Raw genomic sequence first — 57,671 nt, 5'->3', positions numbered from 1 at the left:
TACCCGTCGGGGGCCGTGCGCCCGTCGGCCGCCCGCTGCCTAGGTTCGACTTCGCGTGCACTGTCTTGTACTTCCTCGTCGGGCGGGGCGCTCCTGTGCGACTGCCCATCGCCCCCGTTGCGGCCTGTTATTGGGCGCTGTCAGGACGCGGTGGGGGGCGGAGCAAGCCTTGTCGGTCGCTGACGACGAGTGTGGAAGCCAGTTTGTCCCATAGTTCCTGCCGATTGCGGTCCCAGAACAGCCACAGGTAGAGGATGAAGAATGTGGCAGTCGCGAGAATTGCGATGACCGGCTTCGCTATGAATTCACGAAGGAACATCCGCCAGAATCGAGCAGTGTGCTGTTCGCCGATATGGACCACTCTCATCTGAAGTAGCTGCTTTGCGGGTGTTTGTCCTTGCGGAAACAGGAAGAGCGCCCAAATAAGCCACCCGATCCCTGCGGTGAAGACGAATAGGACCCCCTCCAGTAGATATCCACCAAATCGAAGGCCGATGGTAGACAAGGGGAGTCCTTTGGGTAGGAAGAGGGCCTGCCCGCAGAATTGACAGGAAAGTTCACCGGATGTCACCTGCCCACATGCAGGACAGGCGGCGGGTGCTGGAGGGGGCGCGAAGTCCGTTTGGCTGGGCCATTGAACTTGCTCGGGCTGTTCGTCACCCTTCGGGTTTTTGGTGTAGCGATCTGGGTTCTCAACCATAATGGACCTCTTCCTCAAGGTGTCAGGCCATCATGAGGTGCGCGAGATCTAGTGCTGTGGTTGGCCGTTATTAGCCGAATTCTTCTGGGGACGTTTGTGTGGCCGCAGTCCACAGCCTTCTATCGGCATCCGGCTGTCGTATGGATCGGTTCTCGCGTTGTGGAGTGGGCGTCCATCGCAGGCCCTAGCTGCCTAGCCGGGAGCATTCGTCCTCCTCCTTCCAGCCCAGCATGGAAGGCGAGTTCTCGCAATTCGGGATCGGATTGGCTTAGGCTTCGCCGCCCTTGAAAGGACCGTGACCGGGGAGTGCGGACATGCGGCGCTGGCGGCAGCTCATCATCGATACCTGGGGAGCGCTGGCGTACAAGCCTGCCTACCAGGCGGCAGCCGAAGGCCGCCCGACGAAGCTGCCCGGACCCATGGGCGATTCATGGGTACCGGAGTCCGAGCGGCGCCGTCTGGCCGCGTACACCGTGCTGGCGTCGTACGACAGCAACCAGGCCGCCGCGCTGCTCGGCGAGGACGGCGTGGACCGGCGCGAGTACGGCGACGCGTCCCTCATCGTCGACCAGACGCTCAGTCATCTGCTCGGCGAATCGCAGCAGATCGTGGTTGAGGAGGACGAAAAGGCCACGGCGGCCCCGGAACGGGAGGCGCTCCTGCGGGAGTGGGCGCAGGCCGAGCATGTGTGGATGCGGATGCAGCATGCCGAGCGCAACGCGGTGCTGCTGGGCGACACCGTCTACCTGCTCGCATGGTCCCGCGCCAAGAGCCGACCGGTGCTTAAGACGATCGACCCGGGCTTCTACTTCCCCGTACTCCCGGACGGGGCACTCGATGCGGACGAATACCCGAACCGCGTCCACCTGGCGTGGGAGGTCCCGGACGACCCCGCCACCGGCCGGAAGGGGACCCTGCGCCGAGTTACGTACGAGCTGGGCCCCATCGACGATGGCGGCTCGCGGCGTACGTACCCGTGGTCAAGCGAGCCGAGCGGCGTCACCTGCTACCTGACCGATGCCGAATGGGACCTGGACCAGATCGACAGGACCGGCGACCTCGACGCGCTCTCCTTGACCCGCGCCCGCTTCCGCACCAATGCCGACGGCGAGGTCCTCAACCACCTCGACCTCCAACTCGACTTCATCCCAGTCATCCACGTCCCGAACACCATCAACGGTGCCGAGCACTACGGCCAGTCCAGCCTCCTGTCCGCCGCGCAACTCCTCGACGACCTCGCCGCGGCCGACACCGACAGCCAGCGCGCCTCGGCGACCACCGGCTCACCGATCATCGGCCTGTCCGGAGCGCGGCTGCCCGTCGACCGGAAGACCGGGCAGCCGCTCCCGGTCCAGGTCGAGCCGGGCATGGTCTGGCCGCTCGGCGACACCGGCCAGCTCAGCACGGTCGACACCTCGGCGCAGCTCGCCGAACTCCGCGCGTACGTAGAGACGTTGCGCGACCGCCTCTCGGTGGTCACCAGACTGCCGGGCAGCGTGCTCGGTACGGTTCGGCCCTCGGAGGTGCCGTCCGGGTACGCGCTGCAGCTCAGCTTCGGTCCCCTCGACGCGATGATCCGCTCCATGCGGCTGGCCCGGGAAGCGAAGTACCCGCTGCTGCTCAAGATGGTCCAGCGCCTCTACCAACTCGGCGGCGTACTGCCTCCCGGCGACAACCCCCAGGCCACGATCGCATTCGGTGCCTACCTGCCTACCGATCTGACAGCCGCGTTGGAGCTGGTGGCTCGCGGGGTGCAGGCAGGGGTGCTCTCGCTGGAGACCGGCGTACGACTGCTGGTGGACGCCGGCTTCCCCATCGAGGACGCCTCCCTCGAGGTGGAGCGCATCCAGGCGCGGGCCACTCCACCCGCACCGGACCGGCAGGACTCCGACAGCGAGAAGGACGAGGAAGCAGACAACACGACAGCCGCCTGAATGGGCACACCCACCAGCCACGGACGGCCGCTACGGGTTAAGCTCCGCGCCGACGCGGGGGCGTCTGGGCGAGGAGTAGCCCATGACCGTACGAACGCAGGGCCGCGACGGCCACCCGATCTCGCCGAACTCCGGAGCCTCCTCCGACGACCCTGGTACCGGGCCGGAAGCCCAGGCGGCGACCGAGCAGCCAGACTCGGCGATGGTCACCATCCCGCAGGACGAACTGTCCCGCCGCTTCGCCCGCGAGAAGGACCAGGGCCGCCGCGCAGGCGTACGTGACCTGCTAGGCCAGCTCGGCTTCGAGTCCGCGAAGGCCCTGACGGAGTACGTCGAAAGCCAGCGCCAGGCCGAACAACAGCAGAAGGACGCCGAACAGGCGCGCCTCTCCGAGGTGGAGCGCCGCGAACAGGCCGCCGCCGAACGCGAACGACAAGCCCAGGAACGGGAATCGGCGGCCACGGCGCGCGAGAGGGAAGCAGCACGCCGAGCCGTACTGGTCGGCCTCGGAGCCACCGGTACGGAGCTGGAAGACGCCGCCGTACTACTCGCGCGCGAGCTCGAACCGGACGCCGACGACGCCACCCTGACCCAGACAGCCGAGGACCTGAAGCAACGCCGCCCCGAACTCTTCGGCGCCCGCCTCCTCCAGGCCCCGGCGCCCCCGCCTTCCGGCAGCCCGTCCAACGTTCCGGGACGCTCCGGCAGCACGCCACCCCAACCGGGCCAGTGCGGACGGGAGATCGCCCGACGCCGGGGTCACCTGAAGAACCCCTGACCCTGACCTGCACTCACCCACGGGACCGCGCCCGATCGGCACAGCCGCACCGCCGCGGACGACGGCACCACCCGGTGACCGTACGGACTCACCGCCAACACGGCCTGCCCGAAGGAACCCGTCACCCGGCATGGACCTCCAGCCAATCACCTACTCCGAGTCCGCCACAGCCGACCGCCCCTGGCTGGTGTCAACCCACGGACTCGACACCCCACTCACCATCACCCTCGACACGGCCCTGTTCAAGCAGGGCGCCCACTACACACCCCCCGCCCTGAACCAGCCCCGCAACGTCATGCAGGCCGGCATCCCCCTCGGCCGCGTCACCACCACCGGCCTGTACGGACCCTGGGACCCTGCCGCCACCGACGGCCGCGCCACCTTCACCGGCGTACTCCTCGCCGACGTGCCCTTCACTCCCGGCAGCCCCCGCGCCGGCGCGGCCTTGTTCTGGCACGGCGTAATCGCCGCCGCCCACATCCCCGGCGGCCTCGACGTCTCCACCATCACCACGTCGACCGCGCAGCTCCACTTCATCTGACCCGCCGCCGATCGCGGATCGCTGAGCCGCTCAAGGAGCCCCACCCACCATGCTCGAAACCCTGCTGCGCGACATCGACGCAGCCGACCTCAACGTCTTCGCCCGCACCATCACCACCCCGGCCGACTTCGAACTGACCCGCACGGTCATCCCCGAACGCCGCCTGAACTCCGTCAAGTTCCGCATCAAGAGCAGCAAGCGCCGCGTGAACGCAGCCAAGTTCCGCGCGTACGACGCCCAGACCGCCGTCGCCCGCCGCCAAGCCGAGAAGATCATCACCGAGGGCATGCTGCCGCCCCTCGGCCAGAAGCTCATCGTCGGCGAACTGGAGCAGATCCTCCTCGACACCGCCCGCGGCGCCGACGCCTCCGAGTTCATCGAGCTGCTCTACGACGACATCGAACGCCACGTCGAGTCCATCCATAACCGCATGGAACTCGCTGCCGGAGATCTCCTGGTCGACGGCAAGTTCAGCCTGAACGGCGAGAACGGCCTCACCCTGGAAGCCGACTTCGGCGTCCCGCCCGCCAACATGCCCACCGCCGCCAAGCCCTGGTCCGACCCCACCAGCGACCCCATCGCCGACGAACTCCGCTGGATCGAATACCTCCGCTCCATCGGCGCCCCACTCCCGGCACGCGTCCTCACCTCGTACAAGGCCCGCGCAACCCTGGCCGCGAACAACGCCTACCGCGCCGCTTACTACGGCAGCGTCAACGGCTCCACCACCCCCACCGCAGTCCTCGCCCCCAACGAGGTCGAGGTCGTCCGCGCCCGCTACAACCTCCCACCGATCACGGTCTACGACGTCCAGATCTCCGTCGATGACGCTTACCAGCGCGTCATCCCGGAGGACCGCTGGATCCTCCTCCCACCCAACCCCGAGTCCTGGGCGGAAACCCAGTACGGCATCACCGCCGAGTCCCTCGTCCTCTCATCCGGCACCAAGCCGGCCATCACCCGTCAGGACGCCCCCGGCATCGTCATCACCGCCGACTACCAGGACGACCCGGTCCAGGTCTGGACGAAGGGCGCCGCAGTCGCGATGCCGGTCATGTACGTCCCCGACATCCACATCACCGCGAAGGTCCTGTGATGCCAGCCGCCCGCACGCTCGCCACCGCGGTCTTCGTTACCGACCCCAAGACGCATGAGACGGTGCTCCTCCAGCCTGGTTCCGAGGTCGGCGACCCGGCGATCGCCGAGCAGATCACTCACCCGGACGCCTGGGTTACGGAACCGCCTCGACAGTCCCGGCGCGGGAGGGCCGAAGCGGCGTGAGCCTCACCGAGGCCGAATACGCGTACCTTCGCTCAGAACTCGGCGAAACTGACCGTACCGATCTTGAGGGCCGCTATCTGCGTCTCGGCTCGCTCCAGGCCGTCGCCGTGGAAGTTCTCCGCGAACGGAGGGCCGCCCTCGTCTCCGACCCATTGGCCGTCACGGTCCAGGGCGTTGCCACCGTCAACAACGCGGAGAACGTAAGGGCAATCGAGCGCCAGATCGCATCTCTCGAAGATAACGCGGTGGTTGAAGGAACATACGTCACTCCAGCCTCGCTATGGCGCCGACGGACCCGCTGACTGACCGTTAGGAGAGGAGGTCCGTGCTTCAAGCTGATGCCCCCGCGTCGGCGGGGAGGACCGGCACAAGGTGCTGTACCTGAACTCGAGGTTCGGAATACCCCCACTTCGGCGGGGAAGACGGGAACGTCCGCCAGTAGCCCGCCGCGTACTTCGGAACACCCCGCGTCGGCGGGGAAGACGGTCGGCGGCGAGGAGGCGGAGGGTGAGTCTCTTGAACACCCCCACGTCGGTGGGGAGGACTGGGTGACCGGGTTCCTGGTACGCCCCTTGAGCGGAACACCCCCACGTCGGTGGGGAGGACACGGCCGACGAGTACGGGTTCCTACCATCCTTCGGATCACCCTCACGTTGGTGGGGAAGACTGGTCCGCGGGGAGGGAGATCGTCACCCGTTCCGGAACACCCCCACGTCGGTGGGGAAGACGCGTACACGGTCAGCCCCGAACAGTCGAAGCCCGGAACACCCCCACGTCGGTGGGGAAGACGCTGCCACCTGCGACCGGCGCAACTGCCGGGCCGGAACACCCCCACATCGGTGGGGAAGACCTCACCCTGGCCGGTGGCGCCCTGCACGTCGTCGGAACACCCTCACGTCGGTGGGGAAGACGTGAGGCCGGCCCCCTTCAGGGCCGCGATGAACGGAACACCCCCACGTCGGTGGGGAAGACCGGAAGGGCCGCGTCGGCAAGGCATCGGGGTACGGAACACCCCCGCGTCGGCGGGGAAGACGAGTACCAAAGAGGGACGTCGCATTGGCGGGGCGAAATACCTCCGCGTCGGTGGGGAAGACCGCGTCCTCCGCCTGGTTGCCCGGCAGGACGACGAAACACCCCCGCGTCGGCAGGGAAGACGGTGTCGCCGTCCATGCAGGCGCAGATCTCGTCGAAACACCCCCGCGTCAGCGGGGAACACCGAACCGCTGGGACCCTCCCGACCCGCGTCAACGAAACACCCCCGCGTTGGCGGGGAAGACGGCGAGGAACCCAACAGCGAGACCATCGCGGCGGAAACACCCCCGCGTCGGCGGGGAAGACGTCACGCTCTCGCTCCTGATGGGCGTGGCCGGCGAAACACCCCCGCGTCAGCGGGGAAGACCCGGGAGTCCTGGGACCGTTTCATCGGTCTGCCGAAACACCCCCGCGTCGGCGGGGAAGACTACCTCATGTGGACCGGCGGACTCCTGCTGATCGAAACACCCCCGCGTCGGCGGGGAAGACAGGGCCGCCTCCAGCATCCGGGACAGGGTCGTCGGAACACCCCCGCGTCGGCAGGGAAGACGTCTACGCCTGACGGTCAGGCTGCTTCGACGACGGAACACCCCCGCGTCGGCGGGGACGACGCGGGGTCACTCGCGAAGTCGCGGACGTGCCGCGGAACACCCCCGCGTCGGCGAGGAAGACGCCCAAGCCGTCAATCTCCCTGCGATCCAGGTCGGAACACCCCCGCGTCGGCGGGGAAGACGGTTTCGATCCGTCTATGTACCCGTCATGGTTCGGAACACCCCCGCGTCGGCGGGGAAGACCCGTACGGCCGCAACTTCGGCGACTGGGGCAACGGAACACCCCCGCGTCGGCGGGGAAGACTCGAGGGCCGCGGCGAGCGCGTCGGCTGACTCCGGAACTACCCCCGCGTCGGCGGGGAAGACCGTGACGTCCATGACGTGATCGTCGGTCGGACCGGAACACCCCCGCGTCGGCGGGGAAGACGGCGAGTACGGGAAACCAGCGCTCGGGGATCGCGGAACACCCCCGCGTCGGCGGGGAAGACAAGCGGTCGGCCGCGAACCCGGAGCCGTTGTGCGGAACACCCCCGCGTCGGCGGGGAAGACCCGATCGAGCGTGTCCTTGAACTCGGGCACGACGGAACACCCCCGCGTCGGCGGGGAAGACGTCCGCCAGATCGGATAGCTCTCCGGCCTTGCCGGAACACCCCGCGTCGGCGGGGAAGACCCCACCTGAAGGAGCATCGCCGTGGCCGACAACGGAACACCCCCGCGTCGGCGGGGAAGACAGGGTCCGCCAGGCCGGCTACTGCGGCCCTGGCGGAACACCCCCGCGTCGGCGGGGAAGACTCCGGATGCGGTGTGCGGGGCGGTTGGCGTAGCGGAACACCCCCGCGTCGGCGGGGAAGACACGGCCAGACCGCCCATGACGCTGAACTCTGGCGGAACACCCCCGCGTCGGCGGGGAAGACCACGCACCGTCCGCCAAGCTGATGGCCAGCCACGGAACACCCCCGCGTCGGCGGGGAAGACCGCCGAGTGGCGTTCGGGTTCGGCGAGGAGGACGGAACACCCCCGCGTCGGCGGGGAAGACCGCCAGTCGTCGACCTTGGAGTTCGCGGCCGGCGGAACACCCCCGCGTCGGCGGGGAAGACCGGTCGGTGTAGGCGGTGCCGAGGTAGTGGAGCGGAACACCCCCGCGTCGGCGGGGAAGACGACTCGGTGGCTGCGTCGATGGCGGCCTCGAACGGAACACCCCCGCGTCGGCGGGGAAGACGGCCGGCCAACTACAACTCGGGCGGCGGCGGACTGGAACACCCCCGCGTCGGCGGGGAAGACGCCGGTGACGAGGCCTTCGACGGCGAGGGGGCCGGAACACCCCCGCGTCGGCGGGGAAGACGGCAGCACCACGGTCCAGATCGGCGGAAGCACCGGAACACCCCCGCGTCGGCGGGGAAGACCCGCGCATGAGCTGTCCGCTGCCCCTTGATGACGGAACACCCCCGCGTCGGCGGGGAAGACGTGCGCAGCGGGTTGTTCGCCGAGCCCGGTTCCGGAACACCCCCGCGTCGGCGGGGAAGACCTGCGCTTCACACTGCCGCTTGAGCTGTCCGACGGAACACCCCCGCGTCGGCGGGGAAGACTCGACGGCGTAGGGCTTGCGGCTGATGAGGAACGGAACACCCCCGCGTCGGCGGGGAAGACGACCACGGCCCCGTGGGAGGGCGCTCCGGGAGCTGGAACACCCCCGCGTCGGCGGGGAAGACCTGATCCGGTCGGCGTAGTCGGCGTGGAACTCCGGAACACCCCCGCGTCGGCGGGGAAGACGGTGAAGCGGCCGACCGCGGTCTTGGCGTCGACGGAACACCCCCGCGTCGGCGGGGAAGACGCGGCGACGAGCTTCTCGGCTGCGTCGTTGGACGGAACACCCCCGCGTCGGCGGGGAAGACTGGCTGGGCGACACGACCGAGGGCCGCCCTACCGGAACACCCCCGCGTCGGCGGGGAAGACTGGCCTGCCATCCACCGCAGCCGGGCCCGGATCGGAACACCCCCGCGTCGGCGGGGAAGACCCGCCGCGGCCAGCCAGCGACTTGAGAGCCGACGGAACACCCCCGCGTCGGCGGGGAAGACAGCTTCAGCTCCGGATTCCATTCCGCGTGCAGCGGAACACCCCCGCGTCGGCGGGGAAGACGGCGAGGCGCACCCGTCGGCAACGCTGACCGACGGAACACCCCCGCGTCGGCGGGGAAGACGTCCGCACACCGCACCTACCCCCTCCGGCGAACGGAACACCCCCGCGTCGGCGGGGAAGACCGGATAGCCGCAAATCCGCTCCGTGACGATGACGGAACACCCCCGCGTCGGCGGGGAAGACACCGCCTATGCCAGGGCCACTACCTCCGGCAGCGGAACACCCCCGCGTCGGCGGGGAAGACGGGGGGAGCGGGCCCTGCACCTACCCCGCGACAGGAACACCCCCGCGTCGGCGGGGAAGACAGCGGCCAGGTCACCGAGCATCCATCCGAAGGCGGAACACCCCCGCGTCGGCGGGGAAGACTTCTTCGGGCGTTGCCCCTGCCGCTTGACCCGCGGAACACCCCCGCGTCGGCGGGGAAGACGGTGATGCGCCACTCCGCCTGATAGCGGCTGGCGGAACACCCCCGCGTCGGCGGGGAAGACTCGATCTCCTCGTTGCGGAGGGTGTCGAACTTCGGAACACCCCCGCGTCGGCGGGGAAGACTGATGAGGGCCATGGACAGGGACTGGGTAAGGCGGAACACCCCCGCGTCGGCGGGGAAGACTAGGTCTCCGTGCACCAAAAGCGGAACGCTGTCGGAACACCCCCGCGTCGGCGGGGAAGACACGGTGACGACCATGCGCTGGTCGCCGAGGAGCGGAACACCCCCGCGTCGGCGGGGAAGACCTCGTGTTCTGGCCCGGCCCGCCACCGAAGGACGGAACACCCCCGCGTCGGCGGGGAAGACTCGTTGAACCGCTGGGCGAACCGGGCAAGCACCGGAACACCCCCGCGTCGGCGGGGAAGACCTGACGCTCCGGTACCTCGGCAAAGGTGCGGACGGAACACCCCCGCGTCGGCGGGGAAGACTCCAGCCAGCAGTACCGTGGACGAACAAACACCGGAACACCCCCGCGTCGGCGGGGAAGACCTGGAGCGTCGAAGGACGGGTGGGGTGGCGGCCGGAACACCCCCGCGTCGGCGGGGAAGACCCGTCCTGCACGTAGATGGACTGGCCGGCCACCGGAACACCCCCGCGTCGGCGGGGAAGACCGTTCCTCGCCGCGATGCACGAGCTACAGGACCGGAACACCCCCGCGTCGGCGGGGAAGACACTTCCTGACCTGCCGCTTAGCGACCGCTTTGCGAGTTCATTACCAAGTTGCTCATGATGCAGAGAGTAGCCACGAACTCACCGTATACGTCGCAACACCAGTGCGTTGTCAGTGCTGTCTGGTTAGGTCAAAGGAGGTAGACCGGAACGAGGTTGAGGGGGCTGCTCGATGATGCGCAGGCCGTATGAGGCGCCGGACGAGTCGGTGTGGGGCAAGGCGCGTGGCCTCGATCCGGTGCTTCCGCCGTATCCGCTAGTCCGGCATCTGCTTGATGCCGCTGCTATGGCCTTGTGGCTCTGGGACCGCTACCTCTCGGACAACCAGCGTCGATGCATAGCCGCTGGACTGGGGCTGGCAGACGATCCTGAACGGGCGCGGACGATCGTGGCGTTGTGTGCGGGGTTGCACGACATCGGCAAGCTGTCCGGGTTTCAATTCTGTGATGCCCGAGGCCGAGAACGGCTGAGTAAGACGCTTGCCCAAGATCCGGGGAACATCGGTGTCGAGAAGCTCCAGCACGACGTGGCTGGAATGGCGGTGGCGCCGACGGTGCTCGCTGCACTCGGGTTCGCGGATGACATGTCCGGGAGGGGAGCCATCGACCGGATCGCGGAAATCATCGGCGGGCATCACGGCCGGTTCTACAGGCTGGGGCGCGAGAAAACTGACGGGCCCCTCTACCAAGCTCTGATGGGCGGAGCCGCATGGGCGCGGCAGCGTACGGCGCACGCCTCGGCGGTGTTCCAGGTTCTCGGCGAGCCCCGGTCCCCCGAGAAGTTCAAGGCCCCCGCAGCGGTCCTCGTGACCGGGGTGGTGATCCTCGCGGACTGGTTGGTCAGCCAGGAGGACTACCTCCGGCGGCGGCAGCGGCGGCTGGATGCCTCCCTCGAGCGGCATTTCGCCGAGTCGTGCGTGGAGGCCGAGACGCTGGCGCACGATGCCGGCCTGCTGCCGGTCGCGCTGGAACGCAAGGACTTCGCCGAGGCGTACGGGATCGACGGGGAGCCCAACGCCCTGCAGCGGTCCGTCGCCGAGGAGCTTGCCGTTGCCATGTCCGGTAAGCGCGCAGATCGCAGCGGAGCGGGGATTTTGCTGGTCACCGCAGCGCCGGGTGATGGTAAGAGCGAGACAGCTCTCGAGGCGGAGCGGGCGATGTCTGCGGTCTTCGGAACGCGGGGATTTGCGTTCCTGCTGCCGACCATGGCCACCAGCGACCAGATGCACGGCCGCGTGGCCGGCGTCTTGGCCCGTCAGAATGCGCAGGGCGCCAGCCTGACGCTGACGCACAGTATGGCCTGGCTGAGCAGCGCCTACGCTGATGACGCCCTGAGCGGCGGGCCGCAGGTCCTGGTCTGCGACGGTGAGGAGTGCGGGGACACAGGCACGGCTCGCCACCAAGCGCAGATGCGGCCCCGACAGTGGCTGCGCGGCGCCAAGCGGCCTTTGCTCGCCCAGTACGCGGTCGGCACGGTGGATCAGGCACTCATGTCGGTGTTGCCGGTACGGCACAACGCATTGCGGCTGTTGGCTCTGTCCGGCAAGACCTTCATCGTCGACGAGGCGCATGCGTACGACCCGTATATGCAGGTTCTGCTGGGGCGGCTGCTGAACTGGCTGGGCGCCTACGGAGTTCCGGTGATCCTTCTGTCTGCGACCCTCCCGGCCTCGGTCAGCGACCGGCTGATCAAGGAGTACCTGATGGGCGCCGGGCGCGGGCGTAGCGAGCTCAGAGGGCGTTCGTTCAAGGCGTCGTATCCGGGCTGGCTGTACGTCGACGCCGAAGGTGCGGCGGGCACCGAAATCTACTGCACCGAGATCTCCGAGGCCCGTCAGAAGGAGCAAGCCGTCCAGCGAGCGATGGAACTCCAGGTCAAGGTGGAGCCTGTCGTTCATGGTTCCGCTGGCGGCGACCGGAACAGGCTTACGGTCATCGAGCGACATCTCACGCCGGTCGTCACGGGCGACGGTGGCTGCGCGCTCGTGGTGTGCAACACGGTGGCCGACGCCCAAGAGACGTATACCTGGCTCCGCAGTCGATTCGGGGACCAGGGCTTGCTGGACGAGGAACTGCAGCTACTGCATGCGCGCTTTCCTGGCGACGTGCGAGAGGCGCGGACGAAGGGCGTCACCGCTGGGATGGGGCGCACGGGGCCGCGGCCGGAACGACGGATCATCGTGGCCACGCAGGTTGTGGAACAGTCGCTCGACCTGGATGCCGATGTGGTGATCAGCGACCTGGCTCCGCTGGCGCTGCTGCTGCAACGCGCCGGCCGGTGCTGGCGGCACGAGAGCTGGTGGGCTGAGCGCGGACGGCCCGGAGGCCGGCCGCGCCCCGCCTGGGCTGCCGAGACAGGGCCCCGGCTGGTCGTACTCGATCCGTTGGCAGGCCAGGGAGCCGTACCGAAACAGTGGGGGACGGTGTACGCGGAGTTCCTGCTGCTGGAGACCTCAGAGGTGCTGGCGCAGCGCGGGGCGCAGTCCATCTCCATTCCAGGTGATGTCCAGTGCCTGGTCGAAGAGGTGCACGGTGACCGTAAGGACCGGTTCGACTGGGAGAACCCGGCGAAGTCGGCGGCCTGGTCGGCCTACACCGGTGAGAACCTCGCGCAGCGAAGCGTCGGGGAAGTTCTCGTCATCCCTCGGGCAGGGAAAGTCGCTGAACTCCGTGCCCTGCATCACCAGCAGGGCACAGAGGACGAGTGGGAGGCCGCGACCCGGCTCGGGGCGGACTCGGTCCGTCTGCTGTGTGTGTACGAACACGAGGACGGCACCGTCACGTTGGACCTGCACGGCTCGGAGCCCCTGCCGGAGCCTGGCATGGACGGTCGATTGGCGATCAACGATGTACGCACCGTCATGGGCAAGACGATCCCGGTCCGCGCGGACTGGTTCCAGGGAGAAGAGAAACTCCACCGTCCTCCGGAATCATGGGCCGATCACCCGATGCTCGACGACCTCGTCGTCCTCAAGCAGCCGGTGCGCAATGGGCAGGTGCAGGGAGTCCCGGTTCGCCGTGAACGCATGTGGCTGGATGAGGAGTTGGGACTGGTGCGTGAGTGAGGCGTCAAGGCTGACGGTCTCGCATGCACCCCCACATCGGCGGGGAAACTCGGCACCTAGGACAAGAACCCTGTCCCATTCGGCGAAACACCCCCGCATCGGCGAGGAGGAGTGCTCGTGGCAGCGTTCGCCGACGTGCTTGCGGACGCCGCCGCGCACACGTGGTCAGCCAGTTAGCGACTCAGCCGACGGTACGCCTCGGAGACAGCCAAGAGTACAGCGCCGCACGTGGCGCCCACAGCGGCGTCAGGCCGAAGAACGAGTACCAGTAGGACGATCACGGTAATCAAGGTCAGCGGATGGCTAGATGTAAACCCGCGTGAAGGTAGCGCTGGAACAGTTGGGTTCGAGCTCATGGACCCCTCCTCGGTTGTAGGGCGCGGCACCACTTCAGCGGACTGAGTCAGCGGAGCTTCAACGCCTCTTGGTCAGCACGGACCGTACCGAGGCCATGACGAGGCGTCAAATGGCACCTGTCCCATTCGGCTTCTTCCATTCACCTGACAGGCGCTCAGGCGCCTGCTGTACTGCAAGGCAAGCGCGACGCGGCGGCCGTTGTCAGTGGTGCCTGCTTCGCTGTTGGTAGCGGGTCTCCTCTGGTGACGCGAGGGGCACCGTCATGTCTTGAACGAGGTTTGCTGACACGGGAGGGGGAGCGGTGACGGACGGGTTCGATCTGAGGGACGAGCCGTGGATTCCGGTACGGCTGGCCGGGAGGTCGGTGCGGGTGGGATTGCGGGAACTGTTCCACCGGGCGCATGAGATCGAGGACTTGGAACTGCCGGTGCCTCCGGCTGCATCCGGTCTGCTGCGCATCCTGGCCGCGCTGACGGCTCGGATCGCGCACAACGACGGTGTGAGGCTTGGGAGCGAGGATCTGGCCGACGACATCGATGACTGGTTCGTACTGCGCACGAAGGTCTTGGCACGGAGCCGGTTCGATACGGATGCGGTGGACGCCTACTTCGACAAAGAGGTGCCTCCCGGACGCTTCGATCTCTTCGACGCCGAGCGGCCCTTCCTGCAGGATCCGCGGTTGCGTGCCGAGTGCGTCGATGCCAAGGGGAATCCCAACCCGTCCGGTGTGAACAAGCTGGTGCTTGGACGCCCCACCGGCGTCAACGGGGCTGTGTTGTTCGGCCACTTCACCGACGGCGCGCCCGTTTCGATCCCGGCAGAGGAAGCAGCGTGGCATCTGATCGCGCAGCTGTACTACGGCCCCTCCGGCCAGTGCACGCCACGCCGGATTACCTCGCATAAGCCGGGTAACGGCGACGCGGGGCCGTTGCGCAAGAGCGTGTCCTTCCACGTTTGGGCGCCTGAATTGTTCACCACGCTGGTCCTCGCGGTGCCCGCGCCCACCGACAGCGTGGACCTTGACAGTGAAGACCGGTGCCCATGGGAGGAGGCGACTCTTCCCGACCCCCTGGACGCGCTCCCGGCAGTGACCTGGCCTGGACGGTTGCTCACGGGCCGGGCGCGACACGCCGTGCTGTTGGAGCCCTCAGCCGACCGCACCGAGGTCACTGATGCGTACGTGACTTGGTCCACCCACGAGCCCGCGCCAACTGCCGCGGACCCGTACGTCGTGCTGGACATGCCCAAGACTGGCGGCGCCCCCTTCGCTCGCCCCGCTGACGGGCAGCGCGCTGTCTGGCGTGACCTGGATGCGCTGCTACTGAAAGGCGATGGGCAGTCACAGTGGCCGAGCGCGTTCGAGCACCTGCCGCCCCTGCTCCGGCCGACCCTGCGCGTGCGGGCGTACGGGTTCGATCAGGACGGACAGCAGCGCGACACCAGCTGGTACGAGGCGACCACGCCGCCGGTGCTGCACTGGCAAGCGGACGTCAATGAGCGGATGGCCCTGTACGTCGCGCGCTGCCACCAGGCCGCTGAGGAGGTCGGGGACCGGCTCCAGTACGCGGCCCGGCTCGCCTGGAAGTTGACGACCGATCCGGCGGATGACCCGTCGGCGAAGGTGAAGCTGGACCCCAAGAAGCCCGGGCCGTGGGCCAACAAGGCGCTCGCTTACTACTGGCCCGTCGCCGAGCGGGAGTTCTGGCGGCTGGTCACCCCGGAGCAGTGCGATACCCCGCCGCACGGTTCATTCGTAGAGGCCGCACTCGTCGCTCTCGATGAGGCGATCGGCTCCGACCGTGCCGACGTGCGACTGGCCAGAGCCAGAATCCGCGCTCGTGCCTCGATCCGAGCTGTGCTGCCTGACCGGAATTCCGGCCCCAATTATCCAGGGAGCTGAAATGTCTTCTATCCCCATGGCGACGAAATCGGCGAAACAGAAGCAGATCGAGCGCCACGATGTCTTCGTCGGCTATGTCCTCGGTTTGTGTAAGGACAATAAGGTGCGGGCCGATCTACGCACCGGGCTTGGTCTGCCGTTCGAGCGCTGCAACTACCTGCACCGCTACCTCGTGCCGCGTCTGCCTGAGAGGCAGCACCCTGATGTCCGCCGTGCGCACTATGCCGTTGCGGCGCTGATCGCCGGGCGGCCGCGTAGCGCGCGCGACGCCGACGCGGAAGCAGTCGCCGACGGCAGCGCGGCAGTGCAGGACTGGTGGAAGCGGCCCAACCTGGGGGCTTCGCTTGCCGAAGTAGTGAACAGAAAGGCTCTCAAGCCTGGTTCGGCTGAGGGCGATCTGCATCTGATGGCACGCCAGAGCAGCGATGCGATCCATCCCCGGCTGCCCTCTCTGGTTCAGCACGTGCTGAACCGTGGCGTGACGGTCGATTGGGCCATCTTGCTCGACGACCTCTCGTGGTGGAACCGCGACCGGGACCGTATCGCCACGCGCTGGCTGGAGAGCTACTTCCGCACGCGCACCCTCGAAGACCACAACGACTCGCAGGAGGAAAACGAGTAATGTCACTGTTCGTCGATTTCAGCGCCATTCAGTCGGTGCCGGCAGCTAATCTCAACCGTGATGATCTTGGTTCGCCGAAAACCGTGAAGTACGGCAATGCCTCACGCATCCGAGTTTCCAGCCAATCCTGGAAGCGCGCGATTCGCCATGGCGTGGAGCAGGATCTCGGAGAGAAAGCCGCCCGCACCCGTCTGGTGCCCATCAAGGTCAAAGAAGCGCTGGAACGGGATGGATGGCCGTCCGAGCTGGCCGAGTTCGCCGGGTCTCAGATCGCCACGAGCGCGGTCAAGAAGCCGCTGAAGACTGAGGCGGCCGGACATACTTCCGTGTTGCTCTTCCTCCCGGAGAGCGGTATCGAGGAGCTGACCGCCGTGTGCTCGGAGAACCGCGAGGTACTGGAGAAAGGGCAGGGCAAGAAGAACCCCGGCGCTCTGCTGCCCACCGCCCGAATTCAGGAGATCCTCAAGCGCCGCACTGCCTCCATCAGCCTGCTGGGCCGCATGCTCGCCGAGCTTCCCGGCGCCAACGTGGACGGTGCCGCCCAGGTCGCCCACGCCTTCACCACCCACGCCAGCGAGCCGCAGCGCGACTACTTCACTGCTGTGGACGACTGGCTCGGCGAGGCCGATACGGGCAGCGGCCACCTGGACACGGCCGAATTCAGCGCCGGCGTCTTCTACCGTTTCGCTTCGGTCAATGTCACCGACCTGCTGAAGAACCTGGACGACGACCGCAAGGCGGTCCGGACCGTCCTCGCGTCCTTCGCGGACCAGTTCCTGATGTCGCTGCCGCAGGCAAAGAAGAACAGCACCGCCCCGCACACCATCCCCGATCTTGCCTACCTCGCTGTGCGCACCCAGCGGCCCATCTCCATGGCTGCTGCCTTCGAGACCCCCGTCACGGCCGATCGCGCGGGCGGCTTCTCCGGACCTTCGCGTCAGGCCCTGGCCGCGTACGCGCAGGACATCAACCGGCTCACGGGCAACCGCAACCGGCCCTTCCATGGCCACGCGGGCATCACCAGCACATCTCTCGAGGGCATCGGCAAGACGTACGAGTCCTTCCCCGACCTGATCGAGGCGGCCGTGGACGTGGCCCTGCCCGAATCCGGGGATGAACAGTGAGCGGACTGCTGCTCCGGCTGGCGGGTCCCCTTCAGTCCTGGGGCGAGCGCTCGGCGTTCACCCCAGTCCGCGACAGCGCCGCGTTCCCCACACGCTCAGGACTGATCGGCATGTTCTGCGCGGCCCACGGCCGCGGCCGCGACGAGGAGGGCCTCGCTCGATACGAAGGACTGGAGTTCACTGTCCGCATCGACCGGCCCGGCGTACGACTGATCGACTACCACACCGTCGGCGGCGGACGGCCCAAGCACCTGACCGCCGCCACCAGCGGCGGCGATCACAAGGGCGATGCCGTGATTACCCGGCGCCACTACCTGGCTGACGCCGTATTCATTGTCGCCGTCGCCGGACCCGACGACGAGATTGCGCGCATCGCCGCAGCCCTCGACCAGCCGTACTGGGCCCCCTATTTGGGGCGGCGCTCCTGCCTCCCCGACGAGCCATTCCTGCTGTGTGCATCCGTGGACGACCCCGTGCGCGAACTCATGGAACGGGTGCCCCTGAGCGTCCACGAGGCCGACGACCAGCACCGACCGCCCGAGACGACGGGCGTCTCGGTGGACTTCCTCTGGGAGAAGTACCACCGAGACCAACTGCCCGACGGGGCTGTCACACTCACCGCCAACGACGTCCCGGTCAGCTTCGCCCAGCACAGTCGCAGCCACGGCAAACGCCTCTTGTATCGCACGACTGAGCAACTACCCGAAGCCCTGCGGTCCGACCAAGCCACCCTGCACCAACGGCTCATCAGTTACGCCAAGGAGGAGGACGCGTGAGTACCGAAGCGGCCCTCGCCCGCATCCGGCTCAACCCGCACAGCCGCGAAGTACAGCGCGATCTGCGCGATGCCACCCAGATGCACAAGACCCTCATGCGCATGGTCCCCGACGACCTTGGCGACACCCCGCGTCAGGACACCGGACTGCTCTTCCGAATCGACGAGACCGAGCACGCCAGCACGCTCCTCGTCCAGGCCACAACCTCCCTTGCCCCAGACCGTCTGCCCGCCGGCTACGGCCAGACGGAGGTCAAAGACCTGGCCCCCATGTTCGCCGCTCTACGCAAGGGACTTGCTGTCCGCTACCGCATCACCGTCAACCCCGCCAAGCGCGAACGACTGCCCCTGGAGCACAAGAACAAGCGCGGCAAGATCGTTCCGCTCACCGGGGCCGAGGCCGACCAGTGGTGGACCCGCCGCGCTGCCGAGGCGGGCCTGGACCTCCACACACTGCTGCCCACCCCCCTGCGACCGGTTCGCCCCCGGGGAAAGGACGCCGCGGCCATGCGGCACAGCCTCATCCGCTACGACGGCACCGCCACCGTCATCGACCCCGACACGCTCACCCCTGCTCTCCTGGCAGGCATCGGACGAGGCAAGTCCTACGGTGCCGGCTTGCTGAGCCTCGCCCCCGCAACATCCGCGTGAGCGCCCCGAGAAGGGGCGGCGATGCCCGCAAACGCCTCGCCGCCCCGACCCTGGCCATGCTGCCGCGTGTTGCCGACTCCTTGTCCTTCCTCTACTTGGACATGGTCCGCGTCGTTCAGGACGACACCGGCGTCTGCGCCCAGATACAGGTCGACGACGACCACACCGACACCGTCTACATCCCCACCGCCGCAGTCTCATGCCTCTTGCTCGGACCCGGCGTCTCCGTCACCACCCGCGCCCTGGCCACCCTCGCCCGCCACGGCACCAGCGTCGTCTGCACCGGATCAGGCGGCGTTCGTGCCTACGCCGGAATCCTCCCCGACTCCCTCACCACCCACTGGCTCGAACAGCAAGTCAACGCCTGGGCCAATCCCGCAGCACGGCTCGATGTCGCCGTGCGCATGTACGGCATGCGTTTCGGCGACGAAGTGCCCGAGTCCATCACCCTCGCCCAACTGCGCGGCATGGAAGGCCAGCGCATGAAGGCCCTCTACCGCATCCTCGCCCAGCAGCACGGTATCGGCCGCTTCCGCCGTAACTACCACCCCGACCAATGGCAGGAACAAGACCCCGTCAACCTCGCCTTGTCCGCGGCCAACACATGCCTCTACGGCATCGTTCACGCCGCCCTGCTCGCCCTGGGCTGCTCAACAGCACTCGGCTTCGTCCACGCCGGCACCCAACACGCCTTCGTGTACGACCTCGCTGACCTGTACAAGGCCGGGACGACCTTGCCAGTCGCCTTCTCCTTGCACCAATCGACCGACCCGGAGCAGGAGGCCCGACGCAAATTCCGCGAAGAACTCCGCCTCTTCCGCCTCCTGCCCCGCATAGTCCAGGACATCCAGACGCTGCTCGGCTCCGAGGTGGACGACACCGCGGACCGTACCGAACGGCACGATGTCGACATGGTCCACCTATGGGACCCCAAGACTGGCGTCCTTCCCGCCGGGGTCAACTACGGACAAGAAGGCAGCTGACATGCCTGCCATGCTCGTCATCGCCACCACCGCCGTTCCCGACCACCTCCGAGGCGCCCTCAGCAGGTGGACCACCGAAGTCGTCCCCGGCATCTTCGTCGGCGCGGTCTCAGCCCGCGTACGCGACCAGCTGTGGGACGCGGTCACCGAAGTCGTCGGCGACGGTGCCGCCGTACTCGTCCACCCCGCCCCCACAGAACAAGGCTACGCAATCCGCACCGCCGGTACCCGCCGTCGCGTACCCATGGATTTCGACGGCCTCACCCTGATGCGCATGACGGCCGCGCCTCGACGTCCCACACTGGCAAAGGAGTTGCAAAGCCCGGGATGAAGGCCAGGTCGCGAAGTGTCCTCCCCGCCGACGCGGGGGTGTTCCGGTCCAGGCCCGCTGCGGCGTGAGTGAGCGGCGGTCCTCCCCGCCGACGCGGGGGTGTTCCGTTCGAGGCCTGGGGCGAGTCGAATACCTTGATGTCCTCCCCGCCGACGCGGGGGTGTTCCGACGCGAGAACGGACCGACGCCTTGGTGGTGGGGTCCTCCCCGCCGACGCGGGGGTGTTCCGCTGACCGACGAGGCCGCGGGCGGTCCGGCATGGTCCTCCCCGCCGACGCGGGGGTGTTCCGTCGTACGCTGCGCCCCCAACCCGGACGACGTCGTCCTCCCCGCCGACGCGGGGGTGTTCCGACGGCTCGTCAGCCACTCTGACTCTTGAGGTAGTCCTCCCCGCCGACGCGGGGGTGTTCCGCAGTTCAAGGCGGATTACGGCAGCCCGCTCACGTCCTACCCGCCGACGCGGGGGTGTTCCGGCGTCTGCGCCATCTGCAACCAGCCCGAGGCCGTCCTCCCCGCCGACGCGGGGGTGTTCCGGCGGAGACGGCGCGCCTCAGGCTGCTGGTGCAGTCCTCCCCGCCGACGCGGGGGTGTTCCGATGATGTACCGGCCCTCGTCCGAGCTGGACACGTCCTCCCCGCCGACGCGGGGGTGTTCCGTCAGTGTGTTCAGCGGAGGCGTCGATGCTCTCGTCCTCCCCGCCGACGCGGGGGTGTTCCGTGCCCTTGTCCGGAGTACTGGCGCGGGTCGCCGTCCTCCCCGCCGACGCGGGGGTGTTCCACCATGACCGTCACCCAGGCCCAGCCCGGCGTCGTCCTCCCCGCCGACGCGGGGGTGTTCCGGAACTCGCGGAGTTGAAGGAGAAGGAGAAGGCGTCCTCCCCGCCGACGCGGGGGTGTTCCGTACGCCTTCCTCGGGGTGTCGCGGGTCTCGCTGTCTTCCTCGCCGACGCGGGGGTGTTTCGATCTTCCCCAGCGTGGCCAGGGTGCACAGATCGTCTTCCTCGCCGACGCGGGGGGTGTTCCGAAGGTCCTTGACGCGTACGACGCCGCCCACCGGTTCCCCGCCGACGCGGGGGTGTTCCGCGGTATGCGGCGCGCGGAATGAGCAGGCCCGGCCGTCCCCGCTGATGCGGGGACGGCCGGCGCCGACCGCGCGGGCGGTGACGGTGCGGCGGTGGCGCGTGGGACGTTCTCGAGCGATCGTGACCAGGCGCTATATGGCGCAGAGGCGACCTTGACCAACGTCCGTGCAGGCTGATCCGCTTGGGGAGTTGGGGTGTCGAACTCGGGGGTTGCCGTTGTGGCCAGGTCGGATCTCTGTGCACCGTTACGGCTTGATGGCTGCGAAGCGATGACCGGCGGTCCCGTCGTCGGCTTGGCAGCGTGCGTGTGAGAGCCCGTCGAGGTGCGACGATCGCCGTCGTCGCCGGTGGTGGTGCGGTCACCACGATGCTCGTGGGCCTCGTCACGAACGCTGTGTCGGAACAGTCGCAGTGGCCTTCCTGGCTGGGCTGGTTGCAGGAGAACCCCTGGCTCTCGTTCGTCATCCTGGGCGTGGTCGCAGCGGGGCTGACGGGGCTGCTCGCCGCGTTGGACGATCGCCAGGTACCGGCCAGGAGCCCGGAGCCGGCGGTACGTCCGGATGACGGTGCGGGTCCGCCCGGCGCTGCCCGAGTGTTGCGGTCGCTGCCGCGCGACTCTACGGCGTTCACCAACCGTGCCGCGGAGCTGGAGTCTCTGGTGCGCTCGGTGCAGGCATCCCAGGAAAACGGCGAGGGCCTACCGGTCCATGTGATCGACGGGATGCCCGGAGTCGGGAAGACGGCCTTCGTGGTGCATGCCGGGCATGTGCTTGCCGATCGTTTCCCGGACGGTCAACTCTTCGTGAACCTGAACGGCCACACGACTGGGCGCAGCCCGGTTCAGGCTGGCGAGGCGTTGGCTTCGCTCCTCGCGGCCGTCGGCGTGCCGACGCAGCAGATACCCGTCGGCGACGATGTCGGGGCGATTACGGAAGCACGGGCCGCGATGTGGCGGAGCCGGTTTGCTGACAAGAAGGCGTTGCTGATTCTCGACAACGCAGCCAGCTATCGGCAGTTGGAGCCGTTGCTTCCCGGTGGGACCGGATGTCTGGTGCTGGTGACCAGCCGGAAGCGGCTGGCGGCGCACGAGGAGGTGGTCCTGCCGGTGGACGCTCTGCCGCGGGACCATGCGGTCGACCTGTTCGTACGGCTCAGCGGGCGGCCATCGGACATGCTCGACGAGGGCGTGTTGAACGAACTGGTGGGACTGTGTGGATACCTGCCGCTCGGTGTCTCCCTCCTCGCGGCACGGCTTCGACACCATCCATCCTGGAGTGCAGAAGACCTTCACGAGCGACTGGTGGCGGCGCAGGATCGTCTGGGAGAGCTGCGCGCCGGAGAGCGCGCCGTTACGGCGACGTTCGATCTCTCCTACCGTGATCTCACACCGGAGCGGCAACGCTTCTTCCGACAGCTCGGCTTCTACCCGGGTACCGATCTCGACGCCTACGTCGGGGCGGCGCTCGGCGCGGTCTCGGTGGCAACGGCCCGCCGGTACCTCGACGCCCTCTACGACGACAACCTGATCGACGAATATCCAGGGAGCCGCTACCGGCTTCATGACCTTTTACGCGACTACGCCCGCGGTCTTGCTGCCGAAGGAGACAGCATGGATCAGGTACAGGCCGTTCAACGCGTGTGCACCTACTACCTGGCAGCCCTCGCCGTCGCGAACGGGCGCATCGTCCGCAGCGGCGCCGTGGCGCCGCCTCCTCCGGACGGAGCTCAGCAGGTGGAGACTCCCGCCCTGCCGTCGCGTTCGGACGCCCTGAACTGGGTGGAGAACGAACGCGCCAATGTCTTGGCCTGTATCCGGCAGGCGGACTCTCTCGCCCTGCACGACGCCGTGATCCGCCTGGCCGCGGCCATGGCCCCCTTCCTGCGCCAGTCCGGCCCCTGGGACCAGGCCGTCGGACTCCACCGGACCGCCGCCGAGGCCGCCCGTCAGACCGGTGATCAGCAAGCCCTGGCCGACGCCCTCGCCGAGCTCGGCGTCGTACGCCGTTTCATGGCCGCCTACCCCGAGGCGACCGAGGCCCTGAGCGAAGCGGTGACGCAGTACGACGCCGTCGGTGACCGCCGCGGCAAGGCGAACGCCCTGAACCAGGCCGGCATCGTCTGGTACCTGACCGCGGACAACGAAGACGCGGCCCGCGCCCAGACCGAAGCCCTTGCCCTCTATCGTGAGGTCGGAGACCGACTCGGCCAGGCGAACGCGCTCGCGGACCTCGGCATGGTGCGCCGGCAGATGAGTGACTTCGACGCGGCCGTGGAGGCGCAGAGCGAAGCCCTGTCGATCTACCGCGAGCTCGGCGACCGATACGGGGAAGGGAACTCCCTGCGGGACCTGGGCGTCGTGCACTGCCTCATGGGCGCGTACGACGTAGCCGTACAGCACCACCAGGAAGCATTCGACATCTACGTCGAGCTGGACGATCGCCTACACCAGGCGTACGCACTCAACGAGTTGGGCGTCGTACGGCGGCTGCCCGGTGATCTCGAAGGAGCACGAGACGCCCACACGCAGGCGTTGGAGTACTACACCGAGCTCGGCGACCGGTTCGGCCGTGCCAACAGCATCCGCCACATCGGGACCCTGGACCGTCTCTCCGGCGACGGGCCAAACGCGATCCGCGCGCTCCAGGAGGCCCTGGATGCGTACCGGGACCTCGGCAGCCGCGGCGGGGAAGCCGCCTCGCTCAGCGAGTTGGGCGCGGCGCGCGGCATGGTCGGTGAGCAGGACAGTGCCGTCGAGGCGTTCCAGCGGAGCCTGGAGATTCTGCGCCAGCTGGGCGATCGCTGTGGTGAGGCCGAAGTCCTGAACCACTGGGGAGCTCTACTGCGTACCTCCGGCAACGAGGCGCAGGCGCGTGGCCACTTCGAGCAAGCCCTCCGGTTGGCGCGAGACGTTCGCTGCCCTCTGGAAGAAGCTCGGGCGCTGGAAGGCGTCGGCCGCTGCGACTTGGGGATCGACGGGTCTACAGAGGCTGCTGAGTTGCTGCGGGAAGCGATCACCGTCTATCGGAGCTTGGGCGCGGGCGCCTCGGCCGACGAGGTCGAACGGCTCCTGGCGTCACGGGCAGGATGAGCAGCCCGCATGGCTGATTTCGCCGTGTCGCGGTATGTGGCCGCACTGCTACGTTGTGGCTTCGCTTTGCGCTTGAACTACCGCGAACCGGTCCTGAGGCACGTTGATCACGAGGAGCGTCGAATGCCGTCACGCACGCCCGTTCCCGCGTCGCAGGTCATGGGCCACACCAGTCCGGTCAGCTCGGAGACCGCTCCAACAACCGCGGTTCTGGACCGTGTTGCCGCCCGCGTACAGCAACGGCTTGCGGCCGAGCAGACCGCTGCACGCCGCACCGGAGACGGTTCCCACTCCGCCTCCCTCATCTGGCCTTGGCCGCTGTGAGCGCACGCGCTCGATGACTCAGTACGAAGGCGCCGTTCCCTTCCGGACGTTCATCCTCAAGGTCGCCAACCGCTGCAACATCGACTGCGATTACTGCTTCGTCTTCAACTCCAAGGACCAAGCGGCGCGGTACCTGCCCGCCCGCATGGATCTGGACGTCGCCCGAGTCGCCGCACGCCGGATCGGTGAGCACGCTCGCACGCACAAGCTGTCGTCCGTGCACGTCGTACTGCACGGAGGCGAGCCGCTGCTCGCCGGTATCCGGCACCTGGCCGACCTCCTGGCCATCATCCGGGACGGAATCCCGGCGCACACGGAGGTCCACTTCGAACTTCAGACCAACGGCACGCTGCTTTCCGAGGCATGGCTGGATCTCTTCGAGCGATACGAGGTGGCCGTGGGCGTCAGCCTCGACGGGCCGCCGGCCGCGAACGACCGGCACCGCCTGACCCTCGTCGGTCGCTCCAGCGCCGCACCGGCCGTACACGGCATCGAACTCCTACGTACCCGGCCGCACCTTTTCGCGGGCCTGCTTGCCGTCGTGGACCTGGCCAATGACCCGGTAGAAGTGCATGACTACCTGGCCTCGTTCGAGCCACCGACGATCGACTTCAACCTCCCGCACGGCACGCACGACGACCCGCCGTACCGCACCGACCCGGACGTTCCCGAGTACGGACTCTGGATGAGCAGGGTGTACGACGCCTGGCTCGCCCACCCTGAGTACCAGCACACCGTTCGGATGCTCGAGGACATCGTCGCGCTCAGCTCCGGGGTTCGGAGTTCCGTGGAATCGCTCGGCTTGGCTCCGCCGTCCAGCGTCGTGATCGAGTCCGACGGTGCGATCGAAGGCGTTGACACCCTGCGGGCCGTCGAAGAGGGGGAGTCCGCTCTCGGGCATCACCTCTCCAGCTGCTCCTTCGACCAGGTCCTGAATCACCCGAAGCTCCTGCACCGCCAGGATGTTGTGAGTTCACTGGCCGTGGAGTGTCAGAGGTGCCCGCTGGTCGAGGTGTGCGGTGGCGGCTATCTCCCGCACCGTTTCAGTACCGGGCGCGGCTACCAGAATCCCTCCGTCTACTGCGCGGATCTGGAGTACCTGATACGGCATGTCCAAGGGTCCCTACGGGAGTACGGCTGGAACCTCCACGAGTCAGCCGCCCCTGCGCCGTAGCCGCGTACCGCCGTGCCGATACGAGAGACCACGCGTTGGAGCAATCAAGTGAAGTCGACGAACAGCAACGGGAGAAGCAGATGGGTGTGACGATCCGGCCCGCAGAGAAGCGGGACGTCCAGGTCGTGGCCGAGCTGATCGAGGAGATCGAGCGGTACTACGGAGCGACCGAGTTCCAGCCGATCGACGAGCGCATCTCCCAAGTGGAGGAAGCCCTCTTCGGCTCGCCTCCACTGGCGTCCGCCCTGCTCGTTGAGGATGAGGCCGGGAACATCGTCGGCCTAGCGGCGTACTCGTTCCTCTGGCCGGCCGCAGGGTCCTCACACTCCCTGTTCCTCAAGGAGCTCTACGTCCGCGACACCCTTCGTCGACAGGGCATCGGCGCCCGCCTCATGGATGAACTCCGCGCGGTGGCAGCCAAGCGCCCTGGTTGCAGCCGCGTCGAGTGGATGGCGGACCGCGAAAACCCGGGTGCGCCAGCGTTCTACAGGTCGCTGGGGTTCTCCGAGTGCGACGGGAAGATCGTCTATCGAGTCGACGCCGGAGCGGCCTGAGAATGAGCAAGGCCGTGACGGAAGAGCGTTGCGAGCGGTGCGACTTCATCATCGGGATGGGGTGTGCCTGCCCACCGGATGGCGCCGTGCCGAAGGCAGCACAACCAGCGCCCCATAAGCGACAGGAGTGGCGGCGCTTCCCAGCCGACACCATCCTCATCTCCGCTACGCAGTACGCGCACCTGCCGGGCGCGTGCGGCCACCCCACCGAGGAGTTGGTGACGCCGCCGCGTTGGGGCTGGATTCCTGATCCGGCGCCCGGGCTCTGGGACCGTCTCGGCCCCAGCTATCCCGCAGTCGCGACGCAAGGCAACACCTCACGACGCGCGATCAAGCGGTGCCCGGAGTGCGAAGCAGCCCTGTCCTGAGGCGGAATCGTCAGACGGCCACGCTCAGCAGGACGTCGGTAAGGCGATCCGCCGCGTCCGGACGTCCCAGACCGCGGGCCTGCTGGGCCATGTGCTGGCGCTGCTCGGCTGAGCCGAGGATTGGGCCGACCGCCGCGCGGAGACCTTCCGCGGTCACCGCGTCCTTCAGCAGGCCGACCGCGGCCCCCGCCGCCTGAAGATGCAGCGCGTTGTGCTCCTGCTCGTTGCCCGCCGAAGTCGCGAGCGGAATGAGCACGGACGGCTTACCGAGAGCCGTGAGCTCAGCGATCGTGCCCGCGCCGCTACGGGAGATGACGACGTCAGCGAGGGCCAGTACGTCGGGAAGTTCCGGCCCGACGAAATCGGTGACCAGGTAGCGATGCCGGACGTCGTCCGGGAGCTCGGCGGCGTACCTGCGGGATTCCTCGATGGAGGTGGCGCCGCACTGGTGAATGACGTTGGCCTGGTTGAGCAGCCACGGCAAAACCGCGCGGACCACAGTGTTGATCTGGACCGAGCCCTGGGCTCCGCCCGTGATGTACACCGTCGGAAGGCTCCGGTCGAAGCCGGTGAGGCCAAGCGCACTGATCGCCTTGTCCGCCTGGCCAGTCAGGACTTCGGGGCGTACAGGGTTGCCAGTGACGACCGCCGAATCGCGCACCGAATCCGGCAGCAGCGGCAGCGTCGACTCGGACGAAACAGCAATCCGGGTGGCGGCGCGAGCCAAGGCCCGGTTGGCCAGGCCCAGCCGGACCGTCTGCTCGTGAATGACCAGCGGACGTCGGCAGAACTTGGCTGCCAAGCCGACCGGAACGGCTACGTAACCCCCGGTCGACAGCACCACATCCGGCCGGAAGTCGGAGACGATCGTACGAGCCTGCGCGGCGCCCAGCGGGACGCGGCCCATGTCCTTGATGTTGGCCGGGGAGGCCAGCTTGAGCGGGTTGCTGGAGCGGCGGATCTTGCCGGTCGCGACCGTCTTGAACGGGATGCCCTCGCGCTCGGTGACCCGCGCCTCCAGACCAGCCGCCGTGCCGACCCACAGCACGTCCAGGCCGATGCCCAGGCGGGCGAGCCGTGCGCTGGTCGTGCGGATCGCGGTGAGCGCGGGGTAAGTGTGGCCGCCGGTCCCGCCGCCCGTGACGATCAGCCGGAAGGGTCGGCCGAGGGCGGCGAGGCGGCGGTCGAGGTCAGCACTGGTCACGTTGTGGGGGGTTCCGTTCCGGCGGGCGCCGGGGCGCTGCCCGGGCCGGGAGACATTCGGACTTGCCGGACGATATCAGGCAGGCGGACCTTCGTGAGGAGCCGTCCAACACCCCAGGGAGTAGCGCCGAATTGACGCAGGTACGTGTTCAAAGTGCGCTGCTGGGCGGGGGTGAGGACGAATTCCCGTACGCCTTCTACGGAGCGTCGGAAGCGGCGGAGATCACGTACGTCCTCCCGTCGTTGCGCAGCTCCCAGGAAGAGGGCGAGGTTGAAGCCCGCAGTCTGACGCAGGACCGCCGGTGGGTCGACGCGGAAGATCTCGGAGAGCATCAGGCGGTGGTACTCGGCGCCCTCTTGCACCAGCGCCTCAATCAGGCTGCCGCCGCCCACGCCGACGCGCGCCTCACGCAGGGCGGCCAGACAGGCGCGAGCGGCCAGGTCCGCGGTGTCCTGCAGAGCCTCGGAGATGATGCGGGTCCGGTAGGTGTAGAGCAGGTTGTTGCCCAGGTGGCCTTCGATGTATTCGTCGATGTGCTCGGTCGCGTGCGTGAGCAGCGCGGTGCGGTCGTCCCACAGCTGTTCGTCCGTCTCCGCCTCGAACTCCTTCAGCACGGCCGTCAGCGTCGGGCCGTGCCCCATCGACCGTGCCAGCTCCAGCCAGCGCATGGGTGACACGCCGTGCGCTCGCAGGAGAGCCAGGAGTACGGCGAAGACACCGCCGTTGTAGAGCGAGGCCAGGAACAGGTTCATCACCCGGCATTCCCGGTAGTCCTCGTACGGCATGTCGGGGACCGTGACGCATACCTCGTCCACCTCGGCAGCCCGCAGCTCCTCACCCAGCACGTTGTAGGCGCCGTAACAGCGCGGCATGGCCCGCCACTTGGTGACCAGCCCGTGCTCGCGGCGGTAGGCGTCCGTGCACATCTCGCTGCCCGGCAGGAGGGTCAGCTGGAACATGTTCAGGCGGTCGAAGCCTGCGTCCACGAGCTGGCGCAGCGTGCCGAGGTGCTTGGTCTTGGAGTCGCCGGGCAGGGCGAGGATGACCTCGCTGTACGTACCGGCTCCCGCGTCCGAGGCGGCGAGGGCGATGTCCATGAGCTTGCCGGCGTCGATGTTCGACCGGGCGATCCTGCGCAGGACGTCGGGGTCGAGGGACTGCACGGCGCCCGACAGGCTGATCGCGCCTGGCACTTGGGAGACGGCGGATAGGACTCGGTCGCGCTGGTTCTTGCCGGTGGTGACGTTGACGACGCGCGGCCAGCCGTAGAGCTGCTGGCATTCGGCGATCACCCGGCAGGTGCCGTGGTCGTCGGGGTACATGCCGAAGTTGCTGTCGGTGATGAGGAGTTCGTTGCGGGCGGTCCCCGCTTCGACCAGGGGCTTCATGCGGTGGCCGATGTAGTGCAGTTCGTCGCGGATTTGCTCGGCGTGCTTCTTGGCGACCCGCTGGAAGTACGACGTTCCTTCCTGGCAGAAGGTGCACTTGAACGGGCAGCCACGGTTCGTCTGCACGGTGGGGACGAGCCTGCCGTCGAAGAACTCGTCCATGAGGCCAGCGACGTACGGGGACGGCACGACGGACAGGTCGTGGATGCGCAGCCGCGGGCGCGGGGCATGGAGTATCCCGTCGTCGCCGAGGCAGTGCACCCCGTCGACGTGTCCGCGGATCTCGGCGCGGTCGACGTCGTTGAGGGTGCGAAGGAGGTCGGCGAACGCGGGCTCGCCCTCACCATCGATGTAGAAGTCGACCTTCCCAGCGAGGCGCTCATGCCAGAACTCGTTTTGCTCGGGGCGGCGGAGCGGGTAGTGCGGGCCACCGAAGACGACCGTCGTATGTGGGAAGTGCCGCTTGATCAGCTCGGCGAATGCGAGCGAGAGTTGGCTGTTCCAGATGTAGTGCGAGAACCCGATCACGTCGGGCGGCCCGTCCGCCTCCAGAGCGGCTGCCAGCGCCTCGGGGTACTTGAAGATCCGTACGGGGTGGACGAGGTCCATCTTCGTCGCGGCGTAGGTGGCCAGGCCCGCGATCGCCTGCGGCATCGTCTCTGCGGAGATCGTCTGCTGGGTGTACGTGAGGTCGGCCAGCCACACCGTCAGCGTGACCCGCGGCCGTGTGGACGAGACGACGGTCGGTGTCGGCAGGGGGACGGCTGTCGTCATGACAGGACCTCCTCGCGGCGCAGGAAGATCTGCAGGAGCAGCCGGCGCTCGTCCGCGGGCACGTCCTCCTGGCCGTCGCCGAGGGCCTCACGGCCGTGGCAGCTCAGGTGCTGGTTGACGATCAGCAGGTCGCCGCGGCCGAGCGGGAACCGCCGCTGCCCGCTGATGAGTTCACGTTCCAGGGCGCGAGCAGCCTTGGTGTACGGGTCGTCGGGGTCGGCGTCGGCGAGCATCTTCGCCGTGAAACGGACGAAGCCTCCCAGCGGCGAGTGTCCGTCGATGATGGGGAAGGGCTTCCATTCCTCGCCGACGCCGGTCAGTTCGTAGAAGTCGCCGTCCTCGTACCTCGGGTGGGTGAGCAGCTCGGCGTCCACGTAGCTGAGACGGTCCACGGCTCGGCGGACCTGCGAGACGAGGCTGTGGCCTTGCCCCTTCGGATCGAGGACGTACGCAGAGCAGCGCACTGTAGTCGGGCGGCCAGGTGGAGTTGACGATGTCCAGGTGCATCGGGTTGTAACCGGCACCAGTCGCGCGCATCGGATCCTTCGCCAGATTGGTGCCGAGAGGCTTCCACAATGGCCAGCGGTCGAAGGCACGCAGGGGCCTGGCGATCAGGGAGAGCAGCGCGGTGATGACGCGGACGTCGTACTGGATGCCGGTGGCATCGAGGAGTTCGGCCAACTCCAGGACGGCGAAACCGTCACCGTCCGGGGTGTTCAGCAGCCGGTCACACATGGCGGCGAACTCCGGAACGTGCGGAAGGTCCGCCATGGCCTGGCGGTAAGCGGTCATCGTCGCAGCGGACAGCAGGCCGTCGGTGAGCTGCCAGTCAGGCAGGGACGACGCGCAATGCGCCAGGCCGGCGACGAGGTCCTTCGGCAGTTTCACCCGGTATTCGGGCAGCGGTGGTGTCGACATGGCACTCCTCGAATCGGAGATGTGTGGTGAAGGGCGGTGTACGGGGAGGAACGGGGCACGCGGCGATCAGGACGGGAAGACACACCAGGCGACGGTTCCGTCGTCGGTGAAGCCCCAACTGCCGCCCAGCTCGTCGACGAGGGCGTCCACGAGCCAGAGGCCACGTCCGCTCTCCTCGTCCGGGCCGACTCGCTTCGAGCGGGGGATGCCGGACGGCGAGTGGTCGTTGACCTCGAGGCGCACCTGACCGTCGACGTGTCTCAGACGGAGTCCGACCGTCGTGCTGCGTCCGTGGAGGACCGCGTTGGTGATCAGCTCCGAGATCACCACCTCCGCGGATTCGACCCGTGTCGCCTGCACGCGGCAGACGTTCCGGAGCCAGGTGATGCCGATACGCCGGGCGTGCTCGACGCGTGACGCATCTCGTACGAAGGCGACGTCTACGGAGGAGTGCTGGTGCTCGTGGTGCTCCTCGAAGTGTTCTTCGTGCTCTGCGGCTGGATGAGTCGCGGATGTGGCGCAGGCGCCTGCAGCGAGCGCGGGAGCTGCTGAGGCTGTCGTCGGAACTGCAGGCACCATCGCCCAGTCCTTCCGCAGGTGAGGGGAGACCGGGAGCGCAGAGGCGCTCTCCATGGCCCAATCACCGTGCCCCGTGGGAAAGTTGCTTCGCAACGAAAAGGCTCTAGAAATTTCTTCGAGAACGAAAGTGGCACATGACACCGCAAGCGCATGGTCTGTTGCAGCGCGCATATGGCGTGTCAGACTGCGCGCATCGCGGCTTCGGCGAACGCATGCGATGGAAGGGCGAACACATGGCGGCCAAACCCAGACCGACCGTGCGGCGCATCGAACTCGGTTACGAGTTGCGGCAGTTGCGCGAGCAGGCAGGGATGACGCTCGAGGACGTCGTCGGAAGCGGCGCAGTCAAGGGCTTGTACGTCACCAAGCTGCACCGCGTCGAGAAGGGGCTTCAGGACCTCCGCAGTGCTGGCGATCTACGCGCCCTTCTGGAGCTGTACGGCGTCACCGACGACGGCGACGTGGAGCAACTGCTGGGGATCCAGCGGGACGGCGCGAGTCAGGACTGGTGGACGCCCTTCCGATCCACGATGCCGTCGGGCATGCCTCGCTTCGTCGGGATCGAGACGGCCGCACGGGAGACGTGGGCCTTCCACCCAGCGCTCGTACTCGGACTGCTGCAGACCCAGGCGTACGCCCGCGCGCTGTACGAACTCGCGAAGCCGATCGAGGAGACCACCAGCGAGTTCATCGACAAGAACATCCAGGTCCGCATCAAGCGGAAGGAATTCCTCACCAGGGACGAGGAGCCCCTGCGACTGAGAGCCGTTCTGTACGAACCGGCCCTGCGGTACGTGGTCGGCGACACGGACGTGATGCGGGAGCAGTACGACGAGATCGCCAGGCTGGCGTCCCTGCCCAACGTGAGCGTTCAGGTCCTTCCCCAGACCCTTCGGGGATACCTGTCCGTGCACGACTTCAGCATCCTGCACCTGGACGACGGCATGCCGACCTCGGTGCAGGTGGACAACGCGTGGAGCGCCACGTCGGTCTCCGACAAGCAACGCGAAGTCGGACGGTTCACCCGCAAGTTCAACGCCCTCACGGCGTCCGCGCTGCCGCCGGAGGACACGCCCGAGTTCCTGCAACAACTCATGCGAGAGATCACCAAATGACCCACACCCGTACCCACATGGCCCCCGAGTTCACCGGCGCCGGAGCGCGCTGGTTCAAGTCGTCGTACTCAGACGGCGCCGGCAACAACTGCGTGGAGGTCGCGGACCTGACTGACACGGCGTACGTCGGCATTGCGATCCGGGACAGCAAGGTCTCCCAGGGGGCTGCGCTGCTTGTCGGTCGTGATTCGTTCTCGGCGTTCGTCGAGGGCATTCGGCAAGGACGGTAAGAAGGGGCCCCTGCTGCTGGGGGCCTCGTACCGTACTCGTTGCCGTGCCGCCGGGAGGAGTGGGCGCTCGGCTAGCCACGGCTCGAGTCGTAACCCCATCGAGGTCGGCCGTCTTTGCCCATAAAGCATTTGGCGGGGTCTCCGTTTTCGGCGGTGCCGAGCGTGCCGACAGGGGAGCATGCATATCCGAACTGGATGCCTGTCTCGCCACCAGAGCTGCTCTCGCCGCTGGTCCCGCTGCTGCCAGAGCCGTTGCCGCTGCCTGCGGGGGGCTGTGCAGTGACGGTCACCTTCATCGTCTTTGTCACGGTGACCGTGGGCGCGGGCTTCGCCTTCGCCTTCGCGGTTGCGGTTGCTGTCACAGTGACGGTCGGGCCGGGGCTTGCCGCCGCGGGTTCCGCGTCGTCGGTCGTGCCGCCGTCGCGGCTGGCACCGGCGACGATGCCGAGCAGGTAGACAAGGAAGAACGCGAAGACGAGCGCGGGCAGGACGTACCTCTTGCGTGCCCACATCGGGGTCGGACGCGGTGGCTGCGGTCTGGGCGGCCACGTGTACGGGTTGGTCATCTGGTCCCCCTGCGGGCGCTCTGGAGGGGATGACCGTACTGCCCGGGAGACAATGTGTTGGCTATCAGGGGGAATAGTGACTTTCCTGTGATGGCCGGTCAGTCTCGCTCACGCAGAACACCTGGCTTGGACTCCGGACGCGGCTGGCCTGCGCCTGGGCAACCAACCTGCCTTCGGGAGGTCTCACTTACGATCACGAGGATGACCAGTCGTCTGTCATGCCGAAGGGGCATTCATGGCCGAGCTTGTCCGGCAGCAACACGTTGATGCGGATGTGGAGTACCACGGCTTCGGATTCCAGGAGTCTGACGACGGCGATCTGCCGGTCCCGTTCCCTGACGACTTCGCGGACGGAGTATTCCTGAACGCCTTCCCAGGCCGTCTCGACATCTACAGTGCCGGCCACACGCACACCGCCTCGGTCACCGTGGAGGTGTGGGACGGGGAGCCGCCCGTACAAGATCCTTCACGATGGGATGAGCAAGCCGAGGCCGACTTCGAGTCGACCAGCGGTGAAGTGGCCGTGTGGTCCATGGGCCTGGGCCGCGCCGATGACGCGATCGCGCTGGCCGACGCGGGGGGCTCCTGGCGTGTGCGGGTGAGTTGCACCGGGCGCAGCGAGGCCGCAGCCCTGTCGGAACAAGAAGGTACTGGCGAAGGCGTGGAGAAGTACCTCGTGCAGTTCTGGCCCGCCAAGACCTGAACGTAAGAAGGGCGGGGGTGCCCGCAGCGCGGTCAACCCCCGCCCTGGACGGTGCTAGGAGACGATCTTCACGATGAAGCCGTCGTCCATCCCGTCGATGATCCGGTTCTTGGCGTAGAAGCTGAGCAGCAGGTTGCCGCCCGCACCGTTGTCCGCCTTCGCTATCGGTTTCACGGAGAAGTTGAACTTCTTCGCGTCCGCGTCGTAATCGTGCTCCGCTCCACCCTCATACGTGGTGGCGAAGGGGTACTCGTCGCACTCCCGAGTTGCCCCCTGCGTGTAGTTGGCGCCCCAGTACCGCTTGCATTGCTTGACCGATGCCTTGCGGTTGTCATCCCGGCGAGTCTTGTTCACCGTCCGGTGCAGCGGGTCCTTGACTGTCTGACCGGGCACCTTCTTCGCCGACATGTACGGCTTGGTGTCCTCCGGCTTGGTGAACGCCGTCTTGATGTGCTGTGCGACTGCACGCTCCTCGGCTCCGGCCTTCGCGCTGTAGGTCAGCGTCCCCACGTAGCTGAACGTCGCAGCGCCCTTCTTTTCGGGGTTGCCACCGCCCGTGGAATTGGCCAGGTACTTCGCGGCGTCCCAGCGCGGTGCCAGCATGAAGAGATCACCCTGGAGATTGCCGTTGAGCCTGACGCCGGGTGGCGGCGTGATGGTGATGGAGGGCTCGTACACCGCGAACACCAGATCCGTGGCACCGCCGCTGCCCTGGCCGGGCTTGGCGTTTACCGTTTCACTGAACGTACGCAGGGCCTTCAGCTCGGTGAAGGTCTTCGTTCCGGGCATGGTGCCGCCCCGGCTGTAGTTGACCCCGGACGGCCAGCTTTGGGGAATCTTGCCCTTGGTACCGATCTTCAAGGCAGCGACCTGGGCGGTGCCCGTCGCCGTCATGTCGGTGAAGTAGTACTGGAAGTTGATGGTGCGACTGTTCTTGGCGATCGTTCCCACGACTCGGACGTCGAACTTGCTCGCGCCGGTGGGCCTACCGTTGATGATCCAGGTCTGCACGAACGAAGCACCCGAGCAGACCGCGAACCGGGATTTCAAGTAGAACTTTTTGGTGGTGCCCAGGCCCTTCTTGCACTCGTCGAACGTCATCGCGCGGGCCGGTTCCGGTGCCGCGATCATTGGCGTCGGCCCGGACGGCGAATCCACGGGTGTGGACTGGGACGCCTGGCGAGCCAGTGGTGCGTACGACGCAGCGGGCCCTGTCGTCTCCTGCGGCAGCTGCGCAACCGGCTCCGCATTCTGGGCAACGTCCCGCAAGCGATCAATGCCGCGCTCACTCTGCAGCTCCTCGAGCGATGGCGTCGCCGAACCGAGCGGCAGGACGTACGACTCGACCTCTGGATCAGCCGAAGTGTCTGCCTGTGCCATGGACGGCGCCGCCGCCGACAGCAGAGCGACCGCAGTCGTCACGGTGAGCGCCTGTCTGCGGGCGCGCCTGAACCACGGTATGTGCATGGTGAAACCCCCGAACTCCTGTGATGCCGGACCCAAAGTCCGAACACTTGGCCAGGGGAAGAACTATCGATCGAGTGATCACAAGTGCGATCGACACGCCGCATGTGGCGAGATCAGAGCGGCTTGTTGGCCGAGATCACCATGCTGCTGGCGCACATCCAGCGTTCGGGCAACCGGTCTCCCTAGGCAGGCCGTGGAGACCGAGCCTGGTGCCGAGGTCTAGGCTCCGCCGGTGACGACACCGAACCGCTTCCAATTGCGCTTCGACGGCCGCTCGTACGCCGTCGTGGTCAATGGCCAGGACGTGAGCGAGCACGTCGCCGCCGTAGACGTGCATGCCGTCCCTCACGACCTGCCACGCGTCGTATTGCATCTGCGCCCAACCGGGGCATGGCCTACTGAACTGGACCTCCTGGCCCGGGTGGAGGTCGGCGTATCGCCAGAACCCGGTCCAGCTGCTGCCGCCTTCCTGGAGGCACTGGACCCGTTGGAGTTGGAACGCGCGGCTCTTGGGCGTATGGATCTGGAGAACGTGTCAGGTGGGGGTACGGCCGCGGTACTGCGGCAGCTGGCGGAGTGGGCTCGTGGCGCTTGATTTGTCCGGCGTGCGTCGGGTCGTGGAGAAGCTGCTTGATGACGAGCTTCAGTTGTGGCGGGATGCCGATGGGAGTGCAGGCGATGAACTCGATCAGGAAACAGGGGAGTTGAAGCCGCGTGGCTCTGCTTCCGTTCTCGTTTGGGCGGGTGTCGGCGCCGTTGTGCGCCAGGGGCAGCTCAGCCTCGTCCCGCCTCTCGATGCGTCTGTCGCGCCGCAGGTCGCGTCCACCGCGTATCAGGGGCTGCTACCCCTGTCCGCGCCGCCGGTGCTGCTCGATGACGTGCTGAGCGTTTCCCGCCCAGTGCGTGATCCGCTGCTTGTTGGTCGGCGGTTTCGCGTGGCTGACGTCGGTGTCGGTACCTATGCCGTCGTACGAGTCCTGCGGCTGGACCCCGTTGAGGAGCACGTTGCCGACTCGACTGGGTGTTGACCTCGTCGGGATCGCTGCCCGCTTCACGCACTACGTCAAGGACGGCAACCCGGACTCCCCGGGAACCTTCTTCGTGAACAGCATGCGGGACTGGTTCAACTCGATGTGGAAGCTGCTCGCGGAGTAGCAGCCAAAAGCGTCCGGGCAGCGGTGAACACCGGGGCGTGCGAAGCGACTACCCAGTCCGCGCCGCCTTGTCTCATCTCCCGCATACGCGCCGCGTCGTGGGTGTAGCCGAGAAATCGGACGCCCGCCTTCTGGGCCGCCTCCAGGTCGGTGAGCTGGTCCCCGATCATGAGGGCGCCGGAGGGGGCCAGACCCTCCAGGCACTTCAGTGCGCGGAGCAACGAATCGGGGTGCGGCTTCATATGGCCCGGCTCGTGCGGATCCCGGCCGCAGACATCCACGAACTTCGACTGGAGCTGCTCACGCTCGAGGTACTCACACACGGGACCCTCGGCGTTGTTGCTCACCACCACCAGACGCTTGCAGAGAGCGGTCAGTGCGTCCAGTAGCGGTTCGAGGTCCGGGGCGGCCTCGGCAGTGGCGACGGCGGCGTATTCGTGCCGCGTGACAATTCTGTGTGCCAGGTCGAGCGGCATGTGGCTGAGAGGGACGGGTGACCTCCGCTTGTACATGTCCCTGAGCGCCAGGAGGATGCCGTGCGAGTCGTCGCAGTCCTCGACCACCTGGTCCAGTACGCCCCACTCCTCGCGCGCCATGGCCTTGATCTCCTCGGCGATGTGCGCGGTCGGTGCCGGGCCGAACAGGTCGCAGATCGTGCCGTCGAAGGCGACGAGCACCGCGTCCACTTCTTCCAACAGCCCGCATAGGGCCTCTTGTTGACGTGGATCGCCGCTCGGGGGCCTCTTGGTCGTCACACGGCCAGTGTGGACCACCGGAGCCTGTACAGGCTTTCGTGTGCGCATGGCTCGTCGAATCCGAACGCCTTGGGGGTGATCAGAAAGACCCGACCAACGTACGGATGTCGCGTTCGATGGGGGCCATAAGAGGGTGGTACGTGACTTGATCTCTAACTCACGTACCACCCTCTGTGGCGCACTCTTGTACCCGGCCATGTGCCCGGCCCTCATCTCCACTTCCAGGACCTCGAACGCCTCCCGGATCGCCCGGTGCAGGGCGAGGCCGCTGCTGAGGTGGCTCACGTCAGGAGCAAGAGGTGGTCCCCTTATTGCGAGATCACGACGGGCAGCCTGCTGGACGGTTGGGGGAGATCATGAATCGAGTGAAATACGTGCCGTCGTTGCGTCGCACGCCGAACTCCACGTAGCAGCGGAAGCCGCTGTCTGCGGCCACGACGGTCGCTGAACCTGGTCCCGCAGTCCTGCGCGCCGTTTGGCGCACTGGGCCGTTCCACCTCTCGACGTAGACAATGCGGATTCGCGAACTACAATTCCCGGTTCCGGACGAGGCGGTTGCGATGAGGCCCGAAGGCGACCCGGGCGCTCCGCCCAGCGGCACGAACGAGCCGTGGGACTCAGCGCACTGATTGGTTCCCAGACGGACGTTATTGTCGTCGTACTGAATGGTCCGGTCTCCGGAGGCCGCCTGCGCCGGCGCCACCACCAGCGATGCTGAGGTCCCGACTGCCAGGACTGCCGCCATCCCGGCGAGTGCTCGTTTCATCCCATGAATTCTTACCTTCCTTGCAAGGGTCGGCTGGATCGTTCGCACTAGGTGTAGCGGCTCAGGAATTGTTCGGGTTCGGAGCAGTGGTCCGAACAAACAAATCCTGAAAATGTGGCGGGCTGCCACGGCGCTCGTGAGCCAAGTCAGCGAGTCATGTCGCTCAGTCACAGGTGAGGTGGGTGCGGGCTGAGCGGCGGCATTAGGCTCCGCCATGCCCAACCTGAACCCGCACCCCAACGCACATCCCGAGGCTGCCGCCTTCCGCGACCCGATTGAGCTTGCTGCGGCGCTTGCTCGGCTGGGCCCGGCCGTACGAGCACGGACGCGGGCGATCACCCGGCATCACGCCATGCTGCTGCAGGTTCGGATCCAGAAGAACGCTTCCGGGCGGCCTGGACCGAACGTCATCACCGGGCAGTACCGGGCGTCTTGGGATGTCACGGTGACCGCGGCCGGTGGGTGGGTTAGCGCCGTGGTGTTCACGGATGCTCCGCAGTCGCGGCGGCTGGAGTACGGATTCGTCGGCGTCGACCGCTTGGGGCGTCAGTACCGGCAGCCGCCCTACCCGCACATCGAGCCGGCGTTTCGGCAGACCGAGCCCGGCTTTCTGGAGGCCCTGCGTACGGGGGTGCTGCCGCGATGAGTCCGCCGAGGCTGCCATTGACTCGGGCGCTCCTTGGCATGCTCGCTGTCGGTACCGGGCGGCCGTGCGGGCTCGCGGTGCTGCCGCGGGCTGCGGACGGGAAGCCCGCGGCCTTCCCGTACCTGATCCTCGACAGTCTGCCCGGCGAGTTCTCCGGGCCGTCGTTTGCCGACTGGCAGGCCGACGCGGCCTGGACGTACCAGGCGACCAGCGTCGGAGAGCGGGCCGATCAGGTGCAGTGGCTCGGCGACCGCATCCGTGCGGTGCTCTTCGAGCGCAACGGCGGTGGGTGGCGTACGGAGATCACGGCTCCCGGACTGCGGGTCATCGACCGGGAGTTGACGTACGACGCCGATGGAGAACCGGTTGACGGTTCGCAGGGCAGTATCGTTACCTACGTGCAGCGGTTCACGATCACCGTGACGCCCGCCGCTTGAACCACCTCTTCTCACCGCGGAGCCATGCGGACGCCCGGCCGACGAGCCCGGCGCAACCCCCTGTTTTTGGGAGTGGCCCGTGACTCAGCAGCGCTTCATGCGGCGCGGCATCACCAAGATCCTCTGGTTGAAGAGCATTGCCTCAGATGACCTGATTCCGACCCGTACGGAGATCTCGGCCCCCAACGCCACTGACCTGACCGAGGCGATCAGCGACGTTGACGGCTGGTCGTTGACGAACGAGGCGATCGAGACGCCGGATATGGCGTCGACGTTCACCTCTTCCATTCCCGGCAACGACAAGGCCGACAACTCCTCGATCACCTTCTACGAGGACCAGTTCAGCGACACCATGGAGACGCTGCTGCCCAAAGGCGCGGTCGGCTATGTGGTGTTCCTGCGCAAGGGTGACATCCCCGGATCGAAGTCGATGGACAGCTTCCCCGTCCAGGTCGCCTCGCGCACCGCGCAGTACAACGCGGGCAACGAGGCTGCCAAGTTCCAGGGCATCTTCACGATCACCTCGCCGCCGGCCCTCGATGCACCCGTCCCGCCTGCCGCGGCTGAGACGGGCGCCGGAACCAGCACTGTCGCCAGCGCTGCCACCAGGAAGAAGGCCCTCTGATGGCCGCCGCGAAGAGCCAGGAGGCCGCGGCGTGGGAGCAGAAGATGGAGCGGCTGCGCCGTCGCTCCCTGCCAGAGCGCGTTCTGCAGATCTGCGACGACGCAGCGCGGCGGACAGAGTATGACGAGGCGAAGCGGGCCGCTGACCGTTCGCGGTTGCTGGCCGAGAGTGATACGGGCAGCGCCGTCTTCGCGGAGCGTGCGGCGATCGCCGCCCAGCGGTACGAGGCGGCGGCTGAGGCCCTGCGCGCGGCGTCGGTCTACCTCACCTTCCGGGCGCTGCATGAGCGAGGCCGAGGCCCGCGAACTGCTGGACGCGTGGTCGGCACCCGACGCGAACGCCTTGTGGGAGGCAGCGTGGGAGGTGCAGCAAGAGGCACGTACTGACCGGGCCGACCTGGGAAAAGGCTGACGGCCGACTCGCGGCTGCGGGCCGAGCTGGAGCTGTGCGCGCAGTACGGCATTCCGCACTCGCAGTTCCTCGGCGGGGACGGCCGCTGGAGTGATCTGGACCGGGCCAAGGCCCTGGCCTGGCAGCGGTGGGAGCGCACCCTGTGCCCGGACTGCCGTACCCGCGCCGAGGAGTGGGACCCGGACAAGGGCGGCCACCGGCACGCGTACGTCACCGACACCGTGCGCTGCCCCGGCTGCGAGCTGATCGCCCAAGAGCGTGACCAGGTGCCCGAGGGGCGGGCGGGATACGGCATCAAGATCACGCTGTTGCCGCGGCAGGCGTACGAGGCGCTGCACAGCGACCGCCCGACCGACGAGACCGCCCCAGCCGACCTGACGAGCGGGCGGTGATCCGACCGGATGGCAACGTACAACCTCACCGTCCAACTGACAGCACAGGCCAACAGCCTTATCTCCGGCCTGCGTTCAGCCGCCGACGCCGCCACCGATCTGGGCCGCCGCACCCGCGACCTCGACCGCCGCCTCGCCGCACTCGACGCCTCCAGCCGAAGCACCTCCCGGCAGATCAACCTCCTCGGCGCACAGGCACAGGCAACCGCCGCCCGGCTCGGCACCCTGGCCACCCGTGGCGCCCAAACCGGCAACCACCTGCGTCGCGCCGGCAGCGACGTCGGCGTACTGGAACGCTCCCTCCGGGGCGCCGGTCAGCAGGCCACCGCGCTCACCAGCCTCCTCGCCGGAGGCGCCCTCGTCCTCGGCACCGGCCAGCTCGTCGAGGAAGGCAACCGCTACCAGCGGCAGATGAACATCTTCCAGGCGGTCACCGGAGCCACCGCCGGGCAGATGCAACGCGCCGCCTGGATGGCCAACCAGCTCGGCAACGACCTCACCCTCCCCACCACCACCGCGGCCGACGCTGCCGAAGCGATGGTGGAACTGGCAAAGGCGGGCTTCCGCACCGACCAGGCAATCAGCGCGACCCGCGCTTCCCTCCAACTCGCCTCCGCCGCCGGGGTCAACGCGGCCGACTCCGCCCGCTACCTCGGCGACATCATGGACCAGTTCGGCCTCGGCGCCGACCAGGCCGCCCGCGCCTCCGACATCCTCGCCGCCACCGCGAACAACGCCTCCGGCGGCATCATCGACATCTACTACGCGATGCGGTACGCCGGTCCGGTCGCCGCCGGCCTCGGCGTGAGCATGGAGGACGCGGCCAGCGCGGTCGGCATGCTCGGCAAGGCGGGCATCCTCGGCCAGACGGCCGGTACCGCGCTGCGCGGCATGATGGCCAACCTCGCCGCGCCCACCAAGGAGATGCGCGACGGCCTGCACGCGCTCGGCATCGAGGCGTGGGACGCGCAGGGCCGGTTCAAGGGCCTGCGGTACGTCATCGCCGAACTCTCCCGCGCCCAGCACGAGATGTCCCAGCAGGACTTCACCGCGGCGGTAAAGAAGTCGATGGGCAAGCCCGCCATGTCGGGCGCCATCGCCCTCGCTCACCAGGGCACCGAGTCCTTCGACGCGCTCAGCCTCGCGGTACGGGAATCCGGCGCCGCCGCGCAGATCACTGCCGCGCGCGGGCAGGGCCTCGCGGGCGCGATGACGCTGCTGCAGAAGCAGACCCGGCAGACCGGGCTCGCGCTGTACGACGCGATGGCGCCGGGGCTGGAGTACGTAGCCCGGCTGATGACGCGCGGGCTGTCCGGCGCGACGCCGTACCTCGTCGCTGCCATCGAGTACGGGCGCGACCTGGCCACCCTCTACGGACCGGAGCTCAAGGCCAACGCCCGCAGCGGCCTCGGCGAACTGATCGGCGAGGCCGAACAACTCCTCGGACCACTCCAAGCCCTCGGCGAGCACAGCCTGGCCGCCGGCCTGAACCTCCTCATCAACGCTGCCCGCGCGCTGGGCGACGTGCTCGGCAACGCCGCCGAAGGCGCCGCGCCGGTCGCCTCCGCACTCGGCCTGCTCGGCGACGAGTCCAGCGGAGTCAGCAACAGCCTCGACATCCTCGTCACGACCGCCAACCTGGCCATGTCCGCAGTCGCCGGGCTGTCCGCCGTACTCGTCCCGGTCGGTGAGGTGGTCGGCACGCTGGTCCGCGCCTTCGGCGCACTGCCCGCGCCCGTCCAGACGGCGATCGCCGCGATGTTCCTCGCCCGACGCCTCACCCCCATCCTGGGCGGCCTCGCCTCAACGGTCAGCGGGCGACTCACCGGCGCATGGCGGGGCTTCGGCGCGCAGATGCAGGTGCAGCAGAACCTGGCCGCGCGAGCCGGGACGTCACTGACGCGGTACGCGGCGGCGTTCGCAGTCGTGGAGTCGCGCATCCCGGTCGTGGGTCAGATGGCGGCCGCATTCCGCAGCGCCCAAGGACCCACGACGGGTTTCACCGGCACGCTCAACGGCGTGACCCGCGCCGCCGGCGCCGGGCTACTGAGTGCAGGCCGGGGCCTGGTCGCCTTCATGGGCGGACCGTGGGGTGCCGCCATGGTCGGCGCCACCGTCGTACTCGGACTCCTCGCCTCGCAGCAGGAGAAGGCGGCACGGACTGCCGCCGAGCACCAACAGCGCATCAGCTCACTGACCGACGCGCTGCGGGAGTCCAACGGCGTCATCGACGAGACCGTCCGCCGCCAAGCAGCCGAGAACGTCCAGACCACAAAGCTCGCCGGAAACTACGGCACCCTCATGGACGTCCTCGGCAGGCTCGGTTACTCCCTCTCCGACGTCACCGATTCCTACCTCGGTCAGGGCGAGAGCATCGACGACCTGGCCGGCAAGCTGCGAGCACTGGCCGACCAGGAGAAGGACGCCTTCAACCGTTCCAGCCGAGGTGACAAGGACCGTGAGGCGATCCTCGAACGGGCCGGTGCGTACGCGTCGGCGGCCAAAGCGCTCGAGGACATGTCGGGAGACGCCGCCACCGCGACCCGTAATGCGAAGGACCTCGAACAGGCTCAGAAAGGCAGCGGGGCGGGAGCCAGCGCGTACGACCGTCTGAAGACCGCGGTCGGTGAACTCGCCGACACCACCGCCGACGCCGACACCCGCACCCGTGCCCTGAAGGACGCCCTCGACCTGCTCTCCGGCGGCAGCATCTCCCTCCAGGCCGCCGAGGCCCGCGTCAACAGCGCGATCCTCGACGTGAACGAGGCCCTGGACCATGGCATCGACAAGGCCAACGGCTTCGGCAAGGCCCTGCTGAACAACAACGGCACGCTGAACACCACCACCCGCAACGGCCAGCAGCTCTACCAGTCCCTCACCTCCCTGAGCGACGCAGCCGCCGACGCGTCCGTATCGGCGTACGCCCTCGCGCAGCAGAACGGGAAATCACTGCCCGAGTCGCTGACCGCCGCCCGCGCACAGATGGACAAGGCGCGTACGGCCGCCATCCGAGCCGCCCAGGGTTATGGGCTTACGCGCGAGCAGGCCGAGGCGGTGGCCGACAGTCTCGGGCTGATGCCATCGAAGGTCTCGCTGCTGCTGGAGACCGAGGGCATGGACTCCACGCTGGCCGATCTCCTCGCGGTGCAGGCCGAGTTCGACCGGCTGCCGAAGGCGACCACGATCCGCGTGGACTCGCTGAGCGAGGATGCCCAGAAGAAGCTGAAGGACCTCGGCTTCACGGTGAAGACCGTCCCTGGCACCCGCGAGATCAAGATCACGGCTCCGACGAAGGGCGCCCGCGGCGCGCTCAAAGCGCTGATCGACGAGCTCGGAGATGTCCCCGGCAGCAAGAACGTCTCGGTCGCCGCGAAGACCCAGGCCGCGATCAAGGACCTTGAGAAGGTTCAGGACCGAGTCCGGTCGACCAAGGGCAAGACGATCACCATGCGCGCCCCGACCGCGGAGGCTCGCAAGCAGCTCGAACAACTCGGCTTCAAGATCAAAAATACCAAGGGCAAGCGGGTCATCATCACCGTCCCCACTGGCACCCAAAAGGCCAACGTCGGCGCCCTGGATCAGGCAATCCGCAGCCTGCGCGACAAGTCGGTGACCATCACCACCCACCACGTGAACATCTTTGAGACCGTCCGCCGGGGCCCCTCCACGACCGCGGACCTACTGCGCCAGCAGGCCGACCGGTTCAGCCGTCATGCCGAAGGCGCTGTCGTCGACTACTTCGCGGCTGGCGGCGTGCGGCGCGAGAACCACGTCGCGCAGATCGCCCCCGCCGGCTCCTGGCGGATCTGGGGAGAGCCGGAGACGGGCGGCGAGGCGTACATCCCGCTCGCGCAGTCGAAGCGCGCCCGCTCCCGCCGCATCGCCGAGGAGACGGTACGGCGCCTCGGTGGCGGCCCGATTGAGTGGTACGCCTCCGGTGGTCTCTCTGGCTGGTCGTACGAGGTGGAGTCGGGGCCTGAGTTGGGATCCGCCTCGTCGATTCGCTCGAGAGCCATGCGTACGGTCAAGCGGCGCGGCAAGGAGGTCGAGGTCTTCGACTTGCGCCTGTTCGAGAAGAACTTGCGCAAGTCAGCTTCCCAGGCGGCCGGTTGGCGCAGGGACCTGGCCACCGTCGCGCGCCGGGCCGGGCAGGACGTGGTCGACGCCCTGGAGGCCATGGGCGAGGACGGCGTGGAACTGACCCGGAAGATGGCCACCGGAACGACGAAGTACGTCCGCGACATGGCCAAGCAGCTCGAGAAGCTCGCCGGCACCGGGAAGGCGTCGCTCGGCGACTTCACCCGCCAGCTCACTCAGGCGGTCAAGGACCAGTCAACGTTCGAGAAGAACCTGGCCCGGCTCGCCGCCCTCGGTTACGGCGATCTGGCGGCGATGCTCGCCGAGCAGGGAGACGAGGATGCCGAGGATCTCGCAGCCGCCGCGGTGAAGGACAAGAAGAAGGTGAAGAAGGCCGACGATGCGGCGAAGGCCACCGGGAAGACCTTCGCGGACGAGGACCTCACCGACCTGCTCACCGTCATCACCGCGATCAAATCGAGCACCACCGGCATCCACAAGGTCGCCGACACCACCGGCCTGGAGGAGGGCCGGGTCATCGAGGCCGGCAACCTCGGCCAGTCCCGCATCAAGTCCTCCCTCGGCTCGCGCGCCACGAAGTTCTTCGCGGACCTGGCCAAGGCCAACAAGGGCCTGGCCTACGCGAGCGGCGGCATCTGGGAGCCCGGCATCTACTCCTCGCCCACCGCGCTGATCAAGTTCGCGGAGGCGAGTACGGGCGGGGAGGCGTTCATCCCGCTTGCACCGGCCAAGCGCGCGGCGGCGACGGCGGTGCTCGGCGACGTCGCGCAGCGCTTCGGCCTCCAACTCGCCTCAGCAGAGCCGACGTTCGCTCCGGTGCGCACGGTCGACGCCCGCCCGGCTGGTCCGGTTCAGGTAGTCGTCGTACGGGAGCAGCAGCCGCTGATCGGCACCATGCCCGTCACCGTCACCTCGGCTCAGGCCACTCCGCAGCAGATCGGCGCCGAGGTCATGCGGCGACTGCGTAACGCGCAGAGGGGAGGCCGGTTGTGATGGCGGAGCTCGGTGATTGGCAGATCGAGATCGCCGGAGTCCTGATCGGTGCCGGGACTGATGTACCGGTGAGCGAAGTTGAGGGTCTCGGTATCCCCGAATTTCGTACACAGGATGTGGATAACCCGGCCGGAGACGGCGCGTTCCCCGGCATCGACCTCTACGCGGCCCGGACGATCCGCATCGAGGCGGGCATCCGCACCGCAGGCAACCTGGCCGCGGCCCTCGACGTCCTCGGCCGCCTGCAACGCGCCGCCGACGATCCTGCCGTACGGACAGACTCGAGCGCCCAGACCGTACTGCGCCTGCGCTGGCCTGGCCGTACAACTCGCCGCCTGTACGGCCGACTTCGCCGCGTGGAAGCCACCAGTACGGCGAAAGTGCTACACGGCTGGATCCCGCTGGACCTGGAGTTCGCAGCCCTCGACCCGCGCTTCCACGCCGACGACGCCTCCGCGCTCACCCTCACCCTGTCATCCGACGGCCTGGGCGGCTTCCGCGCCCCACTGGTCGCCCCGCTGACGACGGGCGTGGCGATCCCCGACGAACGGCGCGGCTGGGTCCGTAACGACGGCGACCTCCCAGCCTGGCCGTCACTCCGCATCACCGGCCCGTGCACCAACCCGCGCATCCAGCACGTCGAATCGGACCGCGTCATCGAGCTGGCCCTCGCGCTGCAGAGCGGCGAGTACGTCGAGATCGAGACCCGCCCCGGCACTCGCTGGGCGTTGCGGAACGGCACCGGCAACCTCGCCCCCGCCCTGTCTCCGGCCTCTCGGCTGGACACCTTCGTCATCCCGCCCGGCACCAGCGAGATCTGGTGGACCGCACGCGACTACACCAACTCCACCCGCCTGGCCGTGACTTGGCGCGCGGCCTACGCCGCGCTATAGCCCAAGGAGTTCGTACGTGACCCTGATCAACCCACCACTGCTCACCCACGGCGGCACCCACGCCGCCCGCGCCTTCCGCATGATGGTCCGCGACCTCGCCCGCGGCTCCCAGGGCGTAACCGAAGGCGACGACCTCAAGGTGAAGCAGTTGGAGACGCCCGGCGGCGGTGTACGGGTCGTGGACGGCTCCGCGGTGATCCGAGGCGCGACCTGGGGGCAGGGCTCGTACACGCAGTACAACGTCGGCGACGCCATCGTGCCAATTGCACCGACGGGCGCGACCCCCCGCTCAGACCTGCTCTGCCTACGCGTGGAGGACCCCGAGTACGAAGGCACCCGCAACCCAGAGACCGACGAGATCGGCTACTTCCACGTGGTCAGCAACGTGTCGCCCACGACCACGACGGTGCCCTCGGGGATGACAGCGATCCCGCTCGCCCGCATCGACATTCCAGCGAACAAGTGGGTGATCATCGACTCGTTCATCAAGGATGTGCGGCAGATCGCGAACCCGCGCCGCGAACGGACGCTGTACACCGCCTATCCCGGCACGCTGAACAGGCTCACCGCACAGAACGGCCAGTGGTACAACTGGCCGGCTCAGGCCCGCTGGAAGGTGCCGATCCCTGCTTGGGCGACCACCGCCAAGGTAGTCATGACCCTCGCCGGGCTACGGCTGTCAGAAGCCGACGTGTTCGCCTACATGCAGACCGTCCTGGGCACCGACTACGGGCAGTCCACCGCCATCGACGACGACGGAGGCTCCCAAGCCCGCCGCAATACGATCGTCCTCGCCGACACGATCACGCTCTCCGCGGCCCTGCGCGGCACCACGCAGGACCTGTACATCCGCACCCAGCCCTCGAAGATCGAGTGGGGCAACCTCGGCGTCGACCACGCGACCTCCCTGATCGCGGACGTCGAGTTCACCGAAGGCGTGCGGTGAGGCCGAGCCGATGACCGCGTCGTACCGCTACCGCAGTTGGCACGCCCTGACCGGCGAACTGCTTGCCACCGACCTGCCGCTGTCGCAGGTCGAGTTCGGGCTGTCCCTTAATGCGGCCGGCGACTTCTCCTGCCGCTTGGAGCCGCGCTTCGCCCACCTGCTCCTCGCCCAACTCGACCCCGGCAACACGCTGCTCACCGCCGAACGGGACGGCACGCTGCTGTGGGGCGGCATCGTCTGGCGAGCCGAGCCGGAAGGCGCCGCCTACCCGATCGAGGCGGCAGGCTGGGGCAGCTACCTGCACCGACGCCACGACATCCACGGCAATCTGGGCGGCCGCGGCCCGTATACGTACGCCGATCCCTGCCAGGTCATCCGCGACGTGTGGGCGTACGCGCAATCCCAGCCTGACGGCAACCTCGGCGTGGCCGTGGACGCCACCACCAGCAAGGCCAAGGCCGGCACCCCGGCCGAGCCGTACAGCACCGACTGGTGGGAGGCCCCGGTCCTTGGCGAGGTCGTCGACGACATGACCGAGATCGACGGCGGCCCCGAGTGGACCGAAACCACGGACTGGACCGCCGCCGGAGAGCCGGGCGGCCGTATCCGCCTCGGCTGGCCCCGCCTGGGCGCGCGCCGTACGGATATCTCCTTTGCCTCCGGCACGAACGTCGCCGCCACCGTCCCGGTGACCTACGACGCCGACGCGTACGCCCAGGTCGTCATCGCCCTCGGCGCTGGCGAGGGCCGTGGCCGCCGCCGGGCCATCGACGCGATCCGCAACGGCCGCCTACGCCTGGAACACGTCCTCGAATCCCCCGCCGAGAAGGCCAACGACCGGCTCGCCGCCCGAGCCCGCACCGAACGCACCGCCCGTCAGATCCTCGGCGAGGTCACCGAAATCCAGATCATCGACCACCCCGCAGCCCCGACCGGCAGCTGGCAGATCGGCGACGACGTCCGCGTGTCCCTCCACGACCAGTGGTCGGACTTCGACGGCTGGTGCCGCATCACCGGCTGGACGCTGCGCCCACCCCAGGGCCAAGACCCGGAACGCATCACACTCACCCTCGCCCGAGCCGACCGCTTCACCTACGGGAGCTGACCGCCATGTCCAACGACCTGGCGAAGCTCGCGGCCCGCATCGCCACCCTCGAGCGCCGCCTCACCCAACAGACCCGCACCTCCCAGCTCGCGTACTCCTCCATCGAAGACGGCGCGGTCGAGGTGTACGACGCCGGCGGCTCACTCCGCGCCATCATCGGCCAGCAGCCGGACGGCACCAGTGGCGTAATCGCGGTCAACGGCCCTCGTCCGCCCATCCCCTCCGCAGCCCAGGTGGAACCGGTCCTCAACGGCCTACGCATCACATGGGATGGCACCTTCACCGACACGGACGCTGCTCCGCTGGACCTGTCCCGCATACAGGTCCACCTCCTGAAATCGCCGGAGACCGAACCCGACGTGATGTGGCCCGCCGCGACCATCGAAGCCGCGTCTGGCGCCTCGGTCACGATCGCCACGAACTACTACGGCGCTCTGTGGGTCCGCCTGGTCGCGGTGAACACCTCCGGGACGCCGAGCGCTCCCTCGGCCGCGGTCCAGACGGCGGCCCGCCGAGCCGCCTCCGCCGACTTGGGCAACGGCGTCATCCAGCAGGGCCATGTGGCCGTGGGCGCCATCACCACACCCCACTTGGCGGTCGGCTCGATCACCCCGGAGCAGATCGCGGTGGGCCAGGGCACGAACCTGATCCCGGACCCGGGCTTCGAAGGCGCGGTGATCGCAGGCGCGGTCGCCGCAGCCGGAGCACCCTGGTCCCTGGCCCGCGGAAACCGCACCGGAGTAGGCGTCCGCGTGGACTGCCTCGCAGACGAGGCAACGTACTTCACGCTGCCCCTGGCCACCGTGCCCGTCCTGGCCGGCGCCCAGTTGTACCTCGCCGTCGACGTCCTGGTGTCCGACGACCTCAACGCCCAGGCCGTGAAGATCCTCGCCCGTTGGGAGAACGCCTCCGGAACCGTCCTCGGCTACGGCGTCGTAGAGAAACCGAACCCAGCACCAGGCATGTGGCAACGCATCACCGGCCAGGTGGCCGCACCACAGGGCACCACCCGGGCGGTACTCGCCCTGGAGACATCCGCGGCCACAACCGGCTGGGCAGTCTTCGACAACGCCGAGGCTCACACCATCTTCGGCCGCGTGGTCGGCGGCGCCCGCGCCGAACTCGGCCCCGACGGCCTACGCCTGTACGACGAGACCGGTGAAGTAGCCGTATCCCTGGTCACCGGCACCCCGCAGTACCTGACCCTGCGCAGCGGCGGCCAGGCAGTCGCGACGATCGACACGAACGGCAACGCGGGCTTCGCCGACCTCGCGGTCGCAGGCGAACTGACCGTCGGCGGCGACCCGGTGACGGCCTTGCTCGGCGCGCAGGCCCGCGGCCTGGTCGCGATCGACTACCAAACAGCCTCTGTACGCACGACCGGCAGCGAGTACGGCTTCGTCGAGCTCGCCTTCGAAGCAGACACGACCCGCATGTACCGGATCGTCTTCGACGCGATCGCCAACCCATCCGCCCCCGGAGGAGAACTACAGCTCCGCCTACGCGACGGAGGCACCGCCACCCCCACCATCACCTCCCCCCAACTCCAGCTGTCCACCCACCACTTGTCCATCGGCAACTCCAGCCGCGTACGCCTGGAACTCATCCGCTCCGGCACCACACTCGGCGTGGGCCTGCACCGCCTCCTGATCACCTTCAAGAACGAGTACGGTCCCGACGGCCAGTACGTAGACCTGTATGGCGCCCCCAACAGCCCCGGCGTCCTGTACGTCGAGGACATCGGCACCCACGTACCGGAAACCGGCGGCTACAACACCGGAGGCGGCACCAGCGCCCCGCCCACCCGCACGTACACCAAGACGTACGCGGCATCGTGGTCCGGCTCGTACGCGAACCGCTCCGGCTACAACGCCTACTACGGAAACAGCTGCCTGCAGGGCTACTACAGCTCCAATAACGGCACCCAGGCGAGCCTGATCGGCTTCCCCGCCCAGCTCACCACGGACCTCTCCGGCGCGGTGATCCAAAAGGCGGAGATCTACCTCTACTTCGAGCACTGGTACTACGCAGCCGGCGGCACTGCCGTCATCCGCGCCCACTCACACGCCGCACGCCCGGTCAGATTCTCGTGCGACACCGAGGCGAAGAGCATCAACTGGTCCCGCAATCAAGGCAAGTGGGTCGACATCACCTCGGTCTTCGACTCCACGAAGTGGCGAGGCATCGCCCTGGACCCCAACACCACCAACCGCACGTACTACGGCCGCGCCCGCGGCGTGGGCCAGACGTACGCACCCAAGCTCCGCGTCACGTACACCAAGTGACCGCCCAACGAAGGGAGAAGAGGTGCCCGCCCTCTACGGGGACCTGATCACGAACGGCAGCTTCACAGCAGGAACAACAGGCTGGTGGACGGGCGAGCCGACATACGTCACGGTGTCCGCCCCCGGCACCGGCCTGGAGGCCACCGCCACCACAGACGCGACCAACCTGTGGGACGCCCTACTCGGCCAGAACAACCTCATCCTCAGACCCGGCTGCCGCTACACCCTGTCCTTCACGGCCAGAGCCAGCCAGCCCGGCACCACCCTCCGCGCCCTGGTCGGACTCGGCGCCGACCCCTGGACGCCAGCACTCGACAAGACGCTGACCCTCGGCACCGCGGACACGTGCTTCACGCTCCCGTTCACGTCACCCCTGGACACGGCAACGGGCCAACTCACCTTCCAGTTCGGCCAGTCCACCGCCGTCACCGTCCACCTCACCGAAATCCGCCTGACCTGCTCAACCGCCGACGAGGGCTTCTACGTCGACCCGGACTCAAACGCAGCGAAGTGGCTCACCACCGCCAACCGGGACGACCCCCGTACAAAGAAGATCGACCGCTCCATGGTCCGCCGCCCAGGCGCCCGCTGGTTCGGCGACTGGAACAGGGACATCAAGACCGACCTCGACGCATACGTAGGGGCCGCAGCCGCCAAGGGCCAACTCCCGATCATCACCCTCTACAACGTCCACAACCGAGACAACGGCGGCGAGAGCTCCGGCGGAGCCCCCTCACCGGAGGCATACCGCGCCTGGATCGACGCGGCCGTAGCCGGCATCGCCGACCGCCCCGCCCTGGTCATCGTCGAACCGGACTCCCTCGCCCAACTCGACAACCTCCCCACGGCCGCGGCCCGCACCGACCGCACCGCACTGATCGCGTACGCCGCCCAGGCCCTCGGCACCCTGCCCGCGACCACGGCCTACCTGGACGGCGGCAACGCCACCTGGATCCGCCCCGCCGAGATGGCCACCCTCCTGCGGGACGCAGGCGTCGCACACGTCCGCGGTTTCGCGGTGAACGTCGCGAACTTCGACGCAGTCGACGTCTGCTGCACGTACGCCACCCAGATCACCACCGAGCTCGCCCGTCTCGGCGTCCCCGGACGCGGCTTCGTCGTCGACACCTCGCGGAACGGCAACGGCGCGATGAACGCCGAGGGCCAGCACGTCGATTGGTGCAATCCGGCGGGCCGCCGCCTCGGCGTCCCCAGCTCGATCGGCGTCGGCGGCGCCGACTACCTTCTCTGGATCAAGGTCCCGGGCGACTCGGACGGTTCCTGCGGAATCGGCGAGGGGATCCGCGCAGGGACCTTTTCTCCCTATCTCGCCGAGCGGCTGATCGACGGCCGGTAGCCAGACCGGCTGCGTGTGATCGCTTGCTTTCGTCAGGTCCACAACACAAGGCCGCCCGGTCAGGGTGTGGCCGAAAGTGTTTGCTAGGTTGATCACTGATCCGGTCGATCACTGCTGACCACAGTGAGCGCCGGACGGCGATACGCCGATGACGCAAAAGGGGGACAGGGGAGCATGCCCGAGACGTCCGGAGACGTGTTTGCTGGCCACGTGCTCGAGTGGCACCGCGACGAGGGGTGGGGAGTTCTTGCCTCTGATGCCCTTCCGGAGAGGGTGTGGGCACATTTCTCGGCTATCCAGGCCGAGGGCTTCCGCGAATTGACCGCTGGTCAGTCTGTCACTTTCTCGGCCGAGGAGGCCGAGCAGGATGAATACCACTGGCGCGCCGTGTGCGTCTGGCCCGAGGCCGGAGCACGCCGCCAGTCAAACGGGGATGACGGTCCGGGCTACTCATCGAGCCTGGACATCGACTTCGATTCCTGATCGCGCATCGGCAACCGATCGGATCAGTCCTATCAGTCACGCAGAGTGGCCGGATGGTCTCTGCCGCTGTGCGTAAGCAGACAGGAATTTCGTGTCTTTCATATCCACCAGAAGAGCCGCTGCGGTCGGCTCGGCGGCGCTTGCCGCGGTTCTCGCTCTCGGTCTCGCCCCGGCCAACGCCGCGGTCAACCAGGCCAAGCACACGTTCAAGATGTCCGACCCGTCCTACAAGCGCACAGACCGCAACGGCACTTTCACGGGACAAGTGAACATGGCCGGCACCGTCGGCAGGCCGGCCCACATGGCGTGGTCTTTCCGTATCTCTCCGGCGGTACGGGCTATCGCGACGGGGAGGATGACGTGCACGGCTGGCCATATGCAGCTCCCCTACCATGACCGGCACACCAACGTCGCCGTCAGCTACTTCTGGCACTCGTCGGTCCCCAACAACCGGCGCAACAAGGAGTACACGCTGTACGGAAGCTGCAAGTTCCGAGTGAACGTAGGCGGCCGCCCAGGAACCGCGAACCTCGGCTTCAGCTTCAAGTACTCGTTGTTCGACGGGATCAGCAGGTCCTCCGCTGCTCAGGACGAGACCGCCGTCGAGGACTCCTCCTACGCCAGCGAACTCGACATCGCCTACGACTCCTGACAGACGTCGGCTCTCTGCACATCATCCAGACGATGTGCAGAGAGCCGCGTTGTCTGCACCGGAGCTTCCGCCTGGCCTCGTGTTTCGCGAGGCCGGGGTGGCGTTCCTGTGATGCGGTAGGCTCCGCGCGCTGGGCGACCCTCCGCCCTGCCAGACACGGCTTCGCTCCGAGGGACCGCCAGTTGGCTCCTGGCGCTGTTCAACTGCACGGAGGCGCGGGGGAGAAGGCGTCCCGACGTGGCCCTGCCACTGTCCGCAGACCAGTTCCTGGCCGTCCTGAAGAAGTCCGGTGCCCGCGTCGTCGAGCACGGCAACTGGCGCACCAACAATCGCAACCACAAGGGCGCCTGGGGCCCGGTCCACGGCGTCATGATCCACCACACCGGCCCGTACTCCACCGAGGCCGGCATGGTGGAGCTCTGCCGCACCGGCTACACCTCGCTGCCCGGCCCGCTGTGCCACGGCGTCATCGACCGCTCCGGCACTGTCCACCTGGTCGGCTACGGTCGCGCCAACCACGCCGGTTCCGGCGACGACGACGTACTCAGGGCCGTCATCGCCGAGAAGACCCTGCCGCCAGACAACGAGGCCAACACGGACGGCAACCCGCACTTCTACGGCTTCGAGTGCATCAACACCGGCGGCGGACAAGCATGGCCCGCGGCCCAGCTGGACGCCATGCACAAGGTCAGCGCAGCCCTGTGCCGGGCACACGGCTGGACGGCGCGCTCAGTCATCGCCCACAAGGAGTGGCAGCCCGGCAAGCCGGACCCCGCGGGCATCGCGATGGACGACTTCCGTACGGCAGTTGCCGAGCTTCTCATCACCAAGCCGGACCCGGACACGGAAGACGAGCCGGAGTATGCGCCGTTCCCCGGCGCCGACTACTTCCGCGTCGGCCGCCGCTCCGCCCTGATCACCGCGATGGGCAAGCGGCTGGTCGCCGAGGGCTGCGGCAAGTACGCCAAGGGCCCCGGCCCCAACTGGACCGACGCCGACCGCCGCTCGTACGCCGCCTGGCAGCGCAAGCTCCGCTACTCCGGCGACGACGCCGACGGCATCCCGGGCCCGACGAGCTGGGCCAAGCTCCGCGTCCCCAATCCCTGACCCACACCCCGAGAGGACCCCTGCCCCATGGCCACCATCAACAGCGCGTCCAAGCTCGTCGCCGACATCGCCGAGCGCACCGTCCTGACGTACGTCGAGGCGTTCCTCGGCCTCCTCCTCGCCTCCGGCACGACCAACCTCATCACCCTGTCCGCCCTCGAGTCGGCAGCCATCGCCGCGATCCCAGCCGGCCTCGCCGTGCTCAAGGGAGCCGTCGGTTCGCTCCTCGGCCGCGCCGGCACGGCGTCGTGGCTCCCCGCCAGAACCGACCCCGCCTCCACCACCCTCAACTGACCACCGGAGCAGTCGCGATGCCCGACGGAGAGATCGCCCTGGAGCTCGCCGAACTCCGCCGCGCCCTCGAAGTCGGGCTCGCGCGCATCGACGGCCAACTCGCGCTCCTGGTCCAGCGATCGGACCAGATCGACAAGGCCGTCGAGGAGCTGGACGCCCGCGTCACCGCCCTCGAACGCACCCGGTGGCCCCTCCCCGCTATCAGCACGCTGACCGGCCTTGCCGCACTCGGCGTCGCCATCTGGTCGGCAACTGGCCGCTGACGGCGCCGGATTACAGACCCTCCCACAGGACAAGGAGACCGGATCGACCATGCCCGACCTGTTCTGGGCCAACCTGCTGGTACTCGGCTTCGCCTACGAACTGTTCACCCTGGTGGACATCGAAGACGGCAACACCCTCTCCGAGCGCATGCGCGCCTGGTTCCGCGTCCACGCCCGTCCGGGTCGCGCGATCTTCGCCGTCGGGTGGACGGGCGTCGCCGTGTGGTTCCTCATTCAGGTTCTCACCGGCTGAGCGTCAACCTGCGTCCGGTCACTCGTCGAAGACCGTGACGGGGCTCCGGCATATCCAGCAAAGGCGGAGCATGATCTCGTCGGCCGGATGCGGCCGCTCGTCGCCGGGCTCGAGCAGGAAGCCGTGTGTGGTCGCCTGGTTCTCGCTGCCTGTGGCCTCATAGCAGGCCCGGCAGGCGGCGCTCCGGCACTTCGTGCAGCGGTACCCCCACCCGGCCAGGATCACCTCGTCGGCGGTCTGTGCGAAGTCTGCGGTGTGCCAGGGGTGGCCGCAGTCCGGGTCGTCGCAGGGGAACTTGAAGTGGGAGATGGCTGGCAGGATCGGATAGCCGCAGCGGGCGCAGTGGGTCGGCGATGCCGTCAACTCCGGGAGCGGCGTGCGCTCGGCGATCTCGAGCAGGGCGCCGTCAGCCTCGTCGAAGATCATGACCATGTCGCGGCCGAGGTTGCGGAACGGCGTCTCCACGATCACGTAGAAGCCCTCCAGGCGAACGTCCCGGCGGCGCAGGTACTCCAGCGCGACGGCCTCGGTCTTGACCCAGTACACCTCGTAAATCTGGCCGTTGTCCTTCCTGTCCACGACGAAGGAGCCGCCCTCGACGGTGTCAGCGTACGGGCGCCACTCGCCGTACGCCCGGGTGCCCGGCTCGTACGTGGGCTGCCTTCGTCGTCTCCACCACATGGGTCAAGTATCAGAACGTCGGGCGGGACCGGTCCCGAGAAGGAATGCCGGGTGGCGTTCGTCGGGCCGGGAATCCGTCGGTGTGGGTGCGGGAGGAGGGGGCTCTGTCCGAGCCACCGGACTCATCAGCCAGGAGCCGGACTCTGCGTGAAGCCCAGATGATCAGTCGGGATTTCGAGCAACTATGCTTGATGCATCAAGTCAGTTTTATGGAGTCGAAGTTCCGGAGGGTGCTGTGGCGGAGAAGCGGTTCCCCTATCTATTGGGGCACGCGGAGATCGCGTTCCTCTACGGAGTGGAACGGCAGACCTCGCAGCTCTGGAAGACGCGCGGCGTACTGGGCGAGCCGGACGCCGTCATCTCCGGGAATCCGTACTGGTTGCTGCCGACCGTGCTCGGGCTCGCGGAGGACGGGGCACGGGAGTACCTGCCGGGGCGGCTGAAGGAGTACAAGGCCGGCATCGATGGCGGGTACGAAGTCGCCGACGCGGCCGAACTCCCTGACATCGTGGGGCTGAAGGAGATCCCTTGGGTCTTCGGCAAGAAGTACATGGACGTCTACCAGTGGCGGGTCCGCAAGAGCTTCGCGGCCGAGGACGCGATGGTCTCGGGCTCGCCGCTGTGGCTGCTGGAAACCGTGCTCGAGGACGCTGAGCAGCGCGGGCGTACCACGGTCCAGGAAGGTATCGACCGGATTCGGGCGGGCGAGCGCGAGCAGATCAAGCCCCGCGGGCGCAAACCGTCTGCCGAGCCCAAGCCGACGCCCACGCCCTTGCCAGAGGCGCGAACGTTCCGGCCGGGCCAGGACTCGGCGGAGGATGTCGCGGCGTTCGCGGCGGAACTCCTGAACGCCGGCTTCTCCATGACCGTACGGCCGAAGCGCTGATCCCGGGTCCGGGCACATCTGCATGTGCCGGGGCCCGTGCTCCTGACCGGGATGGTTCACCGGGTTGGCAGCACTGTCTGGGCATGATGCAGTTGCCCTGCGCACGATCTTTTCAGTACGTCGTTCGGTGCCGCAGCGAAGATTTCAGTCTGCGGCGGCTTCGGAGACGAGGGGGGCAACTATCCGGCCGTGCTTGATCGTCCTTCAGGTATGTCACATCCGAGCCCCGAACCGTCCCCAACTCCGCCTGAGTGGCCGCACTGTGGCCACGGCACCACGCCGGAGGACCCCGTCGGCTGCCGCGGCATCCACGTCCCCGGCCATAGCGCGTGCCTCGCCCATCTGGGCGACGCCGACCGGGATGCCTACCTGGCCGGCCTGACCCCCGGCGCCGACATCGACCACCGCGGCACCTCCTTTACCGCCCCCCTTCTCGACGCCCTCCTCGGTGCCCTCCGCGACCCCACCACAGGGCACCCTCGCCTCGGCAGCGTCCGGTTCGAGTCGGCGACCTTCCATGGCCACGCCGTGTTCGAGTCGGCGACCTTCGAGGGCACCGCCCGGTTCGAGTCGGCGACCTTCCAGGGCCGCGCCGTGTTCGAGTCGGCGACCTTCGAGGGGCTCGCCTGGTTCGAGTCGGCGACCTTTGAGGGCGATGCGTGGTTCGGGTCGGCGACCGTCCAGGGCCACGCCAGATTCGACTCGGCGACCTTCGAGGGCACCGCCTCGTTCGGGTCGGC

The 57,671-nt window shown here is 67.9% G+C and carries 53 protein-coding genes and 1 CRISPR repeat array (1 of these 54 cut by a window edge); of the genes, 44 read left to right on the top strand and 9 right to left on the bottom strand.

Features of this window, described 5'->3' with window-relative positions; translation table 11 throughout:
* Positions 1 to 127: 127 nt before the first annotated feature.
* Entirely contained in the window at positions 128 to 505 is a 378-nt protein-coding gene (locus ABD357_RS35590; RefSeq protein ID WP_344395391.1) for an RDD family protein, read from the bottom strand.
* 509 nt (positions 506 to 1,014) lie between these two features.
* Between ABD357_RS35590 and ABD357_RS35585 the strand changes: the two genes are divergently transcribed.
* The 19 genes from ABD357_RS35585 (at position 1,015) to ABD357_RS35495 (ending at position 26,505) form a co-directional block, all read left to right on the top strand.
* Complete coding sequence (locus ABD357_RS35585; RefSeq protein ID WP_344395390.1) at positions 1,015 to 2,634, top strand: hypothetical protein; 1,620 nt, start codon at positions 1,015 to 1,017, stop codon at positions 2,632 to 2,634.
* A gap of 82 nt (positions 2,635 to 2,716) precedes the next feature.
* Complete coding sequence (locus ABD357_RS35580; RefSeq protein WP_344395389.1) at positions 2,717 to 3,412, top strand: hypothetical protein; 696 nt, start codon at positions 2,717 to 2,719, stop codon at positions 3,410 to 3,412.
* A gap of 130 nt (positions 3,413 to 3,542) precedes the next feature.
* Positions 3,543 to 3,953 (top strand): head decoration protein, encoded by a 411-nt coding sequence (locus ABD357_RS35575; protein WP_344395388.1) that lies wholly within the window; start codon positions 3,543 to 3,545, stop codon positions 3,951 to 3,953.
* 49 nt (positions 3,954 to 4,002) lie between these two features.
* Positions 4,003 to 5,049 (top strand): major capsid protein, encoded by a 1,047-nt coding sequence (locus ABD357_RS35570; protein WP_344395387.1) that lies wholly within the window; start codon positions 4,003 to 4,005, stop codon positions 5,047 to 5,049.
* Complete coding sequence (locus ABD357_RS35565; RefSeq protein ID WP_344395386.1) at positions 5,049 to 5,234, top strand: hypothetical protein; 186 nt, start codon at positions 5,049 to 5,051, stop codon at positions 5,232 to 5,234. The genes ABD357_RS35570 and ABD357_RS35565 overlap by 1 nt, the downstream gene beginning before the upstream one ends.
* Positions 5,231 to 5,536 carry a hypothetical protein gene (locus ABD357_RS35560; protein ID WP_344395385.1) on the top strand — a complete coding sequence of 102 codons (306 nt, stop codon included), beginning with the start codon at positions 5,231 to 5,233 and terminating at the stop codon, positions 5,534 to 5,536. Before ABD357_RS35565 ends, ABD357_RS35560 begins: the two co-directional genes overlap by 4 nt.
* 4,781 nt (positions 5,537 to 10,317) lie before the next feature.
* A complete protein-coding gene (gene cas3, locus ABD357_RS35555) occupies positions 10,318 to 13,173 on the top strand; it encodes a CRISPR-associated helicase Cas3' (protein WP_344395384.1) in 2,856 nt (951 codons plus the stop codon).
* A 658-nt stretch (positions 13,174 to 13,831) separates the two neighbouring features.
* Entirely contained in the window at positions 13,832 to 15,430 is a 1,599-nt protein-coding gene (casA, locus tag ABD357_RS35550) for a type I-E CRISPR-associated protein Cse1/CasA (protein ID WP_344395383.1), read from the top strand.
* Between the two features lies 1 nt (position 15,431).
* Entirely contained in the window at positions 15,432 to 16,052 is a 621-nt protein-coding gene (casB, locus tag ABD357_RS35545) for a type I-E CRISPR-associated protein Cse2/CasB (RefSeq protein ID WP_344395382.1), read from the top strand.
* Positions 16,052 to 17,176 (top strand): type I-E CRISPR-associated protein Cas7/Cse4/CasC, encoded by a 1,125-nt coding sequence (gene cas7e, locus ABD357_RS35540; RefSeq protein WP_344395515.1) that lies wholly within the window; start codon positions 16,052 to 16,054, stop codon positions 17,174 to 17,176. The genes casB and cas7e overlap by 1 nt, the downstream gene beginning before the upstream one ends.
* On the top strand, positions 17,173 to 17,952 hold the full coding sequence (gene cas5e, locus ABD357_RS35535; RefSeq protein ID WP_344395381.1) for a type I-E CRISPR-associated protein Cas5/CasD: 780 nt from the start codon (positions 17,173 to 17,175) through the stop codon (positions 17,950 to 17,952). Before cas7e ends, cas5e begins: the two co-directional genes overlap by 4 nt.
* Positions 17,949 to 18,602, top strand: a complete 654-nt coding sequence (gene cas6e, locus ABD357_RS35530; protein ID WP_344395380.1) for a type I-E CRISPR-associated protein Cas6/Cse3/CasE — start codon at positions 17,949 to 17,951, stop codon at positions 18,600 to 18,602. Before cas5e ends, cas6e begins: the two co-directional genes overlap by 4 nt.
* 56 nt (positions 18,603 to 18,658) lie before the next feature.
* Positions 18,659 to 19,585 (top strand): type I-E CRISPR-associated endonuclease Cas1e, encoded by a 927-nt coding sequence (gene cas1e / locus ABD357_RS35525; protein ID WP_344395513.1) that lies wholly within the window; start codon positions 18,659 to 18,661, stop codon positions 19,583 to 19,585.
* 1 nt (position 19,586) lies between these two features.
* Entirely contained in the window at positions 19,587 to 19,916 is a 330-nt protein-coding gene (cas2e, locus tag ABD357_RS35520; RefSeq protein ID WP_344395379.1) for a type I-E CRISPR-associated endoribonuclease Cas2e, read from the top strand.
* A gap of 17 nt (positions 19,917 to 19,933) precedes the next feature.
* Positions 19,934 to 20,877: a CRISPR direct-repeat array (repeat unit 29 nt; unit sequence GTCCTCCCCGCCGACGCGGGGGTGTTCCG).
* Between the two features lie 427 nt (positions 20,878 to 21,304).
* Positions 21,305 to 24,085 (top strand): cyclophane-containing RiPP biosynthesis TPR protein HaaT, encoded by a 2,781-nt coding sequence (gene haaT, locus ABD357_RS35515; RefSeq protein ID WP_344395378.1) that lies wholly within the window; start codon positions 21,305 to 21,307, stop codon positions 24,083 to 24,085.
* Between the two features lie 9 nt (positions 24,086 to 24,094).
* Entirely contained in the window at positions 24,095 to 24,409 is a 315-nt protein-coding gene (gene haaA, locus ABD357_RS35510; protein ID WP_344395377.1) for a HaaA family cyclophane-containing RiPP peptide, read from the top strand.
* A gap of 13 nt (positions 24,410 to 24,422) precedes the next feature.
* Positions 24,423 to 25,583, top strand: a complete 1,161-nt coding sequence (locus ABD357_RS35505; RefSeq protein WP_344395376.1) for an FxsB family cyclophane-forming radical SAM/SPASM peptide maturase — start codon at positions 24,423 to 24,425, stop codon at positions 25,581 to 25,583.
* A gap of 80 nt (positions 25,584 to 25,663) precedes the next feature.
* The gene (haaN, locus tag ABD357_RS35500) at positions 25,664 to 26,137 is read left to right on the top strand and encodes a cyclophane-containing RiPP N-acetyltransferase HaaN (protein WP_344395375.1); all 474 of its coding nucleotides are present in this window, start codon (positions 25,664 to 25,666) and stop codon (positions 26,135 to 26,137) included.
* A gap of 2 nt (positions 26,138 to 26,139) precedes the next feature.
* Positions 26,140 to 26,505, top strand: coding sequence for a hypothetical protein (locus tag ABD357_RS35495; protein WP_344395374.1), 366 nt, complete (start codon positions 26,140 to 26,142; stop codon positions 26,503 to 26,505).
* Positions 26,506 to 26,515: 10 nt separating this feature from the next.
* On the opposite strand, the gene ABD357_RS35490 is transcribed toward ABD357_RS35495, so the two are convergent.
* From ABD357_RS35490 to ABD357_RS35475, 4 genes are all read right to left on the bottom strand, one after another.
* Positions 26,516 to 27,709, bottom strand: a complete 1,194-nt coding sequence (locus ABD357_RS35490) for a UDP-N-acetylglucosamine--N-acetylmuramyl-(pentapeptide) pyrophosphoryl-undecaprenol N-acetylglucosamine transferase (protein ID WP_344395373.1) — start codon at positions 27,707 to 27,709, stop codon at positions 26,516 to 26,518.
* Entirely contained in the window at positions 27,706 to 29,871 is a 2,166-nt protein-coding gene (locus ABD357_RS35485; protein WP_344395372.1) for a B12-binding domain-containing radical SAM protein, read from the bottom strand. Before ABD357_RS35485 ends, ABD357_RS35490 begins: the two co-directional genes overlap by 4 nt.
* Positions 29,868 to 30,263 carry a Fe(II)-2OG oxygenase family protein gene (locus ABD357_RS35480; protein ID WP_344395370.1) on the bottom strand — a complete coding sequence of 132 codons (396 nt, stop codon included), beginning with the start codon at positions 30,261 to 30,263 and terminating at the stop codon, positions 29,868 to 29,870. The genes ABD357_RS35485 and ABD357_RS35480 overlap by 4 nt, the downstream gene beginning before the upstream one ends.
* A 592-nt stretch (positions 30,264 to 30,855) precedes the next feature.
* Positions 30,856 to 31,368 (bottom strand): ATP-binding protein, encoded by a 513-nt coding sequence (locus ABD357_RS35475; RefSeq protein ID WP_344395369.1) that lies wholly within the window; start codon positions 31,366 to 31,368, stop codon positions 30,856 to 30,858.
* Positions 31,369 to 31,601: 233 nt separating this feature from the next.
* Here ABD357_RS35475 and ABD357_RS35470 point away from each other — a divergent pair, with 233 nt between their 5' ends.
* Positions 31,602 to 32,483, top strand: a complete 882-nt coding sequence (locus tag ABD357_RS35470) for a helix-turn-helix domain-containing protein (protein WP_344395368.1) — start codon at positions 31,602 to 31,604, stop codon at positions 32,481 to 32,483.
* The gene (locus ABD357_RS35465; protein WP_344395367.1) at positions 32,480 to 32,713 is read left to right on the top strand and encodes a DUF397 domain-containing protein; all 234 of its coding nucleotides are present in this window, start codon (positions 32,480 to 32,482) and stop codon (positions 32,711 to 32,713) included. Before ABD357_RS35470 ends, ABD357_RS35465 begins: the two co-directional genes overlap by 4 nt.
* A gap of 71 nt (positions 32,714 to 32,784) precedes the next feature.
* Here the strand turns inward: ABD357_RS35465 and ABD357_RS35460 are convergent, their stop codons facing one another.
* Positions 32,785 to 33,279 carry a hypothetical protein gene (locus tag ABD357_RS35460; protein WP_344395366.1) on the bottom strand — a complete coding sequence of 165 codons (495 nt, stop codon included), beginning with the start codon at positions 33,277 to 33,279 and terminating at the stop codon, positions 32,785 to 32,787.
* A 235-nt stretch (positions 33,280 to 33,514) separates the two neighbouring features.
* On the opposite strand from ABD357_RS35460, the gene ABD357_RS35455 reads away from it, so the two are divergent.
* Positions 33,515 to 33,982 carry a hypothetical protein gene (locus ABD357_RS35455; RefSeq protein ID WP_344395365.1) on the top strand — a complete coding sequence of 156 codons (468 nt, stop codon included), beginning with the start codon at positions 33,515 to 33,517 and terminating at the stop codon, positions 33,980 to 33,982.
* A gap of 54 nt (positions 33,983 to 34,036) precedes the next feature.
* Here ABD357_RS35455 and ABD357_RS35450 read toward each other — a convergent pair whose 3' ends face one another.
* On the bottom strand, positions 34,037 to 35,404 hold the full coding sequence (locus tag ABD357_RS35450; RefSeq protein ID WP_344395364.1) for a NucA/NucB deoxyribonuclease domain-containing protein: 1,368 nt from the start codon (positions 35,402 to 35,404) through the stop codon (positions 34,037 to 34,039).
* A 277-nt stretch (positions 35,405 to 35,681) separates the two neighbouring features.
* Between ABD357_RS35450 and ABD357_RS35445 the strand changes: the two genes are divergently transcribed.
* From ABD357_RS35445 to ABD357_RS35435, 3 genes are read left to right on the top strand one after another with little or no spacing between them, the layout of a single operon-like run.
* Positions 35,682 to 36,044, top strand: a complete 363-nt coding sequence (locus ABD357_RS35445; protein WP_344395363.1) for a hypothetical protein — start codon at positions 35,682 to 35,684, stop codon at positions 36,042 to 36,044.
* On the top strand, positions 36,034 to 36,477 hold the full coding sequence (locus ABD357_RS35440) for a DUF6093 family protein (RefSeq protein WP_344395362.1): 444 nt from the start codon (positions 36,034 to 36,036) through the stop codon (positions 36,475 to 36,477). The genes ABD357_RS35445 and ABD357_RS35440 overlap by 11 nt, the downstream gene beginning before the upstream one ends.
* Positions 36,455 to 36,604, top strand: coding sequence for a hypothetical protein (locus tag ABD357_RS35435; protein WP_344395361.1), 150 nt, complete (start codon positions 36,455 to 36,457; stop codon positions 36,602 to 36,604). Before ABD357_RS35440 ends, ABD357_RS35435 begins: the two co-directional genes overlap by 23 nt.
* Here the strand turns inward: ABD357_RS35435 and ABD357_RS35430 are convergent.
* Positions 36,573 to 37,358: an HAD family hydrolase gene (locus ABD357_RS35430; RefSeq protein WP_344395360.1), complete on the bottom strand. Its 786-nt coding sequence runs from the start codon at positions 37,356 to 37,358 to the stop codon at positions 36,573 to 36,575. The genes ABD357_RS35435 and ABD357_RS35430 overlap by 32 nt on opposite strands.
* A 980-nt stretch (positions 37,359 to 38,338) precedes the next feature.
* Here ABD357_RS35430 and ABD357_RS35425 point away from each other — a divergent pair.
* From ABD357_RS35425 to ABD357_RS35345, 17 genes are all read left to right on the top strand, one after another.
* Complete coding sequence (locus ABD357_RS35425; RefSeq protein ID WP_344395359.1) at positions 38,339 to 38,770, top strand: HK97 gp10 family phage protein; 432 nt, start codon at positions 38,339 to 38,341, stop codon at positions 38,768 to 38,770.
* Positions 38,771 to 38,808: 38 nt separating this feature from the next.
* Positions 38,809 to 39,207, top strand: a complete 399-nt coding sequence (locus ABD357_RS35420; protein WP_344395358.1) for a hypothetical protein — start codon at positions 38,809 to 38,811, stop codon at positions 39,205 to 39,207.
* 97 nt (positions 39,208 to 39,304) lie between these two features.
* Positions 39,305 to 39,832, top strand: a complete 528-nt coding sequence (locus ABD357_RS35415; RefSeq protein WP_344395357.1) for a phage tail tube protein — start codon at positions 39,305 to 39,307, stop codon at positions 39,830 to 39,832.
* On the top strand, positions 39,832 to 40,218 hold the full coding sequence (locus ABD357_RS35410) for a hypothetical protein (RefSeq protein WP_344395356.1): 387 nt from the start codon (positions 39,832 to 39,834) through the stop codon (positions 40,216 to 40,218). Before ABD357_RS35415 ends, ABD357_RS35410 begins: the two co-directional genes overlap by 1 nt.
* 246 nt (positions 40,219 to 40,464) lie before the next feature.
* Positions 40,465 to 40,635 (top strand): hypothetical protein, encoded by a 171-nt coding sequence (locus ABD357_RS35405; RefSeq protein WP_344395355.1) that lies wholly within the window; start codon positions 40,465 to 40,467, stop codon positions 40,633 to 40,635.
* A gap of 9 nt (positions 40,636 to 40,644) precedes the next feature.
* Positions 40,645 to 45,726: a phage tail tape measure protein gene (locus ABD357_RS35400; RefSeq protein WP_344395354.1), complete on the top strand. Its 5,082-nt coding sequence runs from the start codon at positions 40,645 to 40,647 to the stop codon at positions 45,724 to 45,726.
* Positions 45,726 to 46,619 carry a phage distal tail protein gene (locus ABD357_RS35395; protein WP_344395353.1) on the top strand — a complete coding sequence of 298 codons (894 nt, stop codon included), beginning with the start codon at positions 45,726 to 45,728 and terminating at the stop codon, positions 46,617 to 46,619. Before ABD357_RS35400 ends, ABD357_RS35395 begins: the two co-directional genes overlap by 1 nt.
* Before the next feature lie 16 nt (positions 46,620 to 46,635).
* Positions 46,636 to 47,565, top strand: coding sequence for a hypothetical protein (locus tag ABD357_RS35390; RefSeq protein WP_344395352.1), 930 nt, complete (start codon positions 46,636 to 46,638; stop codon positions 47,563 to 47,565).
* A 10-nt stretch (positions 47,566 to 47,575) separates the two neighbouring features.
* On the top strand, positions 47,576 to 48,670 hold the full coding sequence (locus ABD357_RS35385; protein ID WP_344395351.1) for a hypothetical protein: 1,095 nt from the start codon (positions 47,576 to 47,578) through the stop codon (positions 48,668 to 48,670).
* Between the two features lie 5 nt (positions 48,671 to 48,675).
* Positions 48,676 to 50,955 carry a hypothetical protein gene (locus tag ABD357_RS35380; protein WP_344395350.1) on the top strand — a complete coding sequence of 760 codons (2,280 nt, stop codon included), beginning with the start codon at positions 48,676 to 48,678 and terminating at the stop codon, positions 50,953 to 50,955.
* A gap of 22 nt (positions 50,956 to 50,977) precedes the next feature.
* Positions 50,978 to 52,312 (top strand): glycoside hydrolase family 6 protein, encoded by a 1,335-nt coding sequence (locus ABD357_RS35375; protein WP_344395348.1) that lies wholly within the window; start codon positions 50,978 to 50,980, stop codon positions 52,310 to 52,312.
* A gap of 174 nt (positions 52,313 to 52,486) precedes the next feature.
* A complete protein-coding gene (locus ABD357_RS35370; RefSeq protein ID WP_344395347.1) occupies positions 52,487 to 52,795 on the top strand; it encodes a cold-shock protein in 309 nt (102 codons plus the stop codon).
* A gap of 91 nt (positions 52,796 to 52,886) precedes the next feature.
* Entirely contained in the window at positions 52,887 to 53,447 is a 561-nt protein-coding gene (locus tag ABD357_RS35365) for a hypothetical protein (RefSeq protein ID WP_344395346.1), read from the top strand.
* Between the two features lie 237 nt (positions 53,448 to 53,684).
* Positions 53,685 to 54,554, top strand: coding sequence for a peptidoglycan-binding protein (locus ABD357_RS35360; RefSeq protein ID WP_344395345.1), 870 nt, complete (start codon positions 53,685 to 53,687; stop codon positions 54,552 to 54,554).
* Between the two features lie 27 nt (positions 54,555 to 54,581).
* Entirely contained in the window at positions 54,582 to 54,848 is a 267-nt protein-coding gene (locus tag ABD357_RS35355) for a hypothetical protein (protein WP_344395344.1), read from the top strand.
* A gap of 17 nt (positions 54,849 to 54,865) precedes the next feature.
* Positions 54,866 to 55,111 carry a hypothetical protein gene (locus tag ABD357_RS35350; RefSeq protein WP_344395343.1) on the top strand — a complete coding sequence of 82 codons (246 nt, stop codon included), beginning with the start codon at positions 54,866 to 54,868 and terminating at the stop codon, positions 55,109 to 55,111.
* A 49-nt stretch (positions 55,112 to 55,160) separates the two neighbouring features.
* Complete coding sequence (locus tag ABD357_RS35345) at positions 55,161 to 55,364, top strand: hypothetical protein (protein WP_344395342.1); 204 nt, start codon at positions 55,161 to 55,163, stop codon at positions 55,362 to 55,364.
* Positions 55,365 to 55,382: 18 nt separating this feature from the next.
* Here ABD357_RS35345 and ABD357_RS35340 read toward each other — a convergent pair whose 3' ends face one another.
* Positions 55,383 to 56,045, bottom strand: a complete 663-nt coding sequence (locus tag ABD357_RS35340) for a hypothetical protein (RefSeq protein ID WP_344395341.1) — start codon at positions 56,043 to 56,045, stop codon at positions 55,383 to 55,385.
* Positions 56,046 to 56,280: 235 nt separating this feature from the next.
* Here ABD357_RS35340 and ABD357_RS35335 point away from each other — a divergent pair, with 235 nt between their 5' ends.
* Together ABD357_RS35335 and ABD357_RS35330 are read left to right on the top strand one after the other, a co-directional pair.
* Positions 56,281 to 56,931, top strand: a complete 651-nt coding sequence (locus ABD357_RS35335; RefSeq protein WP_344395340.1) for a hypothetical protein — start codon at positions 56,281 to 56,283, stop codon at positions 56,929 to 56,931.
* A 210-nt stretch (positions 56,932 to 57,141) separates the two neighbouring features.
* Positions 57,142 to 57,671, top strand: the beginning of a protein-coding gene (locus ABD357_RS35330; protein ID WP_344395339.1) for a pentapeptide repeat-containing protein. Its footprint extends 1,435 nt past the window's final position; the window shows 530 of its 1,965 coding nt (coding positions 1–530); it begins with the start codon at positions 57,142 to 57,144; its stop codon lies off the right edge, out of view.

It is taken from the genome of Streptomyces vastus, assembly GCF_039532825.1.
Lineage (GTDB): Bacteria > Actinomycetota > Actinomycetes > Streptomycetales > Streptomycetaceae > Streptomyces > Streptomyces vastus.
Note: the sequence above shows the minus strand (reverse complement) of the source record. Positions and strands in the feature narration are given on the sequence as shown.

Bases quoted from the DNA above. Each gene is read 5' to 3' on its own strand.
- ABD357_RS35350 (WP_344395343.1), top strand. From the start codon at position 54,866: ATGCCCGACGGAGAGATCGCCCTGGAGCTCGCCGAACTCCGCCGCGCC.
- haaN (WP_344395375.1), top strand. From the start codon at position 25,664: ATGGGTGTGACGATCCGGCCCGCAGAGAAGCGGGACGTCCAGGTCGTG.
- ABD357_RS35395 (WP_344395353.1), top strand. From the start codon at position 45,726: ATGGCGGAGCTCGGTGATTGGCAGATCGAGATCGCCGGAGTCCTGATC.
- ABD357_RS35565 (WP_344395386.1), top strand. From the start codon at position 5,049: ATGCCAGCCGCCCGCACGCTCGCCACCGCGGTCTTCGTTACCGACCCC.
- ABD357_RS35495 (WP_344395374.1), top strand. From the start codon at position 26,140: ATGAGCAAGGCCGTGACGGAAGAGCGTTGCGAGCGGTGCGACTTCATC.
- ABD357_RS35420 (WP_344395358.1), top strand. From the start codon at position 38,809: ATGCTCGCTGTCGGTACCGGGCGGCCGTGCGGGCTCGCGGTGCTGCCG.
- ABD357_RS35425 (WP_344395359.1), top strand. From the start codon at position 38,339: ATGCCCAACCTGAACCCGCACCCCAACGCACATCCCGAGGCTGCCGCC.
- ABD357_RS35475 (WP_344395369.1), bottom strand. From the start codon at position 31,368: ATGGTGCCTGCAGTTCCGACGACAGCCTCAGCAGCTCCCGCGCTCGCT.
- ABD357_RS35415 (WP_344395357.1), top strand. From the start codon at position 39,305: ATGCGGCGCGGCATCACCAAGATCCTCTGGTTGAAGAGCATTGCCTCA.
- ABD357_RS35380 (WP_344395350.1), top strand. From the start codon at position 48,676: ATGTCCAACGACCTGGCGAAGCTCGCGGCCCGCATCGCCACCCTCGAG.
- ABD357_RS35485 (WP_344395372.1), bottom strand. From the start codon at position 29,871: ATGACGACAGCCGTCCCCCTGCCGACACCGACCGTCGTCTCGTCCACA.
- ABD357_RS35400 (WP_344395354.1), top strand. From the start codon at position 40,645: ATGGCAACGTACAACCTCACCGTCCAACTGACAGCACAGGCCAACAGC.
- ABD357_RS35580 (WP_344395389.1), top strand. From the start codon at position 2,717: ATGACCGTACGAACGCAGGGCCGCGACGGCCACCCGATCTCGCCGAAC.
- ABD357_RS35575 (WP_344395388.1), top strand. From the start codon at position 3,543: ATGGACCTCCAGCCAATCACCTACTCCGAGTCCGCCACAGCCGACCGC.
- ABD357_RS35345 (WP_344395342.1), top strand. From the start codon at position 55,161: ATGCCCGACCTGTTCTGGGCCAACCTGCTGGTACTCGGCTTCGCCTAC.
- ABD357_RS35505 (WP_344395376.1), top strand. From the start codon at position 24,423: ATGACTCAGTACGAAGGCGCCGTTCCCTTCCGGACGTTCATCCTCAAG.
- ABD357_RS35470 (WP_344395368.1), top strand. From the start codon at position 31,602: ATGGCGGCCAAACCCAGACCGACCGTGCGGCGCATCGAACTCGGTTAC.
- ABD357_RS35460 (WP_344395366.1), bottom strand. From the start codon at position 33,279: ATGACCAACCCGTACACGTGGCCGCCCAGACCGCAGCCACCGCGTCCG.
- cas7e (WP_344395515.1), top strand. From the start codon at position 16,052: ATGTCACTGTTCGTCGATTTCAGCGCCATTCAGTCGGTGCCGGCAGCT.
- ABD357_RS35385 (WP_344395351.1), top strand. From the start codon at position 47,576: ATGACCGCGTCGTACCGCTACCGCAGTTGGCACGCCCTGACCGGCGAA.
- cas1e (WP_344395513.1), top strand. From the start codon at position 18,659: ATGCTGCCGCGTGTTGCCGACTCCTTGTCCTTCCTCTACTTGGACATG.
- ABD357_RS35370 (WP_344395347.1), top strand. From the start codon at position 52,487: ATGCCCGAGACGTCCGGAGACGTGTTTGCTGGCCACGTGCTCGAGTGG.
- ABD357_RS35340 (WP_344395341.1), bottom strand. From the start codon at position 56,045: ATGTGGTGGAGACGACGAAGGCAGCCCACGTACGAGCCGGGCACCCGG.
- ABD357_RS35355 (WP_344395344.1), top strand. From the start codon at position 54,582: ATGGCCACCATCAACAGCGCGTCCAAGCTCGTCGCCGACATCGCCGAG.
- cas2e (WP_344395379.1), top strand. From the start codon at position 19,587: ATGCCTGCCATGCTCGTCATCGCCACCACCGCCGTTCCCGACCACCTC.
- casB (WP_344395382.1), top strand. From the start codon at position 15,432: ATGTCTTCTATCCCCATGGCGACGAAATCGGCGAAACAGAAGCAGATC.
- ABD357_RS35455 (WP_344395365.1), top strand. From the start codon at position 33,515: ATGGCCGAGCTTGTCCGGCAGCAACACGTTGATGCGGATGTGGAGTAC.
- ABD357_RS35465 (WP_344395367.1), top strand. From the start codon at position 32,480: ATGACCCACACCCGTACCCACATGGCCCCCGAGTTCACCGGCGCCGGA.
- haaA (WP_344395377.1), top strand. From the start codon at position 24,095: ATGGCTGATTTCGCCGTGTCGCGGTATGTGGCCGCACTGCTACGTTGT.
- ABD357_RS35585 (WP_344395390.1), top strand. From the start codon at position 1,015: ATGCGGCGCTGGCGGCAGCTCATCATCGATACCTGGGGAGCGCTGGCG.
- ABD357_RS35570 (WP_344395387.1), top strand. From the start codon at position 4,003: ATGCTCGAAACCCTGCTGCGCGACATCGACGCAGCCGACCTCAACGTC.
- ABD357_RS35410 (WP_344395356.1), top strand. From the start codon at position 39,832: ATGGCCGCCGCGAAGAGCCAGGAGGCCGCGGCGTGGGAGCAGAAGATG.